This window comes from Citrobacter sp. U14242 (assembly GCF_046555775.1).
Taxonomy (GTDB): domain Bacteria; phylum Pseudomonadota; class Gammaproteobacteria; order Enterobacterales; family Enterobacteriaceae; genus Citrobacter.
Genome location: NZ_JBKGLW010000018.1, coordinates 1 through 57671 on the forward strand (window position 1 = coordinate 1; position 57671 = coordinate 57671).

Annotated in this window: 54 protein-coding genes, 3 tRNA genes and 1 pseudogene (1 of these 58 running past the window's edge); 24 read left to right on the plus strand and 34 right to left on the minus strand. The window is 52.8% G+C overall.

The features are described from left to right. Position 1 precedes the first annotated feature (1 nt). From ACLJXE_RS22545 to mltB, 9 genes are all read right to left on the minus strand, one after another. Positions 2–78 (minus strand) — tRNA-Arg (locus tag ACLJXE_RS22545). Positions 79–169: 91 nt separating this feature from the next. Further along, a tRNA-Arg gene (locus ACLJXE_RS22550) sits at positions 170–246 on the minus strand. A gap of 3 nt (positions 247–249) precedes the next feature. Beyond that, positions 250–342: transfer RNA gene (locus tag ACLJXE_RS22555), tRNA-Ser, on the minus strand. Between the two features lie 389 nt (positions 343–731). Continuing rightward, on the minus strand, positions 732–917 hold the full coding sequence (gene csrA, locus ACLJXE_RS22560; protein WP_000906486.1) for a carbon storage regulator CsrA: 186 nt from the start codon (positions 915–917) through the stop codon (positions 732–734). 238 nt (positions 918–1155) lie between these two features. After that, positions 1156–3783 carry an alanine--tRNA ligase gene (gene alaS, locus ACLJXE_RS22565; RefSeq protein ID WP_410752083.1) on the minus strand — a complete coding sequence of 876 codons (2628 nt, stop codon included), beginning with the start codon at positions 3781–3783 and terminating at the stop codon, positions 1156–1158. 128 nt (positions 3784–3911) lie between these two features. Beyond that, complete coding sequence (recX, locus tag ACLJXE_RS22570; protein ID WP_286629713.1) at positions 3912–4412, minus strand: recombination regulator RecX; 501 nt, start codon at positions 4410–4412, stop codon at positions 3912–3914. Between the two features lie 69 nt (positions 4413–4481). Further along, a complete protein-coding gene (recA, locus tag ACLJXE_RS22575; protein ID WP_410752084.1) occupies positions 4482–5546 on the minus strand; it encodes a recombinase RecA in 1065 nt (354 codons plus the stop codon). Positions 5547–5638: 92 nt separating this feature from the next. Next, entirely contained in the window at positions 5639–6136 is a 498-nt protein-coding gene (pncC, locus tag ACLJXE_RS22580) for a nicotinamide-nucleotide amidase (protein WP_202037939.1), read from the minus strand. A 194-nt stretch (positions 6137–6330) separates the two neighbouring features. Then, positions 6331–7410, minus strand: coding sequence for a lytic murein transglycosylase B (gene mltB / locus ACLJXE_RS22585; RefSeq protein ID WP_286629710.1), 1080 nt, complete (start codon positions 7408–7410; stop codon positions 6331–6333). Between the two features lie 264 nt (positions 7411–7674). Here mltB and srlA point away from each other — a divergent pair, with 264 nt between their 5' ends. The 7 genes from srlA (at position 7675) to gutQ (ending at position 12666) form a co-directional block, all read left to right on the plus strand. After that, positions 7675–8238, plus strand: a complete 564-nt coding sequence (srlA, locus tag ACLJXE_RS22590) for a PTS glucitol/sorbitol transporter subunit IIC (RefSeq protein WP_048213017.1) — start codon at positions 7675–7677, stop codon at positions 8236–8238. Beyond that, complete coding sequence (locus tag ACLJXE_RS22595) at positions 8235–9206, plus strand: PTS glucitol/sorbitol transporter subunit IIB (protein WP_286629709.1); 972 nt, start codon at positions 8235–8237, stop codon at positions 9204–9206. Before srlA ends, ACLJXE_RS22595 begins: the two co-directional genes overlap by 4 nt. A 13-nt stretch (positions 9207–9219) precedes the next feature. Next, the gene (srlB, locus tag ACLJXE_RS22600; protein WP_410752085.1) at positions 9220–9582 is read left to right on the plus strand and encodes a PTS glucitol/sorbitol transporter subunit IIA; all 363 of its coding nucleotides are present in this window, start codon (positions 9220–9222) and stop codon (positions 9580–9582) included. 17 nt (positions 9583–9599) lie between these two features. Next, complete coding sequence (gene srlD / locus ACLJXE_RS22605; RefSeq protein ID WP_003037345.1) at positions 9600–10379, plus strand: sorbitol-6-phosphate dehydrogenase; 780 nt, start codon at positions 9600–9602, stop codon at positions 10377–10379. A 58-nt stretch (positions 10380–10437) separates the two neighbouring features. Continuing rightward, positions 10438–10797: a transcriptional regulator GutM gene (gutM, locus tag ACLJXE_RS22610; protein ID WP_410752086.1), complete on the plus strand. Its 360-nt coding sequence runs from the start codon at positions 10438–10440 to the stop codon at positions 10795–10797. Between the two features lie 137 nt (positions 10798–10934). Further along, complete coding sequence (locus ACLJXE_RS22615; protein WP_286629708.1) at positions 10935–11708, plus strand: DNA-binding transcriptional repressor; 774 nt, start codon at positions 10935–10937, stop codon at positions 11706–11708. Continuing rightward, a complete protein-coding gene (gutQ, locus tag ACLJXE_RS22620; protein ID WP_410752087.1) occupies positions 11701–12666 on the plus strand; it encodes an arabinose-5-phosphate isomerase GutQ in 966 nt (321 codons plus the stop codon). The genes ACLJXE_RS22615 and gutQ overlap by 8 nt, the downstream gene beginning before the upstream one ends. Here gutQ and norR read toward each other — a convergent pair. Further along, positions 12663–14186 (minus strand): nitric oxide reductase transcriptional regulator NorR, encoded by a 1524-nt coding sequence (gene norR, locus ACLJXE_RS22625; RefSeq protein WP_410752088.1) that lies wholly within the window; start codon positions 14184–14186, stop codon positions 12663–12665. The two genes, gutQ and norR, sit on opposite strands and share 4 nt — an antisense overlap. Before the next feature lie 186 nt (positions 14187–14372). Between norR and norV the strand changes: the two genes are divergently transcribed. Continuing rightward, entirely contained in the window at positions 14373–15821 is a 1449-nt protein-coding gene (norV, locus tag ACLJXE_RS22630; protein WP_410752089.1) for an anaerobic nitric oxide reductase flavorubredoxin, read from the plus strand. Further along, complete coding sequence (norW, locus tag ACLJXE_RS22635; RefSeq protein WP_410752090.1) at positions 15818–16951, plus strand: NADH:flavorubredoxin reductase NorW; 1134 nt, start codon at positions 15818–15820, stop codon at positions 16949–16951. Before norV ends, norW begins: the two co-directional genes overlap by 4 nt. A 110-nt stretch (positions 16952–17061) precedes the next feature. Here the strand turns inward: norW and hypF are convergent, their stop codons facing one another. Continuing rightward, on the minus strand, positions 17062–19296 hold the full coding sequence (hypF, locus tag ACLJXE_RS22640; RefSeq protein WP_410752091.1) for a carbamoyltransferase HypF: 2235 nt from the start codon (positions 19294–19296) through the stop codon (positions 17062–17064). Positions 19297–19439: 143 nt separating this feature from the next. Beyond that, a complete protein-coding gene (hydN, locus tag ACLJXE_RS22645) occupies positions 19440–19985 on the minus strand; it encodes an electron transport protein HydN (protein ID WP_003037366.1) in 546 nt (181 codons plus the stop codon). Between the two features lie 164 nt (positions 19986–20149). Between hydN and ACLJXE_RS22650 the strand changes: the two are divergent. Next, a pseudogene (locus tag ACLJXE_RS22650) lies at positions 20150–20311 on the plus strand (6-phospho-beta-glucosidase); the annotation flags it as partial. Positions 20312–20473: 162 nt separating this feature from the next. After that, positions 20474–20713, plus strand: coding sequence for a SymE family type I addiction module toxin (locus tag ACLJXE_RS22655; protein ID WP_410752124.1), 240 nt, complete (start codon positions 20474–20476; stop codon positions 20711–20713). Between the two features lie 58 nt (positions 20714–20771). Here the strand turns inward: ACLJXE_RS22655 and hycI are convergent, their stop codons facing one another. The 9 genes from hycI to hycA form a co-directional block, all read right to left on the minus strand. Continuing rightward, positions 20772–21242 (minus strand): hydrogenase maturation peptidase HycI, encoded by a 471-nt coding sequence (hycI, locus tag ACLJXE_RS22660; RefSeq protein WP_410752092.1) that lies wholly within the window; start codon positions 21240–21242, stop codon positions 20772–20774. Continuing rightward, on the minus strand, positions 21235–21645 hold the full coding sequence (locus ACLJXE_RS22665) for a formate hydrogenlyase maturation HycH family protein (protein ID WP_069324564.1): 411 nt from the start codon (positions 21643–21645) through the stop codon (positions 21235–21237). Before ACLJXE_RS22665 ends, hycI begins: the two co-directional genes overlap by 8 nt. Beyond that, positions 21642–22409, minus strand: a complete 768-nt coding sequence (gene hycG, locus ACLJXE_RS22670) for a formate hydrogenlyase subunit HycG (RefSeq protein ID WP_202037930.1) — start codon at positions 22407–22409, stop codon at positions 21642–21644. Before hycG ends, ACLJXE_RS22665 begins: the two co-directional genes overlap by 4 nt. Beyond that, on the minus strand, positions 22409–22951 hold the full coding sequence (gene hycF / locus ACLJXE_RS22675) for a formate hydrogenlyase subunit HycF (protein ID WP_286629699.1): 543 nt from the start codon (positions 22949–22951) through the stop codon (positions 22409–22411). Before hycF ends, hycG begins: the two co-directional genes overlap by 1 nt. A 9-nt stretch (positions 22952–22960) precedes the next feature. Continuing rightward, complete coding sequence (hycE, locus tag ACLJXE_RS22680; RefSeq protein WP_410752093.1) at positions 22961–24670, minus strand: formate hydrogenlyase subunit HycE; 1710 nt, start codon at positions 24668–24670, stop codon at positions 22961–22963. Between the two features lie 17 nt (positions 24671–24687). Beyond that, positions 24688–25611 carry a respiratory chain complex I subunit 1 family protein gene (locus tag ACLJXE_RS22685; RefSeq protein ID WP_410752094.1) on the minus strand — a complete coding sequence of 308 codons (924 nt, stop codon included), beginning with the start codon at positions 25609–25611 and terminating at the stop codon, positions 24688–24690. A 2-nt stretch (positions 25612–25613) separates the two neighbouring features. Then, a complete protein-coding gene (gene hycC, locus ACLJXE_RS22690; protein WP_410752095.1) occupies positions 25614–27440 on the minus strand; it encodes a formate hydrogenlyase subunit 3 in 1827 nt (608 codons plus the stop codon). Continuing rightward, on the minus strand, positions 27437–28048 hold the full coding sequence (gene hycB / locus ACLJXE_RS22695; RefSeq protein ID WP_005130602.1) for a formate hydrogenlyase subunit HycB: 612 nt from the start codon (positions 28046–28048) through the stop codon (positions 27437–27439). Before hycB ends, hycC begins: the two co-directional genes overlap by 4 nt. A gap of 142 nt (positions 28049–28190) precedes the next feature. Then, a complete protein-coding gene (gene hycA / locus ACLJXE_RS22700) occupies positions 28191–28649 on the minus strand; it encodes a formate hydrogenlyase regulator HycA (RefSeq protein ID WP_410752096.1) in 459 nt (152 codons plus the stop codon). Positions 28650–28847: 198 nt separating this feature from the next. On the opposite strand from hycA, the gene hypA reads away from it, so the two are divergent. From hypA to ACLJXE_RS22735, 7 genes are all read left to right on the plus strand, one after another. Then, positions 28848–29204 carry a hydrogenase maturation nickel metallochaperone HypA gene (gene hypA / locus ACLJXE_RS22705; RefSeq protein ID WP_286629694.1) on the plus strand — a complete coding sequence of 119 codons (357 nt, stop codon included), beginning with the start codon at positions 28848–28850 and terminating at the stop codon, positions 29202–29204. 84 nt (positions 29205–29288) lie between these two features. Then, the gene (hypB, locus tag ACLJXE_RS22710; RefSeq protein WP_124020831.1) at positions 29289–30161 is read left to right on the plus strand and encodes a hydrogenase nickel incorporation protein HypB; all 873 of its coding nucleotides are present in this window, start codon (positions 29289–29291) and stop codon (positions 30159–30161) included. After that, positions 30152–30424 (plus strand): hydrogenase 3 maturation protein HypC, encoded by a 273-nt coding sequence (hypC, locus tag ACLJXE_RS22715; protein WP_006687161.1) that lies wholly within the window; start codon positions 30152–30154, stop codon positions 30422–30424. The genes hypB and hypC overlap by 10 nt, the downstream gene beginning before the upstream one ends. Next, a complete protein-coding gene (hypD, locus tag ACLJXE_RS22720; RefSeq protein ID WP_286629693.1) occupies positions 30425–31546 on the plus strand; it encodes a hydrogenase formation protein HypD in 1122 nt (373 codons plus the stop codon). Next, the gene (gene hypE, locus ACLJXE_RS22725; RefSeq protein ID WP_286629692.1) at positions 31543–32553 is read left to right on the plus strand and encodes a hydrogenase maturation carbamoyl dehydratase HypE; all 1011 of its coding nucleotides are present in this window, start codon (positions 31543–31545) and stop codon (positions 32551–32553) included. The genes hypD and hypE overlap by 4 nt, the downstream gene beginning before the upstream one ends. Before the next feature lie 205 nt (positions 32554–32758). After that, a complete protein-coding gene (flhA, locus tag ACLJXE_RS22730) occupies positions 32759–34837 on the plus strand; it encodes a formate hydrogenlyase transcriptional activator FlhA (protein ID WP_410752097.1) in 2079 nt (692 codons plus the stop codon). Positions 34838–34881: 44 nt separating this feature from the next. Further along, complete coding sequence (locus tag ACLJXE_RS22735) at positions 34882–35310, plus strand: molybdopterin-binding protein (RefSeq protein ID WP_003037421.1); 429 nt, start codon at positions 34882–34884, stop codon at positions 35308–35310. Positions 35311–35374: 64 nt separating this feature from the next. Here the strand turns inward: ACLJXE_RS22735 and ACLJXE_RS22740 are convergent, their stop codons facing one another. Continuing rightward, positions 35375–35719 (minus strand): nitrous oxide-stimulated promoter family protein, encoded by a 345-nt coding sequence (locus tag ACLJXE_RS22740; RefSeq protein ID WP_286629738.1) that lies wholly within the window; start codon positions 35717–35719, stop codon positions 35375–35377. 185 nt (positions 35720–35904) lie between these two features. On the opposite strand from ACLJXE_RS22740, the gene ACLJXE_RS22745 reads away from it, so the two are divergent. The 4 genes from ACLJXE_RS22745 to sitD are packed head-to-tail and all read left to right on the plus strand — an operon-like array spanning position 35905 to position 39342. Then, on the plus strand, positions 35905–36822 hold the full coding sequence (locus tag ACLJXE_RS22745; protein WP_410752098.1) for a metal ABC transporter substrate-binding protein: 918 nt from the start codon (positions 35905–35907) through the stop codon (positions 36820–36822). Further along, positions 36819–37634, plus strand: a complete 816-nt coding sequence (gene sitB, locus ACLJXE_RS22750; RefSeq protein ID WP_410752099.1) for an iron/manganese ABC transporter ATP-binding protein SitB — start codon at positions 36819–36821, stop codon at positions 37632–37634. The genes ACLJXE_RS22745 and sitB overlap by 4 nt, the downstream gene beginning before the upstream one ends. Before the next feature lie 2 nt (positions 37635–37636). Beyond that, positions 37637–38500, plus strand: coding sequence for an iron/manganese ABC transporter permease subunit SitC (gene sitC, locus ACLJXE_RS22755; RefSeq protein ID WP_048213040.1), 864 nt, complete (start codon positions 37637–37639; stop codon positions 38498–38500). Continuing rightward, positions 38491–39342 carry an iron/manganese ABC transporter permease subunit SitD gene (gene sitD, locus ACLJXE_RS22760; protein ID WP_410752100.1) on the plus strand — a complete coding sequence of 284 codons (852 nt, stop codon included), beginning with the start codon at positions 38491–38493 and terminating at the stop codon, positions 39340–39342. The genes sitC and sitD overlap by 10 nt, the downstream gene beginning before the upstream one ends. A 95-nt stretch (positions 39343–39437) precedes the next feature. On the opposite strand, the gene ACLJXE_RS22765 is transcribed toward sitD, so the two are convergent. The 12 genes from ACLJXE_RS22765 to ACLJXE_RS22820 all read right to left on the minus strand — a co-directional run bounded on the left by ACLJXE_RS22765 (position 39438) and on the right by ACLJXE_RS22820 (position 53737). Beyond that, a complete protein-coding gene (locus ACLJXE_RS22765; protein ID WP_410752101.1) occupies positions 39438–40550 on the minus strand; it encodes a M20 family metallopeptidase in 1113 nt (370 codons plus the stop codon). Positions 40551–40562: 12 nt separating this feature from the next. Then, positions 40563–41027 (minus strand): YjiG family protein, encoded by a 465-nt coding sequence (locus ACLJXE_RS22770; protein ID WP_410752102.1) that lies wholly within the window; start codon positions 41025–41027, stop codon positions 40563–40565. Further along, positions 41024–41743, minus strand: coding sequence for a nucleoside recognition domain-containing protein (locus tag ACLJXE_RS22775; RefSeq protein WP_410752103.1), 720 nt, complete (start codon positions 41741–41743; stop codon positions 41024–41026). The genes ACLJXE_RS22770 and ACLJXE_RS22775 overlap by 4 nt, the downstream gene beginning before the upstream one ends. A gap of 292 nt (positions 41744–42035) precedes the next feature. Then, positions 42036–42395, minus strand: coding sequence for a hypothetical protein (locus ACLJXE_RS22780; protein ID WP_410752104.1), 360 nt, complete (start codon positions 42393–42395; stop codon positions 42036–42038). Further along, positions 42379–42903 (minus strand): chemotaxis protein CheW, encoded by a 525-nt coding sequence (locus ACLJXE_RS22785; RefSeq protein WP_410752105.1) that lies wholly within the window; start codon positions 42901–42903, stop codon positions 42379–42381. Before ACLJXE_RS22785 ends, ACLJXE_RS22780 begins: the two co-directional genes overlap by 17 nt. An 11-nt stretch (positions 42904–42914) precedes the next feature. Further along, complete coding sequence (locus tag ACLJXE_RS22790; RefSeq protein ID WP_410752106.1) at positions 42915–44639, minus strand: diguanylate cyclase; 1725 nt, start codon at positions 44637–44639, stop codon at positions 42915–42917. After that, complete coding sequence (locus ACLJXE_RS22795) at positions 44605–44967, minus strand: response regulator (RefSeq protein WP_410752107.1); 363 nt, start codon at positions 44965–44967, stop codon at positions 44605–44607. The genes ACLJXE_RS22790 and ACLJXE_RS22795 overlap by 35 nt, the downstream gene beginning before the upstream one ends. Before the next feature lie 22 nt (positions 44968–44989). Beyond that, positions 44990–47128 (minus strand): response regulator, encoded by a 2139-nt coding sequence (locus ACLJXE_RS22800; RefSeq protein WP_410752108.1) that lies wholly within the window; start codon positions 47126–47128, stop codon positions 44990–44992. Between the two features lie 11 nt (positions 47129–47139). Then, complete coding sequence (locus ACLJXE_RS22805; RefSeq protein ID WP_410752109.1) at positions 47140–48552, minus strand: CheR family methyltransferase; 1413 nt, start codon at positions 48550–48552, stop codon at positions 47140–47142. Next, positions 48549–49616 (minus strand): chemotaxis protein CheB, encoded by a 1068-nt coding sequence (locus ACLJXE_RS22810; RefSeq protein WP_410752110.1) that lies wholly within the window; start codon positions 49614–49616, stop codon positions 48549–48551. Before ACLJXE_RS22810 ends, ACLJXE_RS22805 begins: the two co-directional genes overlap by 4 nt. 1 nt (position 49617) lies before the next feature. Beyond that, positions 49618–51708: a Cache 3/Cache 2 fusion domain-containing protein gene (locus ACLJXE_RS22815; RefSeq protein WP_410752111.1), complete on the minus strand. Its 2091-nt coding sequence runs from the start codon at positions 51706–51708 to the stop codon at positions 49618–49620. Positions 51709–51769: 61 nt separating this feature from the next. Next, positions 51770–53737: an EAL domain-containing protein gene (locus ACLJXE_RS22820; protein ID WP_410752112.1), complete on the minus strand. Its 1968-nt coding sequence runs from the start codon at positions 53735–53737 to the stop codon at positions 51770–51772. An 819-nt stretch (positions 53738–54556) separates the two neighbouring features. Here ACLJXE_RS22820 and ACLJXE_RS22825 point away from each other — a divergent pair. Then, on the plus strand, positions 54557–56749 hold the full coding sequence (locus ACLJXE_RS22825; RefSeq protein ID WP_410752113.1) for a putative bifunctional diguanylate cyclase/phosphodiesterase: 2193 nt from the start codon (positions 54557–54559) through the stop codon (positions 56747–56749). After that, positions 56742–57671, plus strand: partial view of a transporter substrate-binding domain-containing protein gene (locus tag ACLJXE_RS22830; RefSeq protein ID WP_410752114.1) — the 5' portion only. The gene runs 3 nt beyond the window's last position; 930 of the gene's 933 nt are visible here — the first part of the coding sequence; its start codon is at positions 56742–56744; its stop codon lies off the right edge, out of view. The genes ACLJXE_RS22825 and ACLJXE_RS22830 overlap by 8 nt, the downstream gene beginning before the upstream one ends.

The window sequence follows — 57671 nt, forward strand, 5'->3', positions numbered from 1 at the left end:
ATGGTGCATCCGGGAGGATTCGAACCTCCGACCGCTCGGTTCGTAGCCGAGTACTCTATCCAGCTGAGCTACGGATGCATCAGGGAAACTACTTTACTGCAGATTTGATATCGCTGCTAAAGCTCTATCAATTTTCCGTAATAACGCTAATACGCAATTACAGAGAAGATGGTGCATCCGGGAGGATTCGAACCTCCGACCGCTCGGTTCGTAGCCGAGTACTCTATCCAGCTGAGCTACGGATGCAAATGGCGGTGAGGCGGGGATTCGAACCCCGGATGCAGCTTTTGACCGCATACTCCCTTAGCAGGGGAGCGCCTTCAGCCTCTCGGCCACCTCACCAACACGCCTCTTACGAGTGCTTCGAAGAACTTGTTTCTGCTCATCGTCGCTGCGTGGCGCACATATTACTTTCTGGGACTTATAAGTCAAACAATTTTTCCAGAGCTTTTATCGTTTGCACATTTCACGCGCAATTAGTCTGCAAAAACGGCAAAAAGAGTGTTTTATCAACAGATAAATTGGCGTTTACGGAGACGATGTATGAACAGAAAAATCACCGGGAAAGACAACAACAGCATCACAGCAGAGAAAACGACGTGGAATGACAAGAATCAGAGAGAAGTCAGAGCCGTATAGAAAGAGATAAGAGAGCAATGAGAAGGTAAAAAGTAAGAAAAGAAGGTACTCAATCAGGTTGCGCCTCACCAGAAAGGTGAGACGCGAAAACCTTAGTAACTGGACTGCTGGGATTTTTCAGCCTGGATACGCTGGTAGATCTCTTCACGATGGACAGAAACTTCTTTCGGGGCGTTGACGCCAATGCGCACCTGGTTGCCCTTCACCCCTAAAACTGTCACGGTGACCTCATCGCCTATCATGAGGGTCTCACCAACTCGACGAGTCAGAATCAGCATTCTTTGCTCCTTGAAAGATTAAAAGAGTCGGGTCTCTCTGTATCCCGGCATTATCCATCATATAACGCCAAAAAGTAAGCGATGACAAACACCTAAGTGTAAGCAGTCACGGCATCACATTCTGTTAAACCTAAGTTTAGCCGATATACACAACTTCAACCTGACTTTATCGTTGTCGATAGCGTTGATGTAAACGCTGCGGATTGAAGCCCGCAGCGTCGACTTACGCTTATAATTTTTACAGTTTTGCGCTAACCCAGCCTTTCACACTGGCTAACGCTGCCGGCAGAGCCGCAGCATCCGTACCACCGGCTTGCGCCATGTCCGGACGACCACCACCCTTGCCGCCTACCTGCTGAGCGACCATCCCAATCAGTTCCCCTGCTTTCACGCGGTCTGTCACATCCTTAGACACGCCCGCAATCAGAGAAACCTTACCTTCAGCAACTGTTGCCAGTACGACAACAGTAGAACCCAGCTGATTTTTCAGATCATCAACCATGGTACGCAGCATTTTCGGTTCAACGTCCGCAAGCTCGCTGACCAACAGCTTCACGCCGTTGATATCAACTGCTTTGCTGGAAAGGTTCGCACTTTCCTGCGCTGCGGCCTGTTCCTTCAATTGCTGCAATTCTTTTTCGAGCTGACGCGTACGTTCCAGTACGGAACGAACTTTATCACCGATATTCTGGCTATCGCCTTTCAGCAGTTGCGCAATATCGCTTAAGCGATCGCTTTCAGCATGCACGGTATTCAGAGCGCCTTCACCGGTCACGGCTTCGATACGACGAACGCCCGCAGCGGTACCAGACTCGGAGACAATACGGAACAGACCGATATCGCCCGTACGACTGGCGTGAGTACCACCACACAGTTCGGTAGAGAAGTCCCCCATGCTCAGAACACGCACGTGATCATCGTATTTCTCACCAAACAGCGCCATTGCACCTTTGGCTTTCGCTGCCTCGAGATCCATGATGTTCGTTTCAATCGGCAGGTTGCGACGAATTTGCGCATTCACCAGATCTTCAACAGCACGAATTTCAGCAGGCTTCATCGCTTCGGTATGCGAGAAGTCGAAACGCAGCACTTTATCGTTTACCAGTGAACCTTTCTGCGCCACATGCGTGCCCAGAACCTGACGCAACGCAGCGTGCATCAGGTGCGTTGCAGAGTGATTGAGACGGATCCGCGCACGACGCGCTTCATCCACATCAGCCTGTACCGCATCGCCCACTTTCAGAGACCCCGTAGACAGCTTGCCAATATGACCAATTGCCTGACCATATTTTTGCGTGTCGTTCACGGCAAATGCAAAACCTGCGCCTTTCAGTTCACCTTTATCGCCAACCTGACCACCGGATTCTGCATAGAACGGCGTCTGGTCCAGAACAACGACAGCGTCCTGACCTGCACTAATGGCATCTACCGCTTTACCATCAACAAACAGCGCGGTCACTTTGCCGTTCAGTTCCAGGTTCTCATAGCCTTTAAATTCAGAGGCACCATCAACACGAATCATCGCATTGTAGTCTGCGCCAAAACCGCTGGCTTCACGCGCACGACGGCGCTGTTCTTCCATTGCGGCTTCGAAACCCGCTTCATCAACCTTAATGTTGCGCTCACGACAAACGTCTGCCGTCAGATCAACCGGGAAACCGTAAGTGTCATACAGGCGGAATGCTGTTTCGCCATCCAGCGTATCGCCAGACAGTTTCGCCAGCTCTTCATCCAGCAGCGCCAGCCCACGCTCCAGCGTACGCGCAAACTGCTCTTCTTCGGTTTTCAGAACCTGCTCAACCATGGTTTGTTGACGCTTCAGTTCTTCACCCGCAGACCCCATCACGTCTACCAGTGGACCAACCAACTTGTAGAAGAAGGTATCTTTCGCGCCCAGCATGTTGCCATGACGTACCGCGCGACGAATGATACGGCGCAGCACATAGCCACGGTTTTCATTCGACGGGACAACACCATCAGCGACCAGGAATGCGCAGGAACGAATATGGTCGGCGATAACGCGCAGTGATTTATTGCTCAGATCGGTCGCACCGGTCACTTTCGCTACGGCTTCGATCAGCGAGCGGAACAGGTCAATTTCATAGTTAGAGTTAACGTGTTGCAGCACGGCCGCAATACGCTCCAGACCCATACCGGTGTCCACGGACGGCTTCGGTAGCGGTTCCATGGTGCCGTCGGCTTGACGGTTGAACTGCATGAAGACGATGTTCCAGATCTCAATGTAGCGATCGCCATCTTCTTCTGCACTTCCCGGAGGGCCACCCCAAATGTGGTCACCGTGGTCGTAGAAAATCTCGGTGCACGGACCGCAAGGACCGGTATCACCCATCTGCCAGAAGTTGTCGGATGCATAAGCAGCGCCTTTGTTATCACCAATACGGATGATACGTTCGCGCGGAATACCGACTTCTTTTTCCCAGATTTCATAGGCTTCGTCGTCAGTTTCGTAGACGGTAACCCACAGACGCTCTTTTGGCAGAGCAAACCAGTTTTCACCGGTCAGCAGTTCCCATGCGTATTGAATGGCATCGTGTTTGAAGTAGTCGCCGAAGCTGAAGTTGCCCAGCATTTCGAAGAAGGTGTGGTGACGTGCAGTGTAACCGACGTTTTCCAGATCGTTGTGCTTACCGCCCGCGCGTACGCAACGCTGCGAAGTGGTTGCGCGGGAATAATTACGCTTGTCGAGGCCAAGGAATACATCCTTGAACTGGTTCATCCCGGCGTTGGTAAACAACAAAGTAGGGTCATTGTTGGGTACCAGGGAGCTGCTGGCAACTACCTGATGTCCTTTACTATGGAAAAAATCGAGAAACGCCTGACGGATCTCAGCGGTGCTCTTGCTCATAATTATCCTGAAGAAATCAAGCTAACGAAATGTCATTACCAGCATCGGCATGCAAACTGCGCCTCTGGCAATCGAAAAGTGGGAATAAGATAAGTTTTCTTTACTGGGAAGTAAAATCCCGTATGCGCTCAATCGTCAAAATTTCGCCATATTGCCTGAATATCTTCCATCAGATAGCCGCGATAGAGCAAAAAACGCTGGACCTTAACCTTTTCTGAAAAATCGACAGGTAAGGGGTCGCCATATTTTCTGATTGCCTGCTCACGCGCAAGCAACGCCCAGTCAATCTCACATTCCCGCATTGCCCGCTCAATGGCTTCACGAGCTATCCCTTTGTGACCTAATTCCTGGCGCACACGCGCAGGCCCATAACCTTTACGGCTACGGCTGGTGATGAATTGCTGAACAAATCGGTCATCATCAAGATAACGGCTTTCGATACACCAGGCGATAACCTTGTCGTAATCCTCCGGCGTGGCATCAATTTCTTCTGGTCCAGTTTTCCCCATCACCGGAGCAGCCAGTTTACGCCGCAGTTCCTGCTCACTGTGATCGCGCATCGCAAGTATTCGCACCGCGCGGTCAAGTAATCGGGAGTAAGCAGAGCGGCGGGAAGTTGAATCTGTCATATTGAGCCTTCAGGAATGGAAAAGGGCTGCATGATATGCAGCCCTTTTATATGCGATTACGTCAGACTATCAGAAATCTTCGTTAGTTTCTGCTACGTCTTCACCACCGTCATCAACGGAGAAATCTGGTGTTGAATCCTGGTTATTGAGCAGTAACTCGCGTAGTTTTTTCTCAATTTCTTTTGCGGCAGCCGGGTTTTCTTTCAGCCAGTTGGTCGCATTCGCTTTACCCTGACCAATTTTATCACCGTTGTAGCTATACCATGCGCCAGCTTTTTCAATCAGCTTCTCTTTCACGCCCAGGTCAACCAGTTCGCCGTAGAAGTTGATACCTTCACCGTACAGAATCTGGAATTCAGCCTGTTTAAACGGTGCTGCAATTTTGTTTTTCACGACCTTAACGCGGGTTTCGCTACCGACCACGTTATCGCCCTCTTTCACCGCGCCAATACGACGGATATCCAGACGGACGGAGGCGTAAAATTTCAGGGCGTTACCACCGGTAGTCGTTTCCGGGTTACCGAACATAACGCCAATTTTCATACGGATCTGGTTGATGAAAATCAGCAATGTGTTGGACTGCTTCAGGTTACCCGCCAGCTTACGCATTGCCTGGCTCATCATACGTGCCGCAAGGCCCATATGAGAGTCACCGATCTCACCTTCGATTTCAGCCTTCGGCGTCAGTGCAGCAACGGAGTCAACAACGATAACGTCGACTGCGCCAGAACGCGCCAGTGCGTCACAGATTTCCAGCGCTTGTTCACCCGTATCCGGCTGAGAACACAGCAGGTTATCAATATCAACACCAAGCTTACGCGCATAGACAGGATCCAACGCGTGCTCTGCATCGATGAATGCACAGGTTTTACCTTCGCGCTGTGCGGCCGCAATAACTTGCAGCGTCAGCGTTGTTTTACCGGAGGATTCAGGCCCATAAATTTCGACGATGCGTCCCATCGGCAAACCGCCCGCGCCCAATGCGATATCCAGAGAAAGCGAACCGGTGGAGATGGTTTCCACGTCCATGGAACGGTCTTCACCCAGGCGCATGATGGAGCCTTTACCGAATTGCTTTTCGATCTGACCCAGCGCTGCCGCCAACGCTTTCTGTTTGTTTTCGTCGATAGCCATTAATTACTCCTGTCATGCCGCTTTCGGATTAAACCGTGAAACGTGAAAGATAATGTTCTGTTGAGGCAATTATACTGTATGCTCATACAGTATCAAGTATTTTGTAGAAATTGTTGCCACAGGGTTTGTAACGCATACGCGGTCGCCTGGCGACGTACCGACTCACGGTCGCCGCTGAAGCATTCCCGTCGGGTAATCCCCTCCCCACTGACGCTGGCGAAGGCAAACCATACCGTACCAACGGGTTTGTCTTCACTACCACCATCGGGTCCTGCGATACCGCTAATCGAGACGGCGAAGTCTGCACGGGCGGCTTTTAGCGCGCCAATCGCCATTTCAACGACCACCGGTTCACTCACCGCCCCATGCTGCGCCAGCGTTTCTTCGCGCACGCCGATCATCTGCGCTTTGGCTTGGTTACTGTACGTGACAAACCCGCGCTCAAACCAGGCTGAGCTACCAGCAATATCGGTAATGGCTTTTGCCACCCAACCGCCAGTGCAGGATTCCGCTGTTGTCACCGTTGCTCCGCGTGCTTTTAACGCCAGCCCCACCTGCTCACTTAACTGCATCAGTTCACTGTCGGTCATTTCAGCCTCTGTCAGTTAAAAAAATATGCCGGACAAGATAGCACTTTCACAACCAAGATGGGGATGAGGAGAACGTTTTACGAGGGGGATTCCAAAAATTGATCCGTTGCATAAATAAGACCTGCCGGATAGCGATGCCAGAGCATCTTATCCGGCCTACAAGCGAAATCTTCCTGTAGGCCGGTAACGAGCGATTACTGCACGCGAGCCAGTGCTACCGCCTGCCCCAACTGCCAAACCGCCATCGCGTAATGCGTGCTGTGGTTATAGCGGGTGATAGTGTAGAAGTTCGGCAGTCCATACCAGTACTGGTAGCCGGTGCCAACATCCAGACGCAGTAGGCTAGCCTGCTGATGATTCCCCAACGACTGCTGCGGTGTCAGACCCGCAGCGGCAAGCTGAGAAATGCTGTATTGGGTTTTAAAGCCATTCGCAAGACCCGGTGCCTGTCCATTTGCAGGGACCGCCACGGTGTCGCCTTTCACCCAGCCGTGCCCTTTGAAATAGTTCGCCACGCTGCCGATAGCATCGACGGGATCCCACAGGTTAATGTGCCCATCACCATTGAAATCAACGGCATATTGTTTATAGGAGGATGGCATAAACTGACCGTAACCCATCGCACCAGCAAAGGAACCTTTTAGATCGAGCGGATCATCGCTTTCATCTCGCGCCATCAGTAGGAATGTTTCCAACTCGCCAGAGAAGTATTCCGCACGGCGCGGATAGTTGAAGGAGAGCGTCGCCAGCGCATCCAGAATACGCGTTTTGCCCATCACGCGGCCCCAGCGCGTTTCAACGCCGATAATGCCGACGATAATTTCTGGTGGTACGCCGTATACCTGCCACGCGCGGTTCAGCGCATCTTCATATTGATTCCAGAACGCCACACCATTTTGCACGTTGTCCGGGGTGATGAACTGCTTGCGATAGCGCAGCCATGCACCGTTAGGTCCGGCTGGCGGCTGTGTCGTTGGTGCCTGGCGGTCCATCAGACGCAATACTGAGTCCAGCCGCTTAGCCTGCGACAGGATTTCCTGCAATTGCTGACGGTCAAAACCATGCTTGTTCACCATTTTCTCGATGAACTGCTGTGCATTCGGATTATTGGCGAAATCACCACTGGTTTGCATGACGTTGTGCTGTGGCTCAAGCAGGAAGCCGCCGGATGGCGAACCCGTAGTCGTTTGAGTCTCTGAAGGTTTGGGTTTGCTGCTACAGGCAGCGAGCAGTACGAAAAGGGGGAGTAACGCTACATAACGACGCTTGAACATGAGACATCCATTAAACAAATTCAGCCTGGGGGAAGTATGGTAAAGCATCCTCCGTCGTACAAGGAAGCGGTAGTCGCTCTCCTGCACAGAATTTACATCCCCTTTCATCTCTGACCAGCACATTTGCGAGCATTCACGCAATAACTTTCAAATTAAAATATTTATCTTTCATTTTGAGATCAAAATAACACTTTTAAAACTTTCGATCTGATTAAAATTAATTACCGTTTGGCAAGGTAACTAAAATCCCTACAGGAGAAAATAATGATCGACACCATCACACTCGGTGCTGAGTGGTTTATCGGGCTGTTCCAGAAAGGCGGAGAAGTGTTTACCGGCATGGTGACCGGTATTCTTCCACTGCTGATTAGCCTGCTGGTCATCATGAATGCGCTGATTAACTTTATTGGCCAGCAGCGTATTGAACGTTTTGCCCAGCGCTGTGCCGGAAACCCATTGTCCCGCTATCTGCTGCTGCCGTGCATCGGTACATTCGTTTTTTGTAACCCCATGACCCTGAGCCTGGGCCGTTTTATGCCAGAGAGATATAAGCCCAGCTATTACGCAGCAGCGTCCTATAGCTGCCACTCAATGAACGGCTTGTTCCCACACATTAACCCCGGAGAACTGTTTGTCTATCTGGGGATCGCCAGCGGCTTGACGACGCTGGGCCTCCCGCTCGGCCCGCTCGCCGTGAGCTATTTACTGGTCGGTCTGGTCACCAACTTCTTCCGTGGCTGGGTGACCGATTTCACCACCGCCATCTTTGAGAAAAAAATGGGCATTCAACTTGAGCAGAAAGTGCATCTGGCGGGAGCAACATCATGACGCGTATTCGTATTGAAAAAGGCACAGGCGGCTGGGGTGGTCCACTCGAACTGGACGCCATTTCCGGAAAGAAAATTGTCTATATCACTGCCGGGACACGTCCTGCAATCGTCGACAAACTGGCCAGTTTGACCGGCTGGCAGGCCGTTGATGGCTTCAAAGAAGGTGAACCACCAGAGAATGAAATCGGTGTAGCAATCATCGACTGCGGCGGCACATTGCGCTGCGGGATCTATCCGAAACGTCGTATACCGACGGTAAATATTCACGCGACCGGGAAATCCGGCCCGCTGGCACAATACATTGTTGAAGATATCTATGTCTCTGGTGTGAAAGAAGAAAATATCACCGTTGTCGGTGCAGCATCCGCTACGCCGCAGCCTGCAAGCAGCACTATCGGTCGCGATTACGACACCAGCAAAAAGATTACCGAACAAAGTGATGGCCTGCTGGCAAAAGTCGGTATGGGCATGGGCTCTGCCGTTGCGGTGCTGTTCCAGTCCGGACGCGACACGATTGATACCGTGCTGAAAACCATTCTGCCATTTATGGCGTTCGTCTCGGCACTGATTGGCATCATTATGGCTTCCGGTTTAGGTGACTGGATAGCCCATGGTCTTGCACCGCTGGCCAGCCACCCTCTGGGATTGGTGACCCTGGCGCTAATTTGCTCGTTCCCATTGTTATCGCCTTTCCTCGGCCCTGGGGCGGTGATTGCACAAGTTATCGGCGTGCTGATCGGTGTACAGATTGGTCTGGGAAATATCCCGCCGCATCTGGCACTACCTGCCCTGTTTGCTATTAACGCACAGGCAGCGTGCGATTTTATTCCTGTGGGATTGTCGTTGGCCGAAGCCCGTCAGGACACCGTGCGCGTCGGTGTGCCATCTGTTCTGGTAAGCCGCTTCCTCACCGGTGCGCCAACTGTTCTCATCGCCTGGTTTGTTTCCGGCTTTATTTACCAATAAGAGGCACTCAGAAATGACCGTGATTTATCAGACCACCATCACCCGTATCGGCCAAAGCGCAGCAGATGCACTTTGCGACCAGATGCTGATTACCTTTCGTGAAGGCGCCCCTGCAGATATCGAAGAGTTTTGCTTCATTCATTGCCATGGCGTACTGAACGGTTCTCTACAAGCCGGTATCCGTTTAGAACTGGGCCAGCATCACTACCCGGTTACGGCTGTCGGCAGCGTGGCAGAACAAAACTTACGTGAACTCGGACATATCACCCTGCGCTTCGACGGACTAAGCGAAGCGGAATTTCCCGGCACCGTGCACATAGCGGGGCCCGTACCGGACGATATCGCACCGGGCTGTATTTTGAAGTTTGTTGCTTAAGATTGAAGGAGAAAAAAATGAATCAGGTTGCCGTTGTCATTGGTGGAGGCCAGACCCTGGGAGCATTCCTTTGCCGTGGGCTTGCGACAGAAGGATACCGCGTTGCGGTCGTCGATATTCAAAGCGATAAAGCGGCGAATGTGGCACAGGAAATTAACGCCGAGTTCGGCGAAGGTACCGCTTACGGTTTTGGTGCCGATGCCACCAGCGAACAGAGCGTGCTGGCGCTGTCTCGCGGAGTCGATGAAATATTCGGTCGCGTTGACCTGCTGGTTTACAGCGCGGGCATTGCCAAAGCGGCATTTATCAGCGACTTTCAGCTGGGGGATTTCGACCGCTCGCTGCAGGTGAATCTGGTCGGCTATTTCCTCTGCGCGCGTGAATTCTCGCGCCTGATGATCCGTGATGGCGTTCAGGGCCGCATTATCCAAATCAACTCCAAATCGGGGAAAGTGGGTAGCAAGCATAACTCGGGTTACAGCGCGGCGAAATTTGGCGGCGTGGGCTTGACTCAATCGCTGGCGCTGGACCTGGCGGAATACGGCATTACGGTACACTCATTGATGCTGGGTAACTTACTGAAATCTCCAATGTTCCAGTCATTATTGCCGCAATATGCCACTAAACTTGGCCTCAAACCGGACGAAGTGGAGCAGTACTACATTGATAAAGTGCCACTCAAGCGCGGCTGCGATTATCAGGACGTACTGAATATGCTGCTGTTTTACGCCAGTCCAAAAGCCTCTTACTGTACCGGGCAGTCCATCAACGTGACCGGCGGTCAGGTGATGTTCTGATTTTTACTGCCGGGTGGCGCACTCGCGACGTCATCCGGCAACATCAAAGGAGAACAATATGGTTTCCGCACTGATTACCGTCGCCGCCATTGCGTGGTGTCTGCAACTGGCATTGGGAGGCTGGCAAATATCCCGTTTTAATCGGGCTTTCGATAAACTGTGCCAGCGGGGTCGGGTCGGCGTGGGTCGCTCCGGTGGGCGCTTTAAACCCCGTGTTGTGGTCGCTATCGCACTGGATGAGCAACAGCGGGTTGCCGATACGTTATTTATGAAAGGTCTTACCGTTTTTGCAAAACCTGGCAAAATTGCCACAATAATGGGCAAACATCTTGATGAATTACAGCCTGATGTGATCTTTCCCCATGATCCGCTTTCGCAGAATGCACTATCATTGGCGCTTAAACTGAAACATGGGTAATTTCGTTGTGAATGCTAATAGCTTGCGAAATTATCATTTTGCAACCTACACCCTCAATAATTCGAGCTGCAGGACGGCCAACGCACATGCAGCTTGAAGTATGACGGGTATATACATAAGTCAGGGTAATCACGCCTATGAAACCTCGTCAGCGTCAGGCTGCCATACTGGAGCACTTGCAAAAGCAGGGAAAATGCTCAGTTGAAGAACTGGCCCACTACTTTGACACCACCGGTACGACCATTCGCAAAGATCTGGTCACTCTGGAAAATGCCGGAACCGTCATTCGCACCTATGGCGGTGTAGTATTGAATAAAGACGAATCTGACCCGCCCATCGATCACAAAACGCTGATCAATACGCATAAAAAAGAGCAAATTGCTGAGGCCGCCGTTCGCTATATTCACGATGGCGACTCCATTATTCTGGATGCGGGCAGTACGGTACTGCAGATGGTGCCGATGCTCAGCCGCTTTAGCAACATCACCGTCATGACCAACAGCCTGCACATTGTTAATGCGCTTTCGGAGCTGGACAACGAGCAAACCATCCTGATGCCTGGCGGAACATTCCGCAAAAAATCTGCGTCATTTCACGGACAGCTGGCAGAAAATGCCTTTGAGCAGTTCAGCTTTGATAAACTCTTCATGGGCACCGACGGCATCGATCTCAATGCCGGCGTAACCACATTTAATGAGGTGTTTAGCGTCAGTAAAGCGATGTGCAATGCCGCTCGCGAAGTGATTCTGATGGCTGACTCGTCAAAATTTGGGCGCAAAAGTCCCAATGTTGTGTGCAGTCTGGAAAGCGTCGATAAATTGATCACCGATGCGGGTATTAACCCTGCGTTTCGTCAGGCGCTGGAAGCAAAAGGGATTGAAGTGATTATAACCGGAGAGACCAATGAGTGATGCACTACTGAACGCGGGCCGTCAGACGTTAATGCTGGAATTACAGGAAGCCAGCCGACTGCCAGAGCGACTGGGCGATGATTTTGTCCGTGCCGCCAATACTATCATCCACTGTGAAGGCAAAGTGATTGTTTCCGGGATTGGCAAATCCGGCCATATTGGCAAAAAAATCGCAGCAACCCTCGCCAGTACCGGCACACCCGCCTTTTTTGTACATCCGGCAGAAGCGTTGCACGGCGACTTAGGTATGATTGAAAGCCGCGATGTCATGCTCTTCATCTCCTACTCTGGCGGAGCTAAAGAGCTGGATCTCATCATTCCGCGTCTGGAAGACAAATCCGTCACCCTGCTGGCAATGACCGGAAAACCAACCTCGCCACTGGGCCTGGCGGCAAAAGCCGTGCTGGATATTTCAGTAGAGCGTGAAGCCTGCCCGATGCGCCTGGCGCCAACCTCCAGCACCGTTAACACCCTGATGATGGGCGACGCGCTGGCAATCGCCGTCATGCAGGCTCGTGGGTTTAATGAAGAAGATTTTGCCCGTTCACATCCTGCTGGCGCGTTGGGCGCGCGTCTGTTAAATAAAGTGCACCATCTGATGCGCCGTGACGACGCCGTACCACAGGTGACGCTCACCACCAGCGTCATGAATGCCATGCTGGAACTCAGCCGTACAGGTCTGGGTCTGGTAGCAGTCTGCGACGATCAATCGCTGGTGAAAGGCGTCTTTACCGACGGCGACCTGCGCCGCTGGCTGGTCGGTGGCGGGTCGCTTAGCACTGAGGTTCGCGAGGCGATGACCCATAATGGCATCACATTGCAGTCCGAAAGCCGTGCCATTGATGCCAAAGAAGTCCTGATGAAGCGCAAAATCACCGCCGCACCGGTGGTGGATGAAAACGGCAAACTCACCGGCGCGATTAACCTGCAGGATTTCTATCAGGCGGGCATCCTCTAATCCTTCAAGCCCAGACGCTTCGCCAGCCGGTGCAGGTTGGCGACGTCTGTTTCCAGCGCCCGCGCGCTTGCCGCCCAGCTATGATTGTTCTGCGCCAGCGCACGGCGGATCATCTCCCGCTGGAAAGATTCCGTGGCTTCGCGCAGATTGTGATTCAGTGGGATCTCAGCAATGACTTCGGCTTCATCTTGCGGCGTATACACCTCTTCCTGTAAGGCAAAATGTTGCGGCTCCAGCACCACTTCATCCCCTGCCCTTGCCGCCCTCGCCAGCACAACCGCACGATGAATGGCATGTTCCAGCTCACGCACGTTCCCCGGCCAGCCGTAGCTCAACAGATGACGACGTGCACCGGGACTCAGCACCACGCGGGAAAGCCCCAGCCGCAGCCGACACTGTTCGCAGAAATACCCTGCCAGCAACACGACATCGTCACCGCGCTCACGCAACGGTGGCACCGAAAGCGGAAAGACGCTCAGACGGTGGAAAAGGTCGGCACGAAAATTCCCTGCCAGCACCTCTTCACGCAAATCACGGTTGGTGGCCGCCAGCACACGTACGTCAACGCGCAGACTGCGATCGTCGCCCACACGCTGAATATCGCCGTACTGCAACACACGCAGCAGCTTGGCCTGTAGCGCCAGCGACAGTTCACCAATCTCATCCAGGAACAGCGTGCCATTATCCGCCATTTCAAACTTGCCGCTACGATTGCTAATAGCACCGGTAAACGCCCCTTTCACGTGGCCAAACAGTTCGCTTTCCGCCACGCTTTCCGGCAACGCTGCGCAGTTCAGATACACCAGCGGATTCACCGCACGCGGCGAACCTTCATGAATCGCTTTCGCCACCAGCTCCTTCCCGGTTCCCGTTTCGCCGCTGATTAGGACGTTAAGATCGGACCCTGCCACAATCTCAATCTCTTTTTTCAGCTGCATCATATTGGGTGACAGGCCGATCATCTTCGTTTCCGTCACCTGCTCAAAAGCTGTGGACGAGCCCGGCAGCATATTCTGGCTTTCCAGTTGCTCAATCAGCAGCGCATTACTGAGCGCACCCGCCGCCAGTGCGGCAATCAAACGCAGTTCTTCATCGCTAAAGACATCGAACTGGTCCGGCTCCATGCCATCCAGCGTTAACGCGCCAATCAAGTTTTGCCCGGCGAACAGCGGCAACCCGATACATGCATGCACCTTCAGGCTCTCCTGACCGGGGATCAGCCCATCGTAAGGATCGGGCAAATCGCTGTCGGCGGGGAAACGCACCACATCCCCGGCACGGGCAATCGCTTCCAGACGCGGATGCCCCTCCAGCGTAAAGCGTCGGCCGAGAACGTCCTGCGCGAGGCCATCTATGGCCAGCGGAATAAACTGTCGGGATTCGTAGCGCAGCAGCGCCGAAGCATCACACTCCAGCACCTGACGTAACGTCGTGATCAGGCGTTGAAAACGGTCCTGATGCCCAATACCGCGTTGTAATTCAATGGCGATGCCCGCCAGCACATCAACTGAAAAGCTCATGAAGACCTCATTGTCATTTTGACAATTCATACTGTCATATTGACAATAAATAACATAGTCATTTTGACTACCATTTTGTGGGTATAAAAATTAAATTGTTATAAATCAATTAAATAAAAAACTGGCACGCAACCTGCAATAAGCAAAACATCTTTTTTGAAAAACGCTGAATTAATTGAGGTTGCTATGTCTATTCTGGTTAAAAATAACATTCATTGGGTTGGCCAACGTGACTGGGAAGTGCGTGATTTCCACGGAACCGAATACAAAACGCTGCGCGGCAGCAGCTACAATAGCTATCTTATCCGTGAAGAAAAAAATGTCCTGATCGATACAGTAGACCACAAGTTTAGCCGTGAATTCGTGCAGAATCTGCGCAGTGAAATTGACCTGGCGGATATTGACTACATCGTCATTAACCATGCGGAAGAAGACCACGCCGGGGCGCTGACCGAGCTGATGTCCTGTATCCCGGATACCCCGATTTACTGCACAGCCAACGCCATTGACTCCATCAACGGTCACCACCATCACCCGGAATGGAACTTTAACGTGGTGAAAACCGGCGACTCGCTGGATATTGGTAACGGCAAACAGCTGATCTTCGTGGAAACCCCCATGCTGCACTGGCCGGACAGCATGATGACCTACATGACCGGTGATGCGGTACTGTTCAGTAACGACGCCTTTGGTCAGCACTATTGTGACGAACGCTTATTCAACGACGAAGTGGATCAGACTGAGTTGTTCGAACAGTGCCAGCGCTACTACGCCAATATTCTGACCCCGTTCAGCCGTCTGGTCACACCTAAAATCACTGAGATCCTCGGCTTCAACCTGCCGGTCGATATGATTGCCACTTCCCACGGTGTGGTATGGCGCGACAACCCAACACAAATCGTGGAGATGTACCTGAAATGGGCGGCGGATTACCAGGAAGACCGCATCACCATTTTCTACGACACCATGTCGAACAACACCCGCATGATGGCCGATGCGATTGCCCAGGGCATCAACGAAGTTGACCCGAACGTGGCGGTGAAAATCTTTAACGTTGCCCGCAGCGATAAGAACGAAATCCTGACTAACGTCTTCCGCTCTAAAGGCGTGCTGGTCGGGACTTCCACGATGAACAACGTGATGATGCCGAAAATTGCTGGTCTGGTGGAAGAGATGACCGGCCTGCGTTTTCGTAACAAACGCGCCAGTGCCTTCGGTTCACACGGCTGGAGCGGCGGTGCGGTAGACCGTTTATCTACCCGTCTGCAGGATGCCGGTTTTGAAATGTCGCTGAGTCTGAAAGCGAAATGGCGCCCGGATCTGGACGCGCTGGAATTGTGCCGTCAGCATGGCCGCGAAATTGCACGTCAGTGGGCACTTGCTCCGCTGCCGGAAACGACCGTGAAAGCAGCAACCAAAGAAGAGGAGTGCGCCTGTGCCGCGGCGGCTGCCGCTGACCTCGGCCCAAGCATGCAGTGCAGCGTGTGTCAGTGGATCTACGATCCAGCAAAAGGTGAGCCGCTGCAGGATGTCGCACCGGGTACACCATGGAGCGAAGTTCCTGACAACTTCCTGTGCCCGGAATGTTCATTAGGTAAAGACGTCTTCGACGTACTGGCAACGGAGGCAAAATGAGCCGCGGAATTGTCATTATTGGTTCGGGCTTTGCCGCCCGCCAGTTAGTCAAAAATATCCGTAAACAGGATGCAACGATTCCGTTGACCCTGATTGCCGCTGACAGCATGGATGAGTACAACAAGCCCGATCTCAGCCACGTGATCAGTCAGGCCCAGCGTGCAGACGACCTCACCCGCCAGTCGGCGGGTGAGTTTGCCGAACAGTTTAACTTACGCCTGTTTCCGCATACCTGGGTTACTGATATCGACGCGGATGCTCATGTGGTGAAAAGCAAGGAGCAGCAGTGGGGGTACGACAAGCTGGTACTGGCAACGGGCGCATCAGCTTTTGTGCCGCCGGTTTCCGGGCGTGAGTTAATGCTTACTCTGAATAGCCAGCAAGAGTACCGCGCTTGTGAAACTCAACTGCGTGATGCCCGGCGCGTACTGATTGTCGGTGGTGGTCTGATTGGCAGTGAACTGGCGATGGATTTCTGTCGTGCCGGTAAAGCGGTGACGCTAATCGATAACGCAGCCAGCATTCTGGCCTCGTTAATGCCGCCGGAAGTGAGCAGCCGCCTGCAGCATCGTCTGACCGACATGGGTGTGCATCTGCTGTTGAAATCACAACTGCAGAGCCTGGAGAAAACCAGCACGGGTATTTGCGCCACGCTCGATCGTCACCGTAGTGTAGAAGTTGATGCGGTGATCGCTGCAACCGGTCTGCGTCCGGAAACCGCACTGGCGCGTCGCGCCGGATTGAACATCAATCGGGGCGTTTGCGTCGACAGCTACCTGCAAACCAGCCACCCGGACATTTATGCGCTCGGCGACTGTGCGGAAATTAATGGTCAGGTCCTGCCGTTCCTGCAGCCGATTCAACTGAGCGCGATGTATCTGGCGAAGAACCTGCTCGGCGGTAACGCGCCACTGAAGCTACCGGCCATGCTGGTAAAAATCAAAACGCCTGAACTGCCATTACACCTGGCGGGGGAAACCCAGCGCCGCGATCTGAACTGGCATATTGCCGCCGAAGCGCAAGGTATGGTCGCCAGAGGAATGAACAGCGAAGGCCAACTGTGTGCCTTCGTAGTAAGCGAAGATCGGATGAAAGAGGCCTTTGCGCTACTGAAAACGTTGCCCGTGTAAGTCCATTGTACCGTTGCTTGATTTATTAACCTCACGCACACGGATGTGCGTTGCCATTTGTCGGTATGCCCCGACTTGCTTTTCTTGCCCCGCCAGTCCCGGGGCTTTTTTTATTTTTGCGCCCGCGCCGCGGCGATCACGCCCTGCCCCAGCGACAATCCACCATCTCCTGCCGGTAAACGCTGCGGGAACAGTAAGGTAAAATCATGCAGATAAAACGCCAGCCGGGCTGACAGCAAGCGGTTGTGCATCACGCCGCCGCTGAACACCAGCGTCTTGATCCCGCGCGTGGATGCGTGTTCGCGCATCAGGGTGGCAAAACCTCGCGCCAGCGCGTCGTGAAACGCCCATGCGCGTTCAGGGCCCGTTACCTGCCAGTTCAGCCACTGCTGCCAGAAAACCGCTAAATCCAGTTGGTTATTGTTAAGCGGTATCGTCACCGGGTGTTCAACACCCGCGCACTGTGAAGCCAGCGCCTCCAGCGCACAGGCCGCTTCCCCCTCGTAGCTCAGTGATTGCGGCGCGCAAAGCAGCGCGGCAGCAACCGCATCAAACAAGCGCCCGCACGACGATGCCAGCGGAGCATTGATCCCCCGCTCGATGGCGCGTGCCAGTACATTCCAGTTTTGCTGTTGCAACATTGCTGTTTCCGGGTAACGCTGCCAGTCAGGAACAAAACGCAGGCACTGCGCCAGCAGATTGCGCCACGGCTGTTTTGCCGCCAGATCGCCGCCGACCAACGCCACGGCAGGTAAGCCACCGAGGTGTTCGCATTCACGATAATTGACCCGCAAACACTCGCCGCCCCACAGTGCGCCATTTTCGCCCATGCCGATGCCGTCCAGCGTCAGGGCAATCACATCCCCACCATTCAGCGGCCAGCCGTGCTCGGCCAGGCACGCAGCAGCATGTGCATGATGATGCAGCACCGTTTCAGTCGGCAGATTCATCTCGCTGGCCCACTGGCTGGAAACATAACCAGGGTGCGCATCATGGACGATACGCTGCGGCGTAAAGTCATAAATATTCTGGATCAGGCGCAACGCGTCACGCCACTGATGTTGAATACCATCATCGCTAAGATCGCCCAAATGCTGGCTGATAACCGCCTGCTCACCACGCACCAGGCAGAAAGTATTTTTTAAATCTGCGCCTAAACACAACATCGGCAGCACATCGCGAAAACCCGGCGGTAGCGCAACCGCATCCGGCACGTAGCCCCGGGAGCGGCGCAGCATTTCCCCACTTTCCCGCACCACAGAGTCATCCATACGCTGCACAATTTCACGGTTGTGTAGCAGGAATCCATCGGCAATCTCACACAAATCATCCAGCGCCTGCGCATTGGTAATGGCCGGTGGCCTGCCGCTGAGGTTGCCGGAGGTCATCACCAGTGGGCCATTCATCTCCTGTAAGAGCAAGTGCTGTAACGGATTCGCTGGCAGCATGACGCCAACTTCCGTCAGCCCTGGCGCAATTCCCTCACTGAGCGAAACCACATCGTGTTTATTCACCAACACGATCGGCGCGGCGGGCGTTGTCAACAGACGACGAGCGGCCTCTGGCAATCCGTTACTATCAGGCAACATCACCGCCAGAGGCTTAGCCGGACGGTGTTTACGCTGCCTGAGTCGGGCCACGGCATTATCATTACGGGCATCGCAGACCAGATGAAATCCGCCAATGCCTTTCACGGCCACAATACCGCCCGCTTTCAGCTGTGACACCGCCGCCTGCAGTGCGTCTTCTTTTTCAGCACGTACGTCAGTACTGATCCATTCCAGATGCGGGCCGCATGCCGGGCAAGCAACGGGCTGGGCATGGAAGCGACGGTCATACGGATCGCGATACTCTTTGTCGCACTGCGGGCAGAGCGGGAAAGACGCCATGACAGTCAACGGACGGTCATACGGCATCGCGCGGATAATCGTAAAGCGTGGGCCACAGTGGGTACAATTGATAAAGGGATAGCGATAACGACGTTCGCCGGGGGTGTTCATTTCAACAAGGCATTCAGGGCAGGTCGCGGCATCGGGGACAATTTGCGTATTCATCGTTCCGCCCGCGCTTTGGCGAATCGAGAAATCGGCAGGCTGCTGCGTCCAGACAAACGGTTCGCTCTCGACGCTATCGATACGTGCCAGCGGCGGGCAGTGCTGATGCAACTGGGTAATAAACGCCGCGGGTTCTTCCAGCAATCGCACAACCACGCCATCACCGTCGTTACACACGTCGCCGTGTAGCTGCAGGCGCTGCGCCAGTTGCCAGACAAAGGGGCGAAATCCGACGCCCTGAACCTTGCCGCGAATACGTAGCTGTACGCCGGAGTGGTGGTTTATTGTCATTAAGTCGTTTCCGCAGTCATCTATCCCGGTTTACCTGATGGCGCTACGCTAATCTGGCCTACGTAGATGCGAACAGTAGGCCGGATAAGGCGAAGCCGCCATCCGGCATAAGTACTACCGTATTTTACGCGGATTTGTAACGATCAGAACAGCAAAGATGCGGTAGAGTCCAGCGCGGCGCGGCGACGTTTTTCGGCGCTCAGTTGCTCGAGTTTATTGCGATCGACATAAATCAGGGCGTGCGTCGGGCAGACTTCCATACAGGCAGGTCCCGCTTCGCGGTGGTGGCACAGGTCGCATTTATTGGCTTCGGCTTTTTCTGCACGGACATTCAGACCCGCACCGCTGTTACGCACAACCGGACGTACAACCACTTCCATCGCACCGTAAGGGCAAGCCACAACGCAGGTTTTGCAACCAATGCAGCGTTCCTGCATCACGTGGACAAAGCCTTTATCACGGCTGATTGCACCATTCGGACAGACGTTAGCGCACGGTGCATCTTCACACTGACGACACAGCGTCGCCGTGGAGACATTCACACCTTTGATCACGTGAATGCGGGGTAAAAAGGTTTCAGGGGTCAGCGATGCGCAGTCCTGGTTATCCTGATGGGATACCACGCAGGCCACTTCACAGGTACGGCAACCAATGCATTTATTGGCGTCTGCAATGATGAAACGGTTCATCAAATTCTCCAGCAATGACAGATTATCTGCCGAAACATACACAAATCGTGCCAGAATTTAATTAACTGTTATTTAAGATTTTTTATTTTATTCTGGCGCGGCAAGGGGTGTCATCGTCACTAGTGACGATGACTAATGACAGCAGTCAACGTGAAACTGACGGAGCAATCGCGACGCAAATCGCCCATGAAATCAACCCGCAAAACCAGGTTGGCTGCAGGCTGGCGGGCGGGAAATTTCTACCCGTATTCGTGCAAACCTGAAGATGTGTGAACCGCACTGAAAAAAGACCGCGAAACCTGTTTTTCATTGATGTACAGGCCCGACCGGGAGGTTTCTCCCTTCCGGCAACTCCGCTCATTTTTCATTTCATGAATTGCATTCTCAATGTGGAATCCCCCTTCCAGTTTCAGGTTTGCCCTCATGCTTTTTTACTGGCATTTTATTCAGTAGTTTTCGTCTTAACCATTCAGCACAAGGACGCGTTTATGTCGGATAAAAATGGCAAAACAACCGTGGAAATCACCAAGCCCGTACGCCGTTTAACCGTGGGGTATGTCAGAAAACGCCATGAAGATCGTAAGACAGGTTTCACGCTACGTATCAGCCGACACGCCTCGTTGACGCTGAATGGCGACTGGCTGGAACAGGCCGGGTTCCCTACCGGTACGGCAGTGAAGGTGTCAGTGATGCAGGGAAGATTAATTATTGAGCATGCGACGGAATAGCAGAGGGTATGAGGAGCAAAACAGGCCGGACGCACAACGCATCCGGCACAGGTACAGTTTATTCTTCCGGGGCTTCTAACTCAGAGAATCCACCGTGGCCTTCCCACCCAGCTAATCGCTGATACACGGTTTCAACCGCCTCTTTGATTGGCTGTGTCATAGGGTAGTAAAAGCCGACGATATCCGGCTGAATACCGAGGAAAATAACCTCACCAACATCGTCTCTCAGCTGATCGACCAGGTAGTTCAGTGGCATGTTGTGCGTGGTCATCATGAACATCTCGGCAATATCACCAGGATCGATGATACGGATTTCGCCGGGGTTTAACCCCATATCGGTGGCATCCACAATCAACAGACGCTCAGGGCGCAGTTCACGGATCGCGACGATATCGTTCTCCGGCGCGCTGCCGCCATCAATGACAACCCAGTTGCCCTGAGGATTTTCAGCACACATTTCAGCCAACAGCGGACCCGCGCCGTCATCGCCCATCATGCTGTTACCCACACATAATAAAACGTCAGTCACGGTGTCTCCTCACCATCAGATAGATAGCGCTTTCCTGGTGAATGTCATGAAGCATACTCAGCATCAGTTTGCTCCATTCCTGTTGCTGCGGCGTCTGCACGGCGCGTGCATCGTCAAACGCGCGCGCCAGCATTTGCACATGGTTAAAATCGATGACGATCTCGCCATACTTCGGCACACCTTCCATTTTACGTCGGGCTTCGCTGCCTTCGGCAAGTGTGGCAATCCACGCCAGATACTCATCCCATGGACAGGTTAACGCCGCCTCCAGGCAATCGATGACCCCCAGGTGGTGACCAATCGCCAGGCTGTAATAGACAACCTGCTGCGCCTCAGCGGGCGTTGCATCGTTCTCATCAATAAACTTACGGCTCAGTTGACTGAACACCACCGTTTCACTCATCGGATACGCGCCTCTTCTACGACATGATTAAGGTGCGTGACGATCTCGGTCAGACGCGGGTCGTTTTCCGCTTCCAGCCAGCGCGCCACCTGCTGCTCACCCTGACCTAACTGCAGCATATAATCATCTGCAATCTGGCGGCCATAGCGATAGCCCGCCAGACGGCGCGCTTCGCGATCCACCTTCACGCGCAGCGGCTGAACCATATCCGGGTGCAGAATTTCAGCGGGCTGTGCATCCAGTTCACCTGGCGCACGCGCGTGGATTTTCTGCTCCAGCAGGCCAAGCGCCATCGCAAAACCATACAGTGTTGCCGCAGGCGTCGGAGGACAGCCCGGAATATACACATCCACCGGTACGATTTTGTCGGTACCGCCCCATACGCAGTATAGGTCGTGGAAAATACCACCGCTGTTACCGCAGGCTCCGTAGGAGATGCAAATCTTCGGGTCCGGGGCAGACTGCCAGGCACGCAGTGCCGGAGAACGCATCGCACGGGTTACCGCGCCAGTGAACAACAGAATATCCGCATGACGCGGTGATGGGACGACTTTGATACCGAAACGTTCAGCATCAAACAGTGGGGAAAGCGTCGCAAAGATTTCGATTTCACAACCGTTGCAGCCACCGCAGTCGACGCGGTAAACGTATGCTGAACGCTTGATGCTTTTCAGCAATGACGCTTTCATGCTGGCAATGGATTCATCCACCGTCATCGGTACCGGAATACCGTTGGCATCACGTGGGCCTAATAAATTGCTCATCAGCTGGCCTCTTTCATATGGCGAGTCAGTTCAATACGGTCAGACGGCACCAGACATTTCTGGCGCTTACAGTCCGGGCAGGTCTCAAAGCTTTCACGGTGGTTTTCCGCACGGGTGTCACCGTTGTGCTTCAGCAGCGCAATGGCGTAATCGATCTCTTTTTGCACCGCAAATGGACGGTTACATACGCGACAATTGCACAGCGCAAAGCGAGACTGCTGCAGGAAATCCTCTTTCTTCCACACTGCCAGCTCATACTCCTGCGACAGCTTGATTGCCGCCGTCGGGCAAACTTCTTCACAGCGGGCACAGAAAATGCAGCGTCCGAGATTGAACTGCCACGCCAGCTCATGGGTGACCAGATCGGTTTCGACCGTCAGCGCATTGGACGGGCAGGCATTAACGCAAGCTGCGCAGCCAATGCATTGCTGTGGATTGTGTTCCGGCTTACCACGGAAGTTTTTATCGACCGCAATCGGCTCCAGTGGATACGACGACGTCGGCGCCCCGGTTTTGATGACTTTTTTGATAAAGGTAAACATGGCGATTCCTTATTTCAGCGGCGAGTTTTTACGCTCGATGCTGTAGCGCTCAAGTTCTTTGTACGGCACGACTTTGCTTTTCTTCTTACGCACATCGACCACGGTCATGCGGTCAGTACAGGAGTAGCAAGGATCGAGGCTACCGATAATCAGCGGAGCATCGGAAACGGTGTTACCGCGCAGCATGTAACGCAGCGTCGGCCAGTTCGCATAGGTGGCTGCACGGCAGCGCCAGCGGTACAGTTTCTGGTTGTCGCCGGTCATGCTCCAGTGGATGTCATCGCCACGCGGTGCTTCGGCAAAGCCCAGTGCGAAACGGTGTGGAATATAAGTGAAGCCTTCCACCGCCAGCGGGCCGCCAGGTAAGTTATCGAGGCCGAAGTCGATCATGTTCAGCGCGGTGTAAACTTCATTGATACGCACTTTCAGGCGCGAAATCACGTCACAGCCTTGTTCACTGTGCACTTCCATCGGCAGCAGACCGTAGCCGACAAACGGGTGATCGGCGCGGGTGTCACGGGCATGGCCGCTGGCGCGAACCATTGGACCAACGTTACTGAAGTCACGGGCAATTTCCGGGTCCAGACGACCAATGCCAACAGTACGCTGTTCCATGTTCGGCGTGCTGAGCAGCATGTCGACCAGCTCCTGAACATCACGACGCATTTGCTGTGCCAGTTGACGGGTCTGGATCATATCCTCTTTCAGCAGGTCACGACGGATGCCGCCGATCAGGTTCAGACCGTAGGTTTTACGCGCCCCGGTGAGGATCTCCGCCATTTTCATGGACGTTTCACGCACGCGGAAGAACTGCATAAAGCCCGAATCGAAACCGGTAAAGTGACAGGCAAGACCGAGGTTCAGCAGGTGCGAGTGCAGACGTTCCACTTCCAGCAGAATGGCGCGGATCATTTGTGCACGTTCCGGCACCACAATCCCCATCGCGTTTTCAACGGAGGTGGTGTACGCAGTGCTGTGAGCAAAACCGCAAATGCCACACACGCGATCCGACAGGAACGTCACTTCGTTATAACCCATACGGGTTTCTGCCAGCTTTTCCATGCCACGGTGGACATAGAACAGGCGGTAGTCGGCGTCTATGATATTTTCGCCATCAACAAACAGACGGAAGTGGCCCGGTTCATCGGAGGTCACGTGCAGCGGGCCAATCGGCACCACGTTATTTTTCTTGTCACCCAGTTCGTTGATGAACTCGTAGGTTTCGGCATCGGTGGTCGGCGCGGGGCGCTGACGGTAATCCATGCTGTCTTTACGCAGCGGATAGAGTTCGTCCGGCCAGTCATCCGGCAGGACCAGACGACGTTCATCTGGCAGACCCACTGGGATCAAACCGTACATATCACGCACTTCACGCTCACCCCAGACGGCGGCGGGTACGCGCGGCGTAACGGACGGGAATTCCAGTTTATTGGCATCGACTTCAACTCGGACGGTTATCCAGCACTTGGTACCCTGCTCCATCGACATCACGTAGTAAACGGCGTAATGACCGCACAACTGGCGTTCGTCGTTACCAAACAGTACGGACAACCAGCCGCCCTGTTTGTAGTAAAGGAACTCCACCACTTCTGGCAGATAGTTCACCTTCACGGTGATGGTCAGCTGATCTTTGGTCTGCCAGGCTTCGTCCAGTACAACGCCAGGGAATGCCTGGTGCAGTGCCGCAAGGTATTGTTGACCTACTTTTTCTTCAGACATGCTCAAACTCTCTTAAATCACGCCACCAGCAAGGAGACGAACGCTAAAAACGCAAACCCAAAACCGGCCCAGGTCACGCGTGAAGTGGCGCAAAAACGCAGACGCGCCATGCTGTTTTCGAACAGGGCAATCACCAGTACGCCGACAACCAGCTTGACGATGGCGATCACCAGCGCCAGCAGCAATCCACCCGCGGTGAAGGTTTCCATCTGTCCCCACGGCAGGAATACGCCGACGAACATTTGCAAAACGACCAGTTGCTTGAGGCTAATGCCCCACTTGAGCACCGCAAAACCGCTGCCGCTGTATTCGGTCAATGGACCTTCCTGCAGTTCCTGCTCGGCTTCCGCCAGGTCGAACGGCAGTTTGCCCATTTCGATAAAGGTGGCGAAGGCACAGGCGCACAGCGCCAGAATCAGCGGGATACTGCGAGCCGCAGGCCAGTGATAAATGGTGTCAGCGATGTTGCTGATATGGGTTGAACCGGCAACCTGCGCCGCGACCCACAGCCCCAGCAGCAGGATGGGCTCAACCAGTACGCCAAGCATCGCTTCACGGCTGGCGCCGATTGCGGTGAATGGGCTACCGGTATCCAGCCCCGCGATTGAAAAGAAGAAACGGGCAATGGCGAACAGGTAGATTAAGGTTATCAAATCACCCAGCTGCGGCAGCGGCGAACCCACGGTCACAACCGGCAACGCGGTGGCGATAGTGAGCATCACGCCAACCATCACAAACGGCGTCAGGCGGAAAACCCAGCTGGAATCAGCAGGCGCAATGCTCTGGCGGCCCAGCAGTTTGATAATGTCGCGGTATTCCTGCAAAACGCCTGGACCGCGGCGGTTGTGCAAACGCGCACGCGCCACGCGGGTAATACCGGACAGCAGCGGCGCCGCGGCAAACAGCACCAGCGCCTGAATTAACGGATACAAAACATTCATTCTCAGGCTCCTCGTGAAACCACAATCACCACCAGCACCGCCAGCTCAATCAGCGCCAGACGGCGGAACAGCACCGGTGCAGTCGCATTCTGCCAGCCAGGAACCAGTGAGACCGGGTTAAGCCATTTACGCAGTTTAAGCACCGGCGCAAAAGCGTCTTTCACCGGCATAGCAAAGCCGTGCGCGGTGATCACCATTGACTGCTCGTGATCGTAGCCACACACCCATGCCGCACCACGTGAACGCGACGGCAGACGGTTGCCTTTGAAAATAGCCATAATGATGAACGGCAGCAGCGGACACGCGATCAGTAGCAGTGTGATCATCGGCTGAGAAACCGTCGTATTCGCCGTTTCCAGCGGCAGTGGAACCGCCGAGGAGAGAAGCGGCAGCAGCCACGGAGCGGCAACGCCGCCAATCACACAGCAGATAGCCAGCGCAACCACGCTCACGCCCATCAGGATGGGTGCGCAGCAGGCGTTTTCCGCTTCCTTTGTACGCGGAGCGCCAAGGAAGGTAACGCCATAGACTTTCGCCATACACATCACCGCCAGTGCGCCGGTAATCGCCAGCCCGACCGCCAGCAACGGGCCTAACAGACGACCAATAAATGCACCGCTGTTACCCAGTTTGAAGAAGGATTGATAGATAACCCACTCACCGGCAAAGCCGTTCAGCGGCGGCAGTGCAGCCATCGCCATCAGCCCAACCAGCATCGCCAGAGAAATCACCGGCATGCGTTTACCGATGCCGCCCAGTTTTTCGATATCACGATGACCGGTACGGAACCAGATGCTGCCTGCGCCCAGGAACAAGACGCTTTTGAACAAACTGTGGTTAACCAGATGATACAGACCGCCGGTCAGGCCGAGTGCTATCAGCGCCGGTTGATTGAGGGAAATCCCGGTCACGCCAGCCCCCAGCCCCAGCAGAATAATGCCGATGTTTTCCAGCGTGTGGTACGCCAGCAGACGCTGGATGTTATGTTCCATCAGCGCATACAAACCACCAACAAACGCGGTGATCATGCCTAACACCAGCAGCGTAACGCCCCACCACAGCGGCGCGTTACCGCCCAGCAGCGACAGGGAGAGAATACCCAGTAAACCGACCTTCATGACCACGGTAGAGAACAATGCCGCAGCCGGCGCGCTGGCGTTGGCGTGTGCCTGTGGCACCCAACCGTGCAGCGGGATAATCCCGGCCAGCAAGCCAAAGCCCGCCACGCCCAGCAGCCAGATGTCAGCGCCGAGCGGCAATTGCTGGGTGCGCAGATCAAGCAGACGCAGCTCCAGGGTACCGTAGCGTTGCCACACCAGATAACAGGCGAGCGCCAACATCAGCGTACCGATACGCCCCAGCGCAAACCACAGCTTGCCTTCTTTGCTGCAGCCCGTCAGGAACACCGCACACAGCGCCATGATTTCTGCCATCACCACCAGCGTACCGAGGTTGCTGGCAACCACTGCGCACACTGCCGCGGCCATCAGCAGATTCACCAGCAGGCCGTTAGCCTTCACCTGAGGATGACGATGCCAGTCAATGTTGTACAGGCTGACAAACAGACCGCACAGGCCAAGCGTAATCAGCCAGATAGCATTCAGCGGCGTCATTTGCAGACTGTGGCCAATAAACGGCATCACGCCGCTCACCGCCAGCGCATTGGTCAGAACGGTAAAACCGGCGGCTGCGGTACACAGGCTGCCTACTGCACCGCCAACCCCAGCAATCCAGCCGCTCAGCGATTTATGAAATGAAAACAGAAATGCCAGAATCGCAGCCGCTGTAAACCAGGCCACGCCGCTGTTAATCAGTGAAATTGCGCTCATTTTGCATCTCCACTCTGAGCCTGCTGAAACAAGGTGAGATCGCCGAAATCGGTATTGAACGTCAGCTCACGCTTGCGTTTGCTGGCGCGGGCGATGTCCATATTGCTCACCAGATGCAGGGCTTTGGTCGGGCACATACGCACGCAGGCCGGGCCTTGTTCATCAAAGCTACACAGATCGCATTTCACCGCGATAGCACGAACACCCGGAACCCAGTCCAGCAGTGTGCTCACACGAGCAGGAGCCGGCGGAGCCGGAGGCGCTTTTGGCGTATTGGCGTTCGCCGGGATGTGCAGCGGGCGGCTGCCGGAAAACTCAATCGCGCCGAACGGACAGGCGATCCCGCACAATTTGCAGCTGACGCACAGGCTTTCATTCAGCTGTACGGCGCCGTCAACACGGTTAATCGCATTAACCGGGCAAACTGTGGCACAAGGCGCATCTTCACACTGGTGGCAAAGCTGCGGTGCAGATTCTTTTTCATTTAACATCACTTTCAGGCGCGGCATTGACTGCAGGCCATGCTGGCGATGTGTCTCTGAGCAGGCGGCCTCACAGGTGTGGCAGCCAATGCAAAGAGTGGAGTCAGCAATTACAAAACGATTCACCAGGCATTCCTCAGGTGATAGTCATTTTTGACGAAAACATGTCTGGAAAATGTCATTTCGACATTTTTCGACATGCCCATTCCCTAAACCGTCGTGATGCAGAGCAAACCGCATCATGACTCAAGTGGGCAACACCCGAGGCTTAAGCCGGGTTATGTCCTTCAACCAGCTGGCTTAAATTCACCGGCATATTGTTTTCAACTGCGGTGTACAGGCTGTCGTAGACGCTGGCGATTTTTTCGAGATAGTGCTCCAGCACTTGATCGCGATCGCGGTTGCTAATGCGATCATCGACCTGTCCGTCGAGAGTCAACTCTGCCTGTGCAATCAGTTGCTTATCATCACCATCTTTCGTTTCAACGTAGTACTCGATGGTGTGGCTGTTAAAGCCGTCCGCCAGCGTGACGTAGATAGTGAAATGTTCAAAAAGGACAAAGCACAAATCCTTGTCCGGCGCGCAGCTCATCGCATGATGCAAACGCGCTTTTGACAGGGTGATCCCCTGAACCAGCGAGTTGCAGTAGATACGCCACTGGTCCTGTAGGCGACGATGCCGTTCAGCGATGTAATCGGCTTTTTCGCTTATTTCCCAAATAGTCATGTCAGGTTACCCGTTTAGCAGAGATGAACAGCCTTAAGCACATTTCATGCCAAAATTAATTTTGTTTATTTTCAAATGGTTATTTGTTTATGGTGCGATGACGACATGTCATTTCGTCATCGTCGACATTGTCACAAACGTGAAAATTCAACCTGGCATGTTTATTGCTTTTAAAACGGCAACATCTTAGGAGGCGATATGCACGAAATAACCCTCTGCCAACGGGCACTGGAATTGATTGAACAACAGGCCACCCAACACGGCGCAAAGCGGGTAACTGGGGTCTGGCTCAAAATTGGCGCATTTTCTTGCGTAGAAACCAGCGCTCTCGCCTTTTGTTTTGATCTGGTATGCCGTGGCACCCTTGCAGAAGGTTGTAAACTCCACCTCGAAGAACAAGAAGCCGAATGTTGGTGCGAATCTTGTCAGCAATACGTCACGTTACTGACGCAGCGCGTGCGTCGGTGTCCACAATGCAATAGCGATATGCTGAGAATTGTGGCCGACGACGGCTTACAGATTCGAAGAATTGAAATAGGCAACGCCGAAGACTAATTCCGGTGACACCTGCCAGGCCGGATAAGGCAAAGCCGCCATCCGGCAACAGATATACCGCAAGATAAAGATCAGGAGTGAGCGATGTGTACGACATGTGGTTGCGCTGAAGGCAACCTATATATAGAGGGTGATGAACATAACCCCCACTCGGCGTTCCGCAGCGCGCCATTTGCCCCGGCGGCTCGCCCGGCACTGAATATTACCGGTGTGAAAACCTCCAGTTTCGCACCGAGCCAGACCGCTGAAGGCGATCTGCACTACGGTCACGGTGAAGCAGGAACTCACGCGCCAGGTATGAGCCAGCGCCGTATGCTGGAAGTCGAAATAGACGTACTGGACAAAAACAATCGTCTGGCCGAACGCAACCGCGCCCGATTTGCTGCCCGTCAGCATCTGGTACTGAACCTCGTCTCAAGCCCTGGCTCCGGTAAAACGACGCTGCTGACCGAAACGCTGATGAAGCTGAAAGACAGCGTGCCATGTGCCGTCATTGAAGGCGACCAGCAGACGGTTAACGATGCCGCTCGTATTCGCGCCACTGGCACACCCGCAATCCAGGTCAACACCGGTAAAGGTTGTCACCTCGATGCGCAAATGATTGCCGATGCTGCGCCACGTCTGCCGCTTGATGACAACGGCATTCTGTTCATTGAGAACGTTGGTAACCTGGTCTGCCCAGCCAGCTTTGACCTCGGCGAGCGTCATAAAGTCGCCGTGCTCTCTGTTACCGAAGGTGAAGATAAGCCGCTGAAGTACCCGCACATGTTTGCTGCTGCATCACTGATGCTGCTCAACAAAGTGGATCTGCTGCCTTACCTCAATTTTGATGTTGAAAAGTGCATCGCCAGCGCCCGGGAAGTGAACCCGGACATTGAAATCATCCTGATTTCCGCCACCAGCGGTGAAGGGATGGATCAATGGCTGTCATGGCTGGAGAATCAGCGATGTGCATAGGTGTTCCGGGTCAAATCCGCACCATTGATGGCAACCAGGCTAAGGTCGATGTTTGTGGTATTCAGCGCGACGTCGATCTGACACTGGTCGGTAGCTGTGATGAAAATGGTGAGCCACGTCTGGGCCAGTGGGTACTGGTTCACGTCGGTTTCGCCATGAGCATCATTAATGAAGCTGAAGCGCGCGACACGCTCGACGCGCTGCAAAACATGTTTGACGTTGAGCCGGATGTCGGCGCGTTGCTGTATGGCGAGGAAAAATAAATGCGTTTTGTTGACGAATATCGCGCACCAGAACAGGTGATGCAGTTGATAGAGCATCTGTGCGAGCGTGCCACTCACCTCTCCTATACCGCCGAACGCCCGCTGCGCATTATGGAAGTGTGCGGTGGTCATACCCACGCTATCTTTAAATTCGGTCTCGATCAGCTTCTGCCCGCAAACGTGGAGTTTATTCACGGTCCGGGCTGCCCGGTGTGCGTTCTGCCGATGGGCAGAATTGACAGTTGTGTCGAAATCGCCAGCCACCCGGAAGTGATTTTCTGCACCTTTGGCGATGCGATGCGCGTCCCGGGAAAACAGGGCTCGCTGCTACAGGCCAAAGCACGCGGCGCAGATATCCGTATCGTCTATTCTCCGATGGATGCGCTGAAGCTGGCCGAAGAAAATCCAACGCGCAAAGTGGTGTTCTTTGGCCTGGGTTTTGAAACCACCATGCCGACAACCGCTATCACTCTGCAGCAGGCAAAACAGCGCAACGTGCAGAATTTTTACTTTTTCTGCCAACACATTACCTTGATCCCAACGCTGCGCAGCCTGCTGGAACAGCCGGACAACGGTATCGACGCCTTTTTGGCACCGGGTCACGTCAGTATGGTTATTGGCACTGATGCCTATAATTTCATTGCCTCAGATTTCCATCGCCCGCTGGTGGTCGCCGGCTTCGAGCCGCTTGATCTACTGCAAGGCGTGGTGATGTTGATTGAGCAGAAAATAGCGGCCCAAAGCCAGGTTGAGAACCAGTATCGCCGCGTCGTACCGGATGCCGGTAACGCATTAGCACAGCAGGCTATCGCTGACGTGTTCAGTGTCAACGGTGACAGCGAATGGCGGGGTCTGGGCGTGATCGAATCATCCGGCGTTCACCTGACGCCGGACTATCAGCGCTTTGATGCCGAAGCACATTTCCAGCCAGCGCCGCAGCAGGTGTATGACGATCCGCGCGCACGTTGCGGAGAGGTGCTGACTGGCCGATGCAAACCGCATCAGTGCCCATTATTTGGTAAAACCTGTAACCCGGAGACCGCATTTGGTGCCCTGATGGTCTCCTCCGAAGGCGCATGTGCCGCCTGGTATCAGTATCGTCAGCAGGAGTGTGAAGCATGAACAGCGTACAACTCGCCCACGGTAGCGGCGGTCAGGCTATGCAGCAGTTGATCAACAGTCTGTTTATGGAAGCTTTTGCTAACCCGTGGCTGGCAGAACAGGAAGATCAGGCGCGCCTGGAACTGGCACAACTGGTCGCAGAAGGCGATCGTCTGGCGTTTTCAACCGACAGCTACGTTATCGATCCACTGTTCTTCCCCGGCGGCAACATTGGCAAGCTGGCAATCTGCGGTACGGCTAACGATGTCGCGGTCAGCGGCGCGATACCGCGCTACCTCTCCTGCGGTTTTATCCTCGAAGAGGGTCTGCCAATGGAGACGCTGAAAACCGTCGTGAACAGCATGGCAGCAACCGCCCGCGAGGCGGGTATTGCTATCGTCACCGGCGATACCAAAGTTGTGCAGCGCGGCGCCGCGGACAAACTGTTCATAAACACTGCCGGCATGGGCGCGATCCCCGCCAATATCCACTGGGGAGCGCAAACCCTGAGCGTAGGCGATGTGCTGCTGGTGAGTGGTACGCTTGGCGATCACGGTGCGACTATTCTCAACCTGCGCGAACAGCTTGGGCTTGATGGCGAACTGGTCAGCGACTGTGCCGTGTTAACGCCGCTTATCCAGACGCTACGCGATATTCCTGGCGTGAAAGCGCTGCGTGATGCCACCCGCGGCGGCGTAAATGCGGTAACACATGAATTTGCTGCCTCTTGCGGATTTGGCATTGAGCTGTCTGAAGCGGCACTGCCCGTGAAACCTGCCGTGCGTGGCGTTTGCGAACTACTGGGTCTGGACGCACTCAACTTTGCCAACGAAGGCAAGCTGGTGATTGCCGTTGAACGTCAGGCTGCTGAAGCCGTACTCGCCGCACTCCACGCCCATCCTTTAGGACGCGATGCCGCGCTAATTGGTGAAGTCGTCGAGCGTAAAGGTGTACGTCTTGCCGGACTTTACGGCGTGAAACGGACCCTCGATTTACCACACGCCGAGCCACTGCCTCGGATATGCTAGCAGCCGGTTGGCAATCTGTTTCTGGCCGGATAAGCCGCATTTGGGTCGTTATCCGGCATGAACACTGTATTACTGCCTGATGGCGTTTTGCTTATCAGGCCGACGGCTTGAATACCCGCCTCATCCGGCGCTATTTTACGACTTATACCTATAATTCATTTACCGTTTTCGCACCGTTCTGCGGTGTTTTCCCTGGAAAAGCAATATGTCGTATACACCGATGAGTGACCTCGGACAGCAAGGCCTGTTCGATATTACTCGTACATTATTACAGCAGCCCGATCTTCAGTCACTCAGTGAGGCGCTTTCGCAGCTGGTCAAGCGTTCAGCGCTGGCCGACTGCGCGGCTATTGTGTTATGGCAGGCACAGACGCAGCGTGCGCGTTATTTTGCGACGCGTGAAAATGGTAAACCCATCGACTATGAAGACGAAACGGTACTGGCACACGGTCCGGTACGTCGTATTCTGTCCCGCCCCGATGCGCTGCACTGTAACTATCATGAGTTTTCAGAAACCTGGCCACAGCTGGCCTCTGGCGGGTTGTATTCTGAATTTGGTCACTACTGTTTGCTGCCGCTGGCAGCGGACGGACGCATCTTTGGCGGCTGCGAATTTATCCGCAACGAGGATCGCCCGTGGAATGAAAAAGAGTACAACCGGCTACAGACCTTCACCCAGATAGTCGGCGTCGTTGCGGAACAAATTCAGAGCAGGGTCAGCAACAACGTCGATTACGATTTGCTGTGTCGCGAACGTGACAATTTTCGCATCCTTGTCGCCATCACCAATGCGGTACTCTCCCGACTGGACATTGACGAGCTGGTCAGCGAAGTCGCCAAAGAGATCCACCACTATTTCGACATTGATGCCATCAGCATCGTGTTACGCAGCGATCGTAAAAATAAGTTGAGCATCTACTCCACCCACTATCTGGATGAACATCATCCGGCTCACGAACAGAGTGAAGTGGATGAAGCTGGCACGCTTTCCGAGCGGGTGTTCCGCAGCAAAGAGATGCTGCTGATTAACCTGAGCGAACGCGATACCCTGGCACCTTATGAACGCATGCTGTTCGAAACCTGGGGTAACCAGTTACAAACGCTGTGCCTGCTGCCGCTGATGTCCGGCAACACGATGCTTGGCGTGCTCAAACTGGCGCAGTGTGAAGAAAAAGTTTTCACCACCGCTAACCTGAAACTGCTGCGCCAGATTGCCGAACGCGTCGCCATTGCCGTAGATAACGCGCTTGCCTATCAGGAGATACACCGCCTGAAAGAACGTCTGGTCGATGAAAACCTGGCGCTGACCGAGCAACTGAACAATGTGGACAGTGAGTTCGGTGAAATCATCGGTCGCAGCGAAGCCATGTACAGCGTACTCAAACAGGTCGAAATGGTGGCGCAAAGTGACAGCACCGTATTGATTCTGGGTGAGACAGGTACGGGTAAAGAGCTGATCGCCAGAGCGATTCATAATCTGAGTGGACGTAATGCCCGCCGGATGGTGAAGATGAACTGCGCAGCAATGCCTGCCGGATTACTGGAAAGCGACCTGTTTGGTCACGAGCGCGGCGCCTTTACCGGAGCCAGCACACAGCGAATTGGGCGTTTCGAACTGGCGGATAAAAGCTCGCTGTTCCTCGACGAAGTCGGTGACATGCCGCTGGAACTCCAGCCGAAGTTACTACGTGTACTTCAGGAGCAGGAATTTGAACGCCTGGGCAGCAACAAGCTGATCCAAACCGACGTTCGGTTGATCGCCGCCACCAATCGCGATCTGAAAAAGATGGTCGCCGATCGGGAATTCCGTAACGATCTGTATTACCGGCTGAACGTTTTCCCGATCCATTTACCCCCGCTGCGCGAGCGCCCGGAAGACATCCCACTGCTGGTGAAAGCCTTTACCTTTAAAATCGCTCGCCGGATGGGACGCAATATCGACAGTATTCCTGCCGAAGCGCTTCGTACATTGAGCAGCATGGAGTGGCCGGGTAACGTCCGCGAACTGGAAAACGTGGTGGAACGCGCCGTTCTGCTGACCCGAGGCAACGTACTGCAATTATCCCTACCAGATATCACCACGCAGGCACCGCCCCCCCCTTCGGTCGCAACCGAAGTCGCACAGGATGGCGAAGATGAATACCAGCTGATTATGCGGGTACTGAAGGAGACCAATGGCGTTGTCGCCGGTCCTAAAGGTGCTGCGCAGCGACTGGGGCTAAAACGAACCACGCTGTTGTCGCGTATGAAGCGATTAGGGATTGATAAGGATGCGCTGGTTTAGCCATTGTGGCTATACTGGGTGATAACTCAACGAAAGGAGGCAGTATGGCGGTATCAGCACGTAATCAATTAACCGGTACAGTCAGTGCAGTTGCAACTGGCGCAGTGAATGATGAAGTTGAACTGACGTTGGCTGGCGGCGCAAAACTGGTCGCGATTGTGACCCATAGCAGTCAGCAGGCACTGGGTCTGGCGAAAGGAAAAGAAGCCATTGCGCTGATCAAAGCACCGTGGGTTACGCTGGCGACTGAAGACTGTGGCCTGAAATTCTCTGCCCGTAACCAATTTGCCGGTAGCGTTTCACAGGTCACCGAAGGTGCCGTTAACGCCACCGTACACATCAAAACTGATGCCGGTTTTGACATTGTCGCGGTCGTGACGAACGAAAGTCAGCAAGAGATGAAACTGAGCCAGGGAAGCCGCGTCATCGCGCTGATCAAGGCCTCGGCCATTCTTATTGCCACCAAAGCGTAATTTATTGCCCGATAGCGCTTTGCCTGTCGGGCCTATATCACTGCCGCCATTCGACATAAAAAATCTACTTCTTGCGCTGATATTTCTCAGGTAATTCCGGGACAGGACGCTTGTCATCAATCAGATGGCGAACGGTCAGAATCGGGTGACGCCAGAGCATTCTCGGCCCCGCCCAACGCATAATTTGCTTCATCTCTTCCCGTTTGGCTGGCTGATAGCAGTGTACCGGGCACTGCTTGCAGGCCGGTTTTTCCTCACCAAACACGCACTTGTCCAGACGCTTTTGCGCATAGGCAAACAACGCATCGTAATGCCCCTGCTCATCTGACGCTTCCGGACACTGGTTTTCGTACAGCGAGATCATTTTTTGGATCGTCATTTTTTCGCGAGCAATACGTTTGCCGGACATGATGCCTCCATAATTAAGTTGCATAAATAATACACCTTAAAAATACGCAGCACTATTACCTGAAGGTGATACATCCTTACCCCCACACAAATAAGAATTATTTTCATTTATTTATGCCATGTGCTATATAACATAGCAAAGGCTATATTCGATGATTAATTAACCGCTTTGTTGTGAGGGATACTATGCCACATCTGCCTCGTCTGAAGTCAGTTCTCCTTGCCAGCCTGTTGACGGCCCTTACGCTGTCACCTGCCTGGGCAAAAGAAAAGTTTAAGGTAATCACTACGTTTACGATAATTGCTGATATGGCAAGCAATGTGGCAGGCGATGCGGCGGACGTCAGTTCAATTACCAAACCCGGAGCTGAAATTCACGAATACCAGCCTACGCCAGGAGACATTAAGCGGGCGCAGGGCGCGCAGTTAATTCTCTCGAATGGTCTCAATCTGGAACTCTGGTTCGCCCGCTTCTACCAACATCTGTCCGGCGTACCGGAAGTGATGGTCTCAAACGGCGTACAACCGATGGGCATCAGCGAAGGGCCATACAATGGAAAACCCAATCCGCATGCCTGGATGTCAGCAGACAACGCACTGATTTACGTGGATAACATTCGCGATGCGTTAATGAAATATGACCCGGAAAACGCAGCGACCTACCAGAAGAATGCCGAGCGCTATAAAGCGGAAATTCAGCAAACGCTCGCGCCGCTCCAGGCCGAACTTGCCAAAATTCCTGCCGATAAACGCTGGCTGGTCACTAGCGAAGGGGCGTTCTCCTATCTGGCACGCGATAACGATCTGAAAGAACTGTACTTATGGCCGATCAACGCCGATCAACAAGGTACACCGAAACAGGTACGCAAGGTGATCGATACCCTACGAGCGCATCAGATCCCCACGGTATTTAGCGAAAGTACCGTGTCCGACAAACCCGCGCGTCAGGTAGCCCGAGAGTCTGGCGCACATTACGGCGGCGTGCTGTACGTCGATTCACTCAGCGCTGCCGACGGCCCGGTCCCGACCTATTTGGATCTGCTACGCGTCACCACACAAACTATTGTTAACGGCATCAACAACGGCCTTGGGAGTCAACCATGAGTCAATCTGCGATTACCGTGAATCAGGTTACGGTGACGTATCGCAACGGCCACACCGCTCTGCGGGATGCCACGTTTCAGGTTCCGGGTGGCTCGATTGCCGCGCTGGTTGGTATAAATGGTTCCGGGAAATCAACACTGTTTAAGGCGTTGATGGGGTTTGTCCGGCTGGCACAGGGGGAAATCTCTATCCTGCAACAGCCGGTCAACAAGGCGCTAAAACAGAATCTGATTTCCTACGTTCCCCAGTCGGAAGAGGTGGACTGGTCATTTCCAGTGCTGGTGGAAGATGTCGTCATGATGGGACGTTTTGGTCATATGGGTTGGCTGCGTCGGCCAAAGGCGCACGATCACGCCTGCGTGGATGCAGCGCTGGCGCGGGTCGATATGCTGGGCTATCGCCATCGCCAGATTGGTGAACTTTCCGGTGGGCAGAAAAAACGCGTTTTCCTGGCAAGGGCCATTGCACAAGATGGGCAGGTCATTTTGCTGGATGAACCCTTCACAGGCGTCGATGTAAAAACCGAGGCCCGTATCATTGATCTGCTGCGAGAATTGCGTGATGAGGGCCGAACCATGCTGGTCTCCACCCATAACCTGGGCTCAGTCACCGAGTTTTGTGATTACACGGTAATGATCAAAGGCACCGTGCTGGCAAGCGGTCCAACTGATACCACCTTTACCACCGAGAACCTTGAACAGGCATTTAGCGGCGTTCTGCGTCACGTCGCATTGAGCGGGGGTGAGCAGCATGTGATTACTGATGATGAGCGCCCGTTTATTTCGCGTCGCGCGGCACGCGAGGGGGAATAGTCATGAACTGGCTGACAGAACCCTTTGGTTACCAGTACATGCTCAACGCCATGTGGGTTTCGGCGATGGTCGGCGGCCTGTGCGCGTTCCTCTCATGCTACCTGATGCTCAAAGGCTGGTCGCTTATTGGCGATGCACTATCGCATTCCATCGTACCCGGTGTTGCCGGAGCATATATGTTAGGGCTTCCCTTCGCGCTGGGGGCATTTCTTTCCGGGGGACTGGCTGCGGGCAGTATGCTGTTTCTCAATCAGCGCTCACGCCTGAAAGAAGATGCCATCATCGGGCTGATATTTTCCTCTTTCTTCGGTATCGGACTGTTTATGGTGTCACTCAATCCGATGTCGGTGAACATCCAGACCATTATTCTCGGTAACGTGCTGGCGATTGCGCCGGAAGATATTTTGCAACTGGCGATCATCGGCGTTATCTCACTGACCATCCTGCTGCTGAAGTGGAAAGACCTGATGGTGGTCTTTTTCGATGAAAACCATGCACGCTCTATCGGTCTGAATCCTGGTCGGCTGAAGCTGCTATTTTTTACGCTGCTCTCCGTTTCCACCGTTGCTGCGCTGCAAACCGTCGGCGCGTTTCTGGTGATTTGCCTGGTGGTCACGCCTGGCGCGACCGCCTGGTTACTGACGGATCGTTTTCCACGCCTGCTCACTATCGCGGTAGCTATCGGTAGCCTGACCAGCTTTTTTGGCGCCTGGCTAAGCTACTGGCTGGACGGCGCAACCGGAGGAATTATTGTGGTTCTGCAAACACTGTTATTCCTGCTGGCGTTCGTTTTTGCACCCAAACACGGTCTGCTGGCAAACCGCCGCCGCGCCCGGCAGGTGAACAAGGAGTCCTCATGTTCTTAACCACATTACTGGAACCCTTTCAGTTCAGCTTTATGGTCAACGCGCTGACCATCTCCGTAATCGTCGCCGTACCCTGCGCGCTGCTGTCGGTATTTTTGGTATTGAAAGGTTGGGCGCTGATGGGGGATGCCATGAGTCATGCGGTCTTTCCGGGGATTGTACTGGCCTGGATTGCGGGTATTCCGCTGGCGATTGGCGCTTTTGTCGCCGGATTGTTCTGCGCAGTAGCCACCGGGTATCTTGACGATAACAGCCGTATCAAGCGTGATACCCTGATGGGGATCGTCTTTTCCGGTATGTTTGGCGCCGGACTGGTGCTGTATGTGTCAATCCAGTCTGAAATTCATCTGGACCATATTTTGTTCGGTGACATGCTGGGCGTTTCGCTGGGCGATATTGTGCAGACTGCGGTTATCGCTTTGGGGATAGCGCTTATCATCGGGCTCAAATGGAAAGATCTGCTACTGCATGCGTTCGATCCGCACCAGGCAAAGGCCAGCGGTCTTAACACCACACTGCTGCATTATGGTCTGCTGTGTATGATCGCCCTGACTATCGTCGCGACGCTAAAGTCGGTAGGTATTATTTTGTCGATCTCCTTGTTGATTGCCCCCGGTGCGATTGCGATTTTAATGACACGCAGGTTCGCCCAGGCATTATTACTGGCTACCGCCATATCGGTTGTAACGTCATTTCTGGGTGTATACCTGTCATTTTTCATCGACAGTGCCCCCGCGCCGACGATAGTCGTTTTATTTTCCCTGCTGTTTGTCATCACCTTTATTTATTCAACGTTGCGCGATCGTCATTCAGAAAGTCGGCTTCAGTCGCATGATGTATAAATAATACTTAATAGTATGTTAGCTAATATTTCTGACATTAATAAATAGCCATGGTATTAATATAGCCTCCCGCAGGAGGCTATATTAGTCGTAGATTACAACATCGTGATGATACGTTTTAATAAACGAATTCGCGGCTCGATAGAGGCAATATCCAGCCACTCATCTGCACTATGAAAACCTGCACCGATAGGTCCCAACCCGTCCAGTGTCGGAATGCCTAACGCCGCGGTGAGGTTCGCATCGCTGCCCCCCCCCACTGCCTGCCAGGTTACTGCAACACCCTCTTCCTGCCCGGCGCGTTCAACCAGAGTCATCAGTTGTTGTGTGTCTTCGCTCGCCGCCATCGCAGGTTTATGACTTACGCGGGTGAGCGTAGTCGTCACCCCATCAAGGAAACCTTGCTGACAAAGAGACTGAAGCGCCTGATGCACACGCTCATATTCTTCGTTTTCCCAGAAACGCACATCCAGTTCCGCATGCAGCTTCGCCGCGACTACGTTCGCCGCACTTCCGCCCTGCACCACTCCCACGTTCAGCGTGGTGCCACGCGCTATGTCAGCCAACGCGTTAATCGCCAGTACGCTATGAGCAAAAGCGGTTATGGCAGAGCGCCCTTTTTCCGGTTCATTACCGGCATGCGCCGCTACCCCCTCAAAGGTCAGTTGATAGCCGCCCACGCCTTTGCGCGCTTTCACCAGCGAACCGTCTGCCCGGGCTGCCTCACAAACCAGAACACAACGCGCACGTTTCGCCAGTCCACCAATCCATTCGCCGGAGTGAACACTACCTGTCTCTTCATCCGGGTTCATGGCAACGGCGATAGATAAGCGTGCCTGATGCTCCGCGGGCAAGGTACGCATGGCCCAGACGATGTTCAGCAAACCACTTTTCATATCGGAGACGCCTGGCCCGTACAGGCGATTTTCATCACGGCTCATCGGGCGTTCAGCTACGGTACCCACCGGGAAAACGGTATCCAGATGGCCGACCAGCAGCACATCATATTCTGTAGCATGAGGTTTATTGGTCGCCAGTAACGCCGGCCCAACCGCACTGCCTAAATCAACCATCTCCGTTTGCCAGCCTTCCTGCTGCCAGAGCTCGCGCATCACCGCAGCAACATGGGCAACACCTGCGACCGTTTGCGTTCCGCAGTCGATGTTGACCAGCGTTTGCAGTTCATCAATGTACTTTTCCACATCCATGGTATTTCCTTATCAGAGAATAATGCGCATCAGCAGCATCGCTAAAAAAGCGTTCAGAACGGAGATAATAATCATCAGGGGAATACGTTTAGCATGGGTGCCAATCACCCCGAGAATACGGCCCAGATACTGTACCTGTGAGCCCATCAGATAAATCGCCGGGGCCAGAATCGCCAAGTGTTCACCTGTCAGAATACCTTTATCAAACAGACCAATAGCGACACCGATTCCTCCGCCCATCGACATCCATCCGCCAATCAACACCGCAGCAGCTTCGCCGGGCAGACCAAAGAGCCCCATCAGCGGCGCGAATACCATGCCAAGCCCTTTCAGCGCACCGGTGATCTCCAGCGCTTTGATGATGATAAAGGCCATTACAACGTTCGGCAGCGTGCTGGTTGTCGCAATATTCCAACCTTTGCGGGCACCTTCGACAAACACATCGGTAATAACAGGATTAGACGTTGGTGCACTCATGATGCTTCTCCCGCAACGGTTGATTCGGCTTTTTTACTGGTGAACGTCAGGACCAGGCGCATCATGTTGGCGCCAACAATTTTCATAATGAACATTACAGCAACACATGCGCCAATAGACGCAGGCACGGCCGGGGTGCCGTCTACGGCCATCAGCGTGAACAGGATTGCACCAGAGGAGAAGAAGTTGGTGATCATGGCCCCAGCAGAAAACTGGAACATGGCAAAAATATCTTTCTCATTCTGCGTGATTTCGCCTTCATCAGCGAGGTTACGCGTTAACGACGCGCCAACGTCCGTACTCTGCAGGCTGCCAATCAGCGCCAATCCGGTATTCCCGGGGATCCCCATCAGCGGACGCAGCAAAGGGGTTAACAAACGACGCGCCGCACGCAGAGCGCCGTAATGCTCCAGCACATTGATCATGCCCAGAGCAAACATAACGGCAGGAATCAGTCCCAACGCGAAAAGGAAACCGTCCATCGCACCGTGGCCGCCAGTACCCCGAAACGCGCTGGTCGCCGTGGTCAGCGTTTCGCCTTCCAGGCTCGCTTTACTGACCACTTTGCCAAATGCACCATTCAGGGTGGTGAAATCAAATACGCCGTACCATTCTTTTCCGCCAAGTAATCCAGAGAAAAATACTGCGGCGAATGCCAGAGCAAAATAAGCGCCCGGCCCTACCTTATTATCCTGGGAAGGTAAACTCATATCCATTTCCTTGTTAATGTGGTGAATCGCCAGGCCATTTTGAATAAACAAAGAATAAATAAAGTGATTTAAATCATCCTGACAGCGTCCTTTACTCAGAATAATTTAAAAATGTGATGCATCAGAGTTTGCCAGCGAAATAAAGTCAGTATGTTAACTTTTAAATAAATCACTACTTATGTAATGAAGCGTAAATAACACAACAAGAAGGTGAGCAGGATTAAAAATAATAAAAAACAAGATTTACAGATATAATAAATCATGCAGCTGTAAAATGCCGCCCCACTCTGCATGCGTATTAACACCAGCTTAAAAGCGGGCTAAATGCCTCACTCCCCACCAGCGCACGTAGCGCCGGCAGACGGCAGCCATGAGCCAACAGCGGCGGTACGGCAAAAATGGTGTCGCTGGATAACATGACATTTTCCAGTTGCCCCCATAAGTACCAGCCGGTTTCTACGCCGCTGGCTGGAACAAACAGATGCAAATGCCAGCCCTGCTGCGGTTCATCAGCAATACCAAGCCATCGGCTAAAACGCGGGATCCCCGCCGCAACCTGCGTCACCAGCAAACAGCGCCCGACCTGACTGGCCGGAATATAAAAATCCTGCGCTCCCAGGCGAATGCGTACTGCAGCCAGATTAATGGGAGGCGTCATACCCGCGGGTCTCCTGATAGCGATCAAAAACCAGATTCAGATCGAGCAGCGTAAACCAGGTTTCCGCCACGTTCACGACCCCAACCGCAATGGTTTGTAGCGCCGGAGGCAGTGAATCCCCCGGCAAGTGAATCTGGCTTTCGACAACATCCAGCACATCAATAAGCTTGTCGATCAGAATACCGCTTTGCATTTTCTCTGCGCAGCCAATCAGAATCGTGCGTTTACCTGCCGCGTTAGCCGCAGGTTTGTCGATCAGGCTGTCCAGTCTCATCACCGACTCCACTCGCCCACGATAGTTGATGACACCTTCGAGCATCGGTGCACAGCAGGGAACCCAGGAAATAGGCCGTTCCGCAAGGATCTCTTTTATCTGTGCCCCGTAGAATGCAAAGTTATTACCCGCCAGTTGAAATAGCACCAGCGTACGCTGCGGCTCATCAACACTTTCACACTCCGGTTTTTCACCATGACTCAGCGCGAGTATTTGTTCCAGCTGTTGGCTCATCTCTTCTCCTTTTACCCGGCGATGCGAAAGGTATTACGACCATTCTGCTTCGCGGCATATAACGCCTGATCGGCACGTTCACGTAGCGTTTCAAGCCTGTCGCCAAACTGCCACTGTGCAATACCCGCGCTGAAGGTACTGTGAAAACTGGCATCATTAACGGAGAATGCGACCTGCTCGTAATCCTTGCGCAAGCGCTCAACCACCCGTGCTGCCTTCTCACTCATGGTGTTAGGCATAATGATGACAAACTCCTCCCCGCCGTAGCGGCCAACGATGTCGGTACTGCGTAAGCGATGGGAAAACAGCTGTGAAATGCCGACAATGACCTGATCGCCAACTGCATGGCCGTAGGTATCGTTGATGCTTTTAAAGCGATCCAGATCGACCATCACCAGACAAAACGGGTGACCGCTGTAGTTCGACTCAGCAATCGCACTTTTGAGAAAATGTGTGGTTGTCGAGTGGTTGTATAGCCCACTGAGGCTGTCCTGCGACATGCGGGCGCGCAGGGCTCGCATTCTTTCCGCCCGGATCGAGACGGCACGGATAAGCTCTTCTGGATTCGCCTGCTTAAGAATAAAATCCTCAGCGCCGATGCTCATCGCACCAAGCTGCTCACTCTTGTTCGTCTCGCTGGAGAGATAGGCGATAGGCAGGCCAATATGCTGCGGAATTTGGCGGATAAGCTTAGTCAGTTCCGCCCCGCTAAACTCCGGCATGTGGTAATCCATCAGCACCAGATCGATAGGATGGGCATTCAGCGCATGCAGTAAATACTGTGGTTTTTCCAGTACATGCACTTCCATTCCGGCGATACGCAGCATTTCCGCGTTGTATTGCGCCACCGCCGGCTCGTCATCGATCAGCAGCACCTGATAGGGCTTTTTCAGCGACGGCTGGGTTAAGCGATACAGTTCCTGTACCAGATCGGTAATCGAGGCTGGTTTGACGTAGTAGCCATCACACCCGGATTTAATGGCGTTGATCCGCGCTTTAAAATCGCTGTGGCAGGAGAGAAACAGTACCGGGAAAGCGGTGCCGACTTTCTGCCTGAGGTCTGACATTGTCAACGGGCCACCGTAGGCGTTATCCGGAAAGCTAACATCCATAATCACCACCGAAGGCGGCTGAGAAAGCACCGCCTGGGTAAAATCCTGCGTGTTAGCAAACACATGGCAGGTAAAACCGAAACAACGTAGTTGCGTGGCGAGCAACTCAACCTGGTCAATGTCATCATCACACAGGTAGATTGGCTTATCGGTCCGACGAGCGTATCCCTCTTCTGCGCGCGGGGAAGAGATCGGTAGTTTGAAGTCCGTATCGCTGATACGGTGTTCAAGAGTCAACTGCTCCTGGGTCAGGGTATACAGCCACCGGATAATGCGCCGCATTTCATCGTAATGAATCTTACTTTGATCCGCTTCCAGCTCCGCGAGTAAATTCTCCCCTTCTGCGGCTGCGTTCGCCAGAGGCGTAAAACCAAAAGAACCGGCAGACCCGTGAATGCTGTGCAGCAGTATGTGCAGTTGTTTACGGCAAGACTCGCTGGGCTCTGCAACCAGTTGAACGAGTAATCTTTCCGACTGTGCCAACATGTCGGGGATGCGGCGTAAAAATCCCTGTCGCAGACGCGCTATTTTTTCCTGCGCGGCAGCCATCGCTAAGTGCTTATTTTCTTGTTTCATCGTACGTGTAGACTTATTCAGTAACCGCAGATGGCTGCAGTAGCGCATTCACTGCAGCCCCCAGATTTTCCGCCAGATTCTCATCTTTTTTCACCCAACGGTCATATAGAACGTCGCTGCCCGTGACCTCATTTGCGCTCAGCAAAATGAAGGGTTTAGACCACTCCTGGGCGCGTAATAGCGCCAGTAAATCTAAACCGCTAATCTCCGGCATATGCAGATCGCTGATCACCAGGTCGATATTGTTATCCGGGTCCAGGCACGCTAAGGCGGAAATAGCACTTTCCACGATCACCACATCGTAGCCATCCATTTCTAAAAAAACGGATGCCAGTTCAGCTGCAAAACGATCATCATCAACTAATAAAATTCGCATCTTCTCTCCCGATTTTGCGCTATCAGCACAAAAGCATTTTTAATGTTTTAATCAGGCTGTCCTGCTCGAAGTCGCCTTTGGCAATATAGGCATCCGCCCCCACCTGAATGCCACGTCGCCGATCTTCTTCCTTCGCGCGGGAGGTCACGATGATAATTGGCGTGTGCTGATAATTTTTCTCTCCACGCAGCGATTTGGTGAAGGTGAAACCATCCATAAACGGCATTTCGACATCCGTCAGCACAGCATCAAACTGGGTCAATTTCGCTTTTTGTAGACCCGATAGCCCATCTTCTGCCAGCGTGACCTGATAGCCATGCGCTTCCAGCACGTTCTTTTCAATCTCGCGGGTATTGAGTGAGTCGTCGACCACCAGCACGTGCCAGGCATCTTGCGCGACACTGACTGGCTGCACAGGGGGGCTGGCTTGCCGTGATTGTTGCGCCATCGCCATCAGCGCCGGGACCTGCAGAATACTGACCAGCTGGTTATCGGGGGTCTGTACCATCCCGGACACCAGCGATTGCTGTTGCATATTCTTCGGCAACGGCTTGATCATCATCTTGCGTTCATCGAGCAACTTATCGACGCGTAGTGCCATTTTGCTGTACTGGTTCTGCACCACGATTAATCGTTGCCCTGCCGGAGGGACATTGCCTTGACGATCGTGAATACCTAACAGAGCACCGGCACAAATCACCGGAATAAACTCGTTATGTAAAATGATGGCGGGCCGCCCGGCAATGTCGTTAATCCCTTCGGGGGTGCATTCCACCACCTCAACCACATACTGAGCGGCCAGTCCGAACAGGTGGCCCTGTTCTTCAAATTGCAAAATACGCATCATTGCCAGCGAAACGGGCAGACGCAGGCTGAAGCACGTCCCGACGCCCTGCCGGCTATGTACCTGCAAATCCCCCTGCAGGTCGGTGACCACCGTTTTGCGCACCACATCAAGGCCTACGCCACGTCCGGAAAGCTCAGAGACAATTTTGCTGGTGGAAAAACCGGGATGGAAAATCAGCTCATTACACTCTTGTTCAGAGAGTTGTCCGGCCATTGATGCAGGAACCAAACCTTTGCTGACCGCTTTTGCGCTGATCGCCTCATAGTTCAGGCCGCGCCCGTCATCTTCGACGCGCAGTAATATTCCGCTTCCATCCTGCTGCGTACTGATAGTGATGGTGCCGCGCGTCGATTTCCCCAGCGCCAGCCGCTCATCAATGTCACCAATACCGTGATCGACCGCGTTACGCAGCAAATGCGTCAGTGACTCCGATAACCGGTCAATAAGCTGCCGGTCGATTTCCACTTCGCCCCCTACAAAGCGGCAAACGACCTGTTTGTTCAGCGTGGAGGCCAGTTCGCTGACCTGCAGTGAAATCGGCTCGAATAGGGTGGACAGCGGCAGCATACGGATCCGCGCCGCCACGTCGTACAGTTCATACATCTGCAAATGCTGAACCTGAACGCTCTCTTTCAGTTGAGCGCTGAAATCATGGATCTGCTGGCGCAGTTGTTCTGCACTAAGCCCTAACAGCCGGGGCACCAGCTGGCTCAGGTTTTGTATCTGCTGTTCCAGGCGATCATGGCCTGCAAGCACTTCGCCGAGAATGTCGATCAGGTCGTCAAGTTTATTCAGCTTTACCCGTACTGAATCAGCCTGTTTTATACCTGAATCCACAGCGATCGTCGGCACTGGCGCCGGAGGCGTAGGAAGCGGTTTCTCCGCAGGTCCTGCCGCCTCGACAACCAATGTGACAGCCTCCCCACGGCTGGCGCTGGCAAGGCGTTCACATAGACTCGCATCTGCCGGGGGGAGTTGATTATCTCCGTCACTGACAAAAAGCTGGGTTAGTTGGCCGGAAAGATACTCCACGGACTCATGGATCAGATTGCCAAGCGCCCTGTCAGGCGTCAGTTTCTTATCCCGCAGTTCGCTAAGAACGTCCTCAAGGTGGTGCGTGACATCAGCAATGCTTTGCAGTTTCAGCATCCTCGCGCCCCCCTTCAGAGTATGCGCGGCCCGAAACATTTCCCCAATCCATGCGTCAGTATGTTCATCAGCGGAGAGCAAAAACGCGCCTTCGCTGATCGTCTGCAAATGACCTCTCCCTTCATCAATAAAGCGCAGAACGAATTTTTTCAGATCGATAGCCATAATCGTTCTTTTTACCCGTTTTGATGGGCGAATTGCGCCAGTTGATGTTCACAAAGAAAACGAAACGTATTTCCAGGAAATACCATGGGCAAACGCAGACGACAAACCGTTGCTGGATTGTTCATTTCGTCGTTAAGTAATTGCATCACCACGCGATACGTACGCTGAGCGGGCTGGCGAAGCTCGCTTTGCCGATACATTTCAGCCAGATAATAGTGTGCAGGCCAGTATCCGGGTTCCTGATAGACCACCTGTTTGAACCAGGCGATGGCCTGCTGCGTTTGGTGTTGCCACATCATCGCCAGACCGAGCAGCATTTTTGCTTCTGCCGACCATTCATCCTGCGCGAGGATCTTTTGCGCATTTCCGGCCGTCTGGGAAAACTCTCGTTGTTCCAGTGCAATCACGCCCTGAATCAGCAGCGCCTCCTGGTTGCGGGGATCGTTGCGTAATACGCAGGCAATACACGCTTCAGCTTCGGAAAAACATTTCTCATCAAGGCAGGCACGGGCCTTTTTCAACCAGTCATCACATTGCAGCACCGTGGGTGCGGGAGGTTCACACACCACGGGAGCGCGAGGAAGCGGAACGCGTACCGCGACCCGGGGCACCGGAGCGACTTTAGGGGCTTCTCGATGATGGCAGAAATAAAAAATGCCCTCTTCCTGCTCAAGCTTCAGAATATCGAAATTATTGGCCAGCGTTTCCGCGTTGCCAAAGAACAAGGCTCCCTGCGGCTGCAGCATTTTAAGCAGGTTGCCATGCAGTTCGCGGCGTGTCGGCGTATCGAAATAGATAGACACGTTACGCAGCAAAATAATGTCGACTTCAGGCAGTAACTGCTCTTTGATAATGTTGGTGCGATGAAATGAGACTTTCTCGCGGATTTCATCATGCAGACGGAACAGATTACCTGTCCGGGTAAAATAGCGCTGCTGAATCAGCGGCTCGACACCACGAAACGAGTAACTGGAATAACAGGCATTTCTGGCTTTTGCCAGAATCACCGGGTCAATATCACAACCGTAGATTTCAACCTGCTGCGCCATCCCGTTCTGGTACTTTTCATGCAGCTTGATTGCCAGCGAGTAGGCTTCTTCCCCGGATGAACATCCCGCGCTCAGAATACGCACCGGGCCGCTACGCTGTTGCAAAAGGCGGGGCACCCATTTGTCGCAGATGAGATCCAGCGTGTCGCTTTCACGAAAAAAATACGTTTCGTTAATTGTAATCAGCGTAACAAAGCTATCGAACTCGTCCTGAGAGATGCGCAGTCGTTCATAATATTCATAGTAATTGCTGATTCCCTGCTCGGCCATACGCCGACTCAGCGCCGATTCCAGCAACGCTTCCATAGCATTATCAAAGTGCAAACCCACCCGGTCTTTGATCAACCGGGCATAATCGGGGAGATTGGGTATCATGGCAATTTACTCTCAACATGCCCGTGAAAAGCCATCGAAAGCAGAACCTTCGCAAGGTCATCCAACGGGATTGTGCGATGTATAAGCTGTTTGTCGATTGCGTTCTTATTCATACCGAAAACAACAGAACTTTCTTCATCCTGCGCCAGCGTCCTTCCTCCCCGCCGGAAAATCAGTTCAATACCACGACAGCCATCGCTGCCCATCCCCGTCATAATCAGCCCAACGGCTTTTTCACGAAAGACCTCAGCAACCGACTCCAGCAGCAGATTACAGCTGGGGTGATAAACATCATTTTCCTGTCTCGGGATCGCGGCCAGCCGTTGGTTTGTTTTGACGATCAGATGCTGTTCGGGCGGCAATATGTACACATACCCTGCTTCCACACGATCGTCTTCCTGCGCCAGTCGAACCTTCAGTTCGGTCACGCTGTCCAGCCAGTGCACCATGTTTTTGGCAAAACCGTCGGCAATGTGTTGTGCAATCAACACCGGACACGGGAACGTACCGGGTAATGCCTGCAATAGCTTGCTCAGCGCCTGTGGCCCGCCGGTAGAACAGGCTATCGCCAGTACAAAAGGCCAGTCCTCTGGTGTCTTTTCGGCATCCATTACCGGGGGAGTTCCCGGCACGCGTTGCTCTGTGGGATAGCGTAATCCCTTGATATGACGAATCACTTTTACACCAACCAGCAATTCTACTTTGCGGTGCAGCACTTCACTCGACAACGGAGCACCACTGCTGTGGTGCAATACCGCCAGCGCACCGCGGGAAATGAAATCATCATCCCACTGGTTTTCAGGGAAATAGCGCAGAACGAGGATTGGGATGGCGCTGGTCGCCATAACGGTTTCAACGATCTCAACATTATCTGCCGTCGACGTATCCAGCGTCAGGATTAACAGGTCAGGCATCAACTGTTGTAGCAGTCGAATCGCCTGCCTGCGGTGGGCGGCTTGCCCCACGACCCTTATATGCGAGTGCTCCTCCAGTTTTCTGACCAGCTCATTGCGCGACACGCTGCCCAGATCATGGATCAGCACCCGAATGTTGCCGCTATTCATGTCATGCATCCATACCCGTCAAAGTAAATGACGTCGAAGCCTCTTTCAGCGCTTTCGACAACTGCGTCATATCCTGACTCACGATCAAAATGTCTTTGATGGATTGCGACGTGTAGTTACTGGCGACAACAATTTCACGAAGCGCCATAACCACTTGATTACTTGCCGTTTTCTGTTGTTGCGTTGACAGAGAAATTTGCAGCGCCGCCGTGGACGTTTGCTCCGCAGTGGCAACAATGTCGTTCAGATGCTCGGCGCTCACTTTACAGGCCCTGGCGCCCGCTTTGATGCTCTCCCCACCTTTTTCCGCATTCAGCACCAGACGATTGATGGCGTTTTGGATCTCGCTGATCTTGTTCTCGATCTCAACCGTTGATTCCGTCACGGAATCGGCCAGACGACGGATCTCCGCCGCCACTACCGAGAAGCGTTTCCCGGCTTCCCCGGCACTGGCCGCTTCCAGCGCTGCGTTAAAGGCAATTAATTTGGTTTGATCGGCAACGCTGTTTATGATCACCATCACGCGGCTGATTTCCGTCGACTTATTGCCCAGCATCATGATTTCACGCATGTTTTGCTGATTATCGGTATCAATATCCGTCATACGCATCAGCAATTGCGACATCGACTCAGAGCCTTTATTGCAATCTTCGAGCGTCTGGTTCGCAATATCCACAACCGCCCGCGAGTGCTCCGCGATCTGTGTGGAAGAGGCGGACAACTCCTCCATCGTTGAGGTGATTTCCGCAACCGATGATGAGGTCTCTACGCTGGTAGATGCCTGACCATCGACCGCTTCCGTAATATGCATCGACGCCTGATGTACCGAGTTGGCGTGAGAAACCATATCCCCCACCAGTGAGTGCAAACGCTGGCGCATCATCTCTACTGCGCCAAGGAGCTCGCCAATCTCATCATGATGGTCGATTGGAACCTCTACCGTTAGGTCACCTTCTGCAATGGTCTGCGCAATACCCAGTACGCGGTTTAAACGGCGTGAAATCAGGAAGCGGCTGGCCACCGCAATCAGCAGTAAAATGACGGGCAGCAGGAAGGCGGTGAACAGCAGCAGGCCATTACGGACCAGGTTGCTGCTCCTGGCGACATCATCAACATAGCTGGTTGTCGCGATAACCCAATTGATCCCGTCAACATATTCATAGACGGCGACTTTCGTTTTGGGCGCAGAGCCATAGCCACTCACCCAATCGTAATAGGCAATACCGTTTTTATGCTCGAGGATATCGGCAAACAGCTTGTATCCATTGGCATCAGTGATATTGATCGCCTGCTGATTACTGAGCGACGGATGCACCAGCATACGCCCGGGGTCAAATCCGGCATCCAGTACATACGCGTAGCCATTTTTCCCAATACGCACATTCAGCAAGCGCTGAATGATCGGTTGCAGACTCTGTTTAACATCGAATCCTACCGCAACGGCTCCAACCACCTGACCATACTTATCGGCAATTGGCTCGTAGTGGCTAATAAACTGTTTTCCAAACAGCGTGACCACACCAGAAAACGGCTTGTTTTTCAGAAGAAGTGGCAATGCCGGATTATCACGGCCTAATGCCGTTGCCGTCGCCGTGTTGCCAGAGTTTGCTAACAGCGTACTGCTGACACGAACAAACTGCTCGCCTTCCAGTACAAAAGTACTGGCAAATACGCTGGTTAATTCGGTGAAATGCGCGTTGGTCGTAGGGCTACTCAGAACCGCTTTTAATTCAGCGGCATCCATAGAGTGCAGTGGTTTATTGGCAACATTCTGATAGTTATTAATATATACATTGCTGTAATGTTCCGCGTCCCGGGTCACCCTCTGGAATTCATTAGAGATGCAGTTATGGAAAATACGCGTATTGGTCTTGATCATTTCCAGCGCATTGGCTTGCAGCTCTTTCGACAGATAAGACGACAATATAAAAGAAGCACCAATCAGCAACGTCGCAATGCAGATAACCAGAATCATACCAAGCTTCATCGCTACGCCGGGATGGATATTGTGTAGCCAGGATATTATTCGTGCGCCTGGCCCCTCAGAGGACGCCACAGCCGACCGTTCTTTCACTTTAATAACATCACTCATGATTTTTGTTCTCTACCTGAGAAGAAATTACGCTTGTTGGTCATAATTAAATTTGCACACGCTATTCCAGCATGAGCAGCGGCGTTGGCTTACCAATGTGATACCCTTGCAACCACCCCACCCCCATTTGCTCAAGGCACGCCTGAATGCTGGCGTTCTCAACAAACTCGGCGACAACCTGCATATTTTTCATTGCAGCGACGCGACAGAATGATTCAACGATGTAGTAGCTGATTTCACTTTCCGTGATCCGGCGAATAAAAGATCCATCGATTTTCAAAATGTCCGCTTCGATGTTCATCAAACGCGCATAACTCGCAAACCCGGTACCAAAATCATCAATTGCAACCCGGCACCCCAGTTGACGGATTAAATGCAGCGCTTCTACAGTTTGTTCTTTGTCTGACAGCGTATCCGCCTCGGTTATTTCAAAAATAACGCGCTGCGGATCCACACCGTAATCCTGCAATAGCTGGGTGATCTTCGAGACAATATTTGAGCGACACACCGTGACAGGAGCCAGATTAATGGAGAAACACCGTTGGGGGCGATCGGACATCGCTTTGAAGGTATTTTCGATTACCCATAAATCAATATCCGGAGCTAACCCCGCTTCATGCGCCACCGGCAGGAAACTGTTAGGAGGAATAAATTCACCTTTATCATTGAGCATCCGGATCAGGATTTCATGATAAAGCGCCTCCCCCCGGGTACTGACGATCGGCTGGGCCATCAGTACAAACGCATTGTTATCCAGCGCGTTTTGCAATGCGGTACGAATGTCCGTTTTATCAGCAATATGATCATCGAGGATCCGGCTATGCTGGGCTTCAAGGTTTTCGGGTCTGCCGTTAGTTAGCGACAAACCCGCAACCATGGCAAGCTTGCCCACCAGTTGATAGATATCATCGCTGATATCGTTAATCAGGCAGTAGCCCAGACCGCTGCGAAAACCCAGCCGCTGGTTATTGTGAAAGAGGCGAAAACCGTTGGCGGCATGGTACAAATCGCATAGCCGCTCATAGGAGCCATCTTCAAGGCGGATCAGCAGATCATAACCTGCGTGGTAATAGACTTTCTCGCTTTCAACCAAATACCGCTGGAGATGATCGGCCAGAATCTTTTGATAGTGCGCGCGAAAATGAAAACCATAGCGGCGAGAAAAAAGCGCCAGCTCGGGGATCTGAATCAGACAGACTGTCGCGTTCTTCGTCGTAAACAGCTCGGTCTTCAGCGCGCGTAAATTTGCCATCCCCGTCATTGGATCGGTCAACCCCAACAGCAACGCCTGCTTAAAGCGCTGCCGGGTAAATTTGGCCAATGCCCCCATAATCACGATAGTCAGTGAAAAGACAAAGATCAGCGTAGAAATCAGCGCCTGATGCAGCATGACGTTAACATCGTTGGCGATGTCACTTTCGTTATGTTTACCCAGAATAATCAGTACCACAGCCCATACGAGCATGGTGAACATATGGCCAATTTTTATCGCGCCCCACAGCATGAGCGGGAACAGAAGAATCAGACTATAGAACAAGAAAAAGATGTTTGGGTTATGCGGCAACGTTAAACAGAACATCAGGCCTGGCAGCAACACGCACCAGGCAATCACGCCGTATGAACTCACATTACCTTTACACTGCCCGACGATCGACTTAGCAAACGTAAACAAGTAAGACGGGCGGCGAGTGATACGAAATATCTTGTAGAAGAACGGGATCCCGGTCAGGCAACCGTTGACGATCCCTTGAACACGCACCAGCATTTCCAGACTCATCACCGGATAATTGGCGACATCGGGGCGGTGAGCGTGAGTCACGAATACAGCGAAGAGCTTGCCGAATACTAAGTACAGCAGAATGTTGTAACCACACAGCCAGACAATACGATTGAGGCTGATTTTGACCCGGCCAAAGCTGCATGAGCTGCGCCTGCCCGTCACTTTCCGGTAAATCGCATAGCTTAAGGTCGAGGCCAGAATCAGGCACAGCGCATCCAGGTGTTCACTTTGCGGACCGAGAGCAAACATAAGAACCAGAAACAGGATAAACCCAGGCAGCACCCGGAAACCAAACAGGACAAGTGCGCCCGAAAAGACGGCCAGCTTAAGATCGTAAACTGTTAAAATATGATTATTGAAAAGACAGTGTCCGTTAAGATGTTGTGCCAACGGATAAAAAAGACTGGGTAAAAAAAGAGGCAGACACCATTCTCGAATGCTTTTCGCAGTGATTGTATTTATTATCGCGTCCAAAACAATTTATCCGCTACACACTATACCAACAGGACTTAACCCAAATTCTACTATCACAAACAATTCCTTTTGGGTCAGCCGATTAACCGTAGCAAAATTGTCAACATTGACCGCACACTGAGAAAATAAAGTAATGTTCTATGAGGAAGCTCGTATTTTATTCACATCACATCAGGAAATAAACACCCACATATAGATAAAAATGGACATTTTGCAGATAACACGCCAACTTTCAGCGTCAAAACAAAAATCAACCCGTTGATATTCAATCAAAAAAAAACAAACACCCATGACGATTACCCTACAAATCTTACGGAGGGTAAAAAACATTCCCCGGCACCGTTAATGTCAACTTTAATACAATGTAAAAGTGATAATGAAATATGTATTTTAGTGTACAGATTTACCTGTTGACGAAAAGGACAGCGTTATTTATATTCGCACACCGTTATTTTTGTCATTACTCACCGTTGTTCAATGTTAGTTATTTGTTACGCCTGGTGTTTCAAATTTGTCATCTGAAACTATTCCATTAAGTAATAGCAGAAATTCAATTCAGCATTAGCACTCTCTTTTCAGGAATTAACAAAATCTGTGGCAACGTCTCGGTTTTCCCTTAGCGCTATACAGGGGTGGCAACATTCGATCACCGGCAAAATAACGCAATTTTTGCTGGCGGGCATCGTTATTGCTTTCGGCGCTGGCGCCTTTACCAGTTGGAGCCTGATAGACAACTTCTCCAGGCAGCAGTGGGTTCAGCGGGCGGAAGCAAATGCACAGATCATGACCTATATCATCAGAAGCGTGTATACCAACGTGTCGGTTGAAACCAGCGATTCAGGGCAAATCTCCCGTATCGTCTCCGACCGACAAATTGGCGATACCGACTCCATTCTGCAAACCGGCTATAACCCGGTAGACGTCCTGGCGCTGGCTTCGGTGCAAACACACAGCCCGACCTGGCTGTTTCTTTACACGCCTGAGAAAGGCTACGTCGGCATCAACAATAAATCGGAAGATGGCGAAGGCATTATCTCCTTCTCCGGACACCTGCCGCGTGACGTGCTGGCCAATTACTACATCGGTTTCGCCCAGATTAATGGTGAAGAGTGCTTTATTAGCGCCGTCCCTATTTTGACGCCATCTGGCGAAATCCTCGGTAGCCTGATAAGCAGCATTGGTAAAAAGAGCGACCTGTACGCTACCTACGATGCGATGCTGAAAAAGAGCTGCATCATCTTTGTTCTCATTTTGCTGGTGACGTTAGCGCTGGGTACCCTGTTCATGCGCCGGTTATTCCGCCCGGTTCCGTTACTGATTAATTCGATTACCCGCATTGCCCATGAAGAGACCGACTGCATAACGCCCTACCTTGACCAGGACGATGAGATTGGCCATCTGGCCGGTGCGATTGAAAAACTGCGCGTGGCAATGAAAGAACGCGGCTATCTGCAACGCATGCATGAGATGTCGCAAAAGATGGAGCATATGGCCCATCATGATTCGCTGACCGGATTGCCTAACCGCGTTTCGTTTGGTCTTGAGCTGGAGAAACGCGTCAGCCAAATCCATCAGGAAGAAAAGCCGTTCAACCTGCTGCTCATCGACCTCGATAACTTTAAACCGGTCAATGACACTTTCGGTCATAAAGCGGGCGATGAAGTGTTAATCAGCGTGGCCCAGCGTCTGCAATTGCTACTGGGACCTGACGATATGGCAGCGCGACTGGGCGGTGATGAATTTGCGATCCTGCAACAGGTCAGCGAGAACGCCGTCAAAGAAGCAAACCACCTGTCGAAACGTATCATTCGGGCATTGAGCACCCCCTTCACCTGGAGCACCCACACATTCTCCATTAGCTGCAGCATCGGGATCACAACAGCCCCCTGGCAGGGTAATAACACCTCCACATTGATGATCAATGCCGACCTTGCCATGTATGCCTCCAAACATCATGGCCGCGGGTGCTTCCATTTCTTCGAAGACGGCATGGTGATGGCGCAGACCCACGGCCTGTTCATTAACCAGGAGATCATCGACGGTATTGATAACGCGGAATTCGAACTTCACTACCAGCCGATTATGAATCTGTATGATGAAACGGTGTATGGCTATGAATCGCTGATCCGCTGGAACCATCCGACCAAAGGCCTGATTTACCCTGATTATTTTATCAATATTGCCGAAAGCTCCGGTCTGATTGTCCGTTTAGGTGAGTGGATTATTCGCCAGTCCTGCGAATCCGCAGCCAAATGGCCGGAACACATCCGGGTTGCCGTCAATATCTCAGCCTATCAGCTACACAGCCCCGGCCTGGTTGACGTGATTAAAGATGCATTACATAACAGCCAACTGTCAGCAGAACGCCTGGAAATAGAGATCACCGAATCGGAGAAACTGGACAAGGCGATTGCCTTGCCCGTACTGCAAGAGATCCGTTCTCTGGGCATCGAAATCGCAATGGATGATTTAGGAACCGGATACGCGGCGCTGGATTATTTGCTGATCTACCCTTTCACCCGCATTAAGATCGCACGCTCGCTGGTCGAGAAGCTGAAGCAAGATAATGCCAGCCAGTATTTGATCGTAATGCTTATCCAGTTCGCTCATAAATACAATATGTCGGTTACTGCAGAAGGGGTGGAAACCGAATATCAGCGGGACATTCTGCGCGATATTGAGTGCCAGCATGTTCAGGGATATTTCTTCAGCTATCCACTTCGCGAACATGACGTGTTGTCCTCCTTTAGCAAAGCGATTTTTGCCGAGGGGGCGTGCAATGTCTGACATCTTGCGCATCACAACACGCGTATTGCTGGCCGTTTTTTTGCTGATCGCCTGTTGCATACATTGCACGGCCGCATCTCCCTCGTCGTTACATGCGCTGGAGAAGATTGCCAGTACACAAACCATTATCCTTGGCTATCAGGATGACGCGTTTCCCTTCTCCTGGCAGGACGGTAATGACCCCGCAGGCTATTCCATTGATATTTGCAAAAATATTGTCAGCGCGCTCAAAACAAAGCTACAGCTTAAAAAGCTAAACATTGAGTGGGTGAAGACCAATTCGGCATCGCAGTTTGTACTGATGAAAAATCATATGGCAGACATCATGTGTATACCTGCCTTTTATTCGAAAAGCCGCCACAGCATTAGCGAATTCTCACTGCCTTTTTACTTTTCCAGCACCCGCTATGTCATGCGTAAAAATGACATAAGTAACCATTTGAACGAACTATCCGGACATAGCGTACTGGTAAAAAGCGGCACTATTTATGTGGAGCAATTGCAAAAAATCAATACCGCTAATGCCCTTGATATCAACATTCAACTTGATACGAATAATGTCGCCGCCTTCAATGAACTCAAGAATGGCGAATATTCGGCCCTGATCTCCAGCACGGTATTATTGAAAGGGATGATTGCTCAGGCCACCAATCCCGAAGATTATGCGCTGTCAAAAATTGCCCTCAGTGCCCCACTTCCGGCTGGACTGTTGCTCCCTTTACACGATAAAGAATTTAAAGAATTTGTTGATAGTGCGCTCTCATCACTCATAACCAGCAAAGAGTTTACCGCGCTATACACTAAATGGTTTCAGTCTCCGATACCGCCAGGAGCCATTAATTTAAACATTCCCATGTCAGATAACCTGAAAGCACTCACCGCAGCTAAGAAGAAGATCAGTTTTGATTATGAAAAATATAAT

Coding starts and splice junctions, on each gene's coding strand:
- hydN (WP_003037366.1), bottom strand. CDS start 19,985: ATGAACCGTTTCATCATTGCAGACGCCAATAAATGCATTGGTTGCCGT.
- srlA (WP_048213017.1), top strand. CDS start 7,675: ATGATCGACACCATCACACTCGGTGCTGAGTGGTTTATCGGGCTGTTC.
- ACLJXE_RS22780 (WP_410752104.1), bottom strand. CDS start 42,395: ATGACGCCTCCCATTAATCTGGCTGCAGTACGCATTCGCCTGGGAGCG.
- norW (WP_410752090.1), top strand. CDS start 15,818: ATGAGCCGCGGAATTGTCATTATTGGTTCGGGCTTTGCCGCCCGCCAG.
- ACLJXE_RS22805 (WP_410752109.1), bottom strand. CDS start 48,552: ATGATACCCAATCTCCCCGATTATGCCCGGTTGATCAAAGACCGGGTG.
- ACLJXE_RS22615 (WP_286629708.1), top strand. CDS start 10,935: ATGAAACCTCGTCAGCGTCAGGCTGCCATACTGGAGCACTTGCAAAAG.
- ACLJXE_RS22775 (WP_410752103.1), bottom strand. CDS start 41,743: ATGGATATGAGTTTACCTTCCCAGGATAATAAGGTAGGGCCGGGCGCT.
- alaS (WP_410752083.1), bottom strand. CDS start 3,783: ATGAGCAAGAGCACCGCTGAGATCCGTCAGGCGTTTCTCGATTTTTTC.
- ACLJXE_RS22795 (WP_410752107.1), bottom strand. CDS start 44,967: ATGCGAATTTTATTAGTTGATGATGATCGTTTTGCAGCTGAACTGGCA.
- hycF (WP_286629699.1), bottom strand. CDS start 22,951: ATGTTTACCTTTATCAAAAAAGTCATCAAAACCGGGGCGCCGACGTCG.
- srlD (WP_003037345.1), top strand. CDS start 9,600: ATGAATCAGGTTGCCGTTGTCATTGGTGGAGGCCAGACCCTGGGAGCA.
- ACLJXE_RS22770 (WP_410752102.1), bottom strand. CDS start 41,027: ATGAGTGCACCAACGTCTAATCCTGTTATTACCGATGTGTTTGTCGAA.
- ACLJXE_RS22735 (WP_003037421.1), top strand. CDS start 34,882: ATGGCGGTATCAGCACGTAATCAATTAACCGGTACAGTCAGTGCAGTT.
- hycE (WP_410752093.1), bottom strand. CDS start 24,670: ATGTCTGAAGAAAAAGTAGGTCAACAATACCTTGCGGCACTGCACCAG.
- sitC (WP_048213040.1), top strand. CDS start 37,637: ATGAACTGGCTGACAGAACCCTTTGGTTACCAGTACATGCTCAACGCC.
- ACLJXE_RS22655 (WP_410752124.1), top strand. CDS start 20,474: ATGTCGGATAAAAATGGCAAAACAACCGTGGAAATCACCAAGCCCGTA.
- ACLJXE_RS22815 (WP_410752111.1), bottom strand. CDS start 51,708: ATGAGTGATGTTATTAAAGTGAAAGAACGGTCGGCTGTGGCGTCCTCT.
- gutQ (WP_410752087.1), top strand. CDS start 11,701: ATGAGTGATGCACTACTGAACGCGGGCCGTCAGACGTTAATGCTGGAA.
- hycC (WP_410752095.1), bottom strand. CDS start 27,440: ATGAGCGCAATTTCACTGATTAACAGCGGCGTGGCCTGGTTTACAGCG.
- hypF (WP_410752091.1), bottom strand. CDS start 19,296: ATGACAATAAACCACCACTCCGGCGTACAGCTACGTATTCGCGGCAAG.
- hypC (WP_006687161.1), top strand. CDS start 30,152: ATGTGCATAGGTGTTCCGGGTCAAATCCGCACCATTGATGGCAACCAG.
- hycA (WP_410752096.1), bottom strand. CDS start 28,649: ATGACTATTTGGGAAATAAGCGAAAAAGCCGATTACATCGCTGAACGG.
- hypA (WP_286629694.1), top strand. CDS start 28,848: ATGCACGAAATAACCCTCTGCCAACGGGCACTGGAATTGATTGAACAA.
- ACLJXE_RS22665 (WP_069324564.1), bottom strand. CDS start 21,645: ATGAGTGAAACGGTGGTGTTCAGTCAACTGAGCCGTAAGTTTATTGAT.
- pncC (WP_202037939.1), bottom strand. CDS start 6,136: ATGACCGACAGTGAACTGATGCAGTTAAGTGAGCAGGTGGGGCTGGCG.
- ACLJXE_RS22745 (WP_410752098.1), top strand. CDS start 35,905: ATGCCACATCTGCCTCGTCTGAAGTCAGTTCTCCTTGCCAGCCTGTTG.
- srlB (WP_410752085.1), top strand. CDS start 9,220: ATGACCGTGATTTATCAGACCACCATCACCCGTATCGGCCAAAGCGCA.
- recX (WP_286629713.1), bottom strand. CDS start 4,412: ATGACAGATTCAACTTCCCGCCGCTCTGCTTACTCCCGATTACTTGAC.
- ACLJXE_RS22800 (WP_410752108.1), bottom strand. CDS start 47,128: ATGGCTATCGATCTGAAAAAATTCGTTCTGCGCTTTATTGATGAAGGG.
- norV (WP_410752089.1), top strand. CDS start 14,373: ATGTCTATTCTGGTTAAAAATAACATTCATTGGGTTGGCCAACGTGAC.
- hypB (WP_124020831.1), top strand. CDS start 29,289: ATGTGTACGACATGTGGTTGCGCTGAAGGCAACCTATATATAGAGGGT.
- sitB (WP_410752099.1), top strand. CDS start 36,819: ATGAGTCAATCTGCGATTACCGTGAATCAGGTTACGGTGACGTATCGC.
- csrA (WP_000906486.1), bottom strand. CDS start 917: ATGCTGATTCTGACTCGTCGAGTTGGTGAGACCCTCATGATAGGCGAT.
- gutM (WP_410752086.1), top strand. CDS start 10,438: ATGGTTTCCGCACTGATTACCGTCGCCGCCATTGCGTGGTGTCTGCAA.
- ACLJXE_RS22810 (WP_410752110.1), bottom strand. CDS start 49,616: ATGAATAGCGGCAACATTCGGGTGCTGATCCATGATCTGGGCAGCGTG.
- ACLJXE_RS22790 (WP_410752106.1), bottom strand. CDS start 44,639: ATGCGCTACTGCAGCCATCTGCGGTTACTGAATAAGTCTACACGTACG.
- sitD (WP_410752100.1), top strand. CDS start 38,491: ATGTTCTTAACCACATTACTGGAACCCTTTCAGTTCAGCTTTATGGTC.
- hypE (WP_286629692.1), top strand. CDS start 31,543: ATGAACAGCGTACAACTCGCCCACGGTAGCGGCGGTCAGGCTATGCAG.
- mltB (WP_286629710.1), bottom strand. CDS start 7,410: ATGTTCAAGCGTCGTTATGTAGCGTTACTCCCCCTTTTCGTACTGCTC.
- recA (WP_410752084.1), bottom strand. CDS start 5,546: ATGGCTATCGACGAAAACAAACAGAAAGCGTTGGCGGCAGCGCTGGGT.
- norR (WP_410752088.1), bottom strand. CDS start 14,186: ATGAGCTTTTCAGTTGATGTGCTGGCGGGCATCGCCATTGAATTACAA.
- hycG (WP_202037930.1), bottom strand. CDS start 22,409: ATGAGCAATTTATTAGGCCCACGTGATGCCAACGGTATTCCGGTACCG.
- ACLJXE_RS22595 (WP_286629709.1), top strand. CDS start 8,235: ATGACGCGTATTCGTATTGAAAAAGGCACAGGCGGCTGGGGTGGTCCA.
- flhA (WP_410752097.1), top strand. CDS start 32,759: ATGTCGTATACACCGATGAGTGACCTCGGACAGCAAGGCCTGTTCGAT.
- ACLJXE_RS22765 (WP_410752101.1), bottom strand. CDS start 40,550: ATGGATGTGGAAAAGTACATTGATGAACTGCAAACGCTGGTCAACATC.
- ACLJXE_RS22740 (WP_286629738.1), bottom strand. CDS start 35,719: ATGTCCGGCAAACGTATTGCTCGCGAAAAAATGACGATCCAAAAAATG.
- ACLJXE_RS22785 (WP_410752105.1), bottom strand. CDS start 42,903: ATGAGCCAACAGCTGGAACAAATACTCGCGCTGAGTCATGGTGAAAAA.
- ACLJXE_RS22820 (WP_410752112.1), bottom strand. CDS start 53,737: ATGTTTGCTCTCGGTCCGCAAAGTGAACACCTGGATGCGCTGTGCCTG.
- hypD (WP_286629693.1), top strand. CDS start 30,425: ATGCGTTTTGTTGACGAATATCGCGCACCAGAACAGGTGATGCAGTTG.
- ACLJXE_RS22685 (WP_410752094.1), bottom strand. CDS start 25,611: ATGAATGTTTTGTATCCGTTAATTCAGGCGCTGGTGCTGTTTGCCGCG.